The 55,708-nt window shown below is 66.1% G+C and carries 52 protein-coding genes and 3 pseudogenes (2 of these 55 only partly in view); 33 read left to right on the top strand and 22 right to left on the bottom strand.

Annotation, left to right across the window (positions count from 1 at the left end):
• The 5 genes from VLK31_RS15790 to VLK31_RS15770 form a co-directional block, all read left to right on the top strand.
• A protein-coding gene (locus tag VLK31_RS15790) for a hypothetical protein (RefSeq protein ID WP_409169356.1) crosses the window boundary here: on the top strand, positions 1-604 show its 3' portion. The gene continues 944 nt to the left of window position 1, outside the view; only the last 604 of its 1,548 coding nucleotides appear in the window; the start codon falls outside the window, past its left edge; its stop codon occupies positions 602-604.
• A 112-nt stretch (positions 605-716) separates the two neighbouring features.
• Complete coding sequence (locus VLK31_RS15785) at positions 717-1,190, top strand: DUF305 domain-containing protein (protein ID WP_409169355.1); 474 nt, start codon at positions 717-719, stop codon at positions 1,188-1,190.
• A 91-nt stretch (positions 1,191-1,281) separates the two neighbouring features.
• Positions 1,282-2,778 (top strand): YncE family protein, encoded by a 1,497-nt coding sequence (locus tag VLK31_RS15780; RefSeq protein WP_409169516.1) that lies wholly within the window; start codon positions 1,282-1,284, stop codon positions 2,776-2,778.
• A gap of 40 nt (positions 2,779-2,818) precedes the next feature.
• Entirely contained in the window at positions 2,819-3,391 is a 573-nt protein-coding gene (locus tag VLK31_RS15775) for an RNA polymerase sigma factor (protein WP_409169354.1), read from the top strand.
• Positions 3,388-4,230, top strand: a complete 843-nt coding sequence (locus VLK31_RS15770) for an anti-sigma factor family protein (protein ID WP_409169353.1) — start codon at positions 3,388-3,390, stop codon at positions 4,228-4,230. Before VLK31_RS15775 ends, VLK31_RS15770 begins: the two co-directional genes overlap by 4 nt.
• Before the next feature lie 57 nt (positions 4,231-4,287).
• Here the strand turns inward: VLK31_RS15770 and VLK31_RS15765 are convergent, their stop codons facing one another.
• The 5 genes from VLK31_RS15765 to VLK31_RS15745 form a co-directional block, all read right to left on the bottom strand.
• Positions 4,288-5,280, bottom strand: a complete 993-nt coding sequence (locus tag VLK31_RS15765) for an MBL fold metallo-hydrolase (RefSeq protein ID WP_409169352.1) — start codon at positions 5,278-5,280, stop codon at positions 4,288-4,290.
• A gap of 64 nt (positions 5,281-5,344) precedes the next feature.
• A complete protein-coding gene (locus VLK31_RS15760; RefSeq protein ID WP_409169351.1) occupies positions 5,345-6,169 on the bottom strand; it encodes an ABC transporter substrate-binding protein in 825 nt (274 codons plus the stop codon).
• A 47-nt stretch (positions 6,170-6,216) separates the two neighbouring features.
• Entirely contained in the window at positions 6,217-7,587 is a 1,371-nt protein-coding gene (locus VLK31_RS15755) for an MmgE/PrpD family protein (RefSeq protein ID WP_409169350.1), read from the bottom strand.
• Positions 7,588-7,659: 72 nt separating this feature from the next.
• Positions 7,660-8,643: a Bug family tripartite tricarboxylate transporter substrate binding protein gene (locus VLK31_RS15750; protein ID WP_409169349.1), complete on the bottom strand. Its 984-nt coding sequence runs from the start codon at positions 8,641-8,643 to the stop codon at positions 7,660-7,662.
• Positions 8,619-9,356: a GntR family transcriptional regulator gene (locus VLK31_RS15745; protein ID WP_409169348.1), complete on the bottom strand. Its 738-nt coding sequence runs from the start codon at positions 9,354-9,356 to the stop codon at positions 8,619-8,621. The genes VLK31_RS15750 and VLK31_RS15745 overlap by 25 nt, the downstream gene beginning before the upstream one ends.
• Positions 9,357-9,496: 140 nt before the next feature.
• Between VLK31_RS15745 and VLK31_RS15740 the strand changes: the two genes are divergently transcribed.
• From VLK31_RS15740 to VLK31_RS15720, 5 genes are all read left to right on the top strand, one after another.
• Entirely contained in the window at positions 9,497-10,687 is a 1,191-nt protein-coding gene (locus VLK31_RS15740) for a CaiB/BaiF CoA transferase family protein (RefSeq protein ID WP_409169347.1), read from the top strand.
• Positions 10,687-11,523, top strand: coding sequence for an enoyl-CoA hydratase (locus VLK31_RS15735; protein WP_409169346.1), 837 nt, complete (start codon positions 10,687-10,689; stop codon positions 11,521-11,523). Before VLK31_RS15740 ends, VLK31_RS15735 begins: the two co-directional genes overlap by 1 nt.
• Before the next feature lie 76 nt (positions 11,524-11,599).
• On the top strand, positions 11,600-12,586 hold the full coding sequence (locus tag VLK31_RS15730) for a zinc-binding alcohol dehydrogenase family protein (protein ID WP_409169345.1): 987 nt from the start codon (positions 11,600-11,602) through the stop codon (positions 12,584-12,586).
• A gap of 49 nt (positions 12,587-12,635) precedes the next feature.
• Positions 12,636-13,667: a Bug family tripartite tricarboxylate transporter substrate binding protein gene (locus VLK31_RS15725; RefSeq protein ID WP_409169344.1), complete on the top strand. Its 1,032-nt coding sequence runs from the start codon at positions 12,636-12,638 to the stop codon at positions 13,665-13,667.
• A gap of 81 nt (positions 13,668-13,748) precedes the next feature.
• A complete protein-coding gene (locus VLK31_RS15720) occupies positions 13,749-14,432 on the top strand; it encodes a GntR family transcriptional regulator (RefSeq protein ID WP_409169343.1) in 684 nt (227 codons plus the stop codon).
• A 28-nt stretch (positions 14,433-14,460) separates the two neighbouring features.
• Here VLK31_RS15720 and VLK31_RS15715 read toward each other — a convergent pair whose 3' ends face one another.
• The 3 genes and pseudogenes from VLK31_RS15715 to VLK31_RS15705 form a co-directional block, all read right to left on the bottom strand.
• Positions 14,461-14,898: a nuclear transport factor 2 family protein gene (locus tag VLK31_RS15715; RefSeq protein ID WP_409169342.1), complete on the bottom strand. Its 438-nt coding sequence runs from the start codon at positions 14,896-14,898 to the stop codon at positions 14,461-14,463.
• Between the two features lie 62 nt (positions 14,899-14,960).
• Positions 14,961-15,182: pseudogene (locus VLK31_RS15710) on the bottom strand (heme-binding protein); the annotation flags it as partial.
• 114 nt (positions 15,183-15,296) lie between these two features.
• Positions 15,297-15,719, bottom strand: coding sequence for an Lrp/AsnC family transcriptional regulator (locus tag VLK31_RS15705; protein WP_409169341.1), 423 nt, complete (start codon positions 15,717-15,719; stop codon positions 15,297-15,299).
• Between the two features lie 161 nt (positions 15,720-15,880).
• On the opposite strand from VLK31_RS15705, the pseudogene VLK31_RS15700 reads away from it, so the two are divergent.
• Together VLK31_RS15700 and ctlX are read left to right on the top strand one after the other, a co-directional pair.
• Positions 15,881-16,932: pseudogene (locus VLK31_RS15700) on the top strand (ornithine cyclodeaminase).
• Between the two features lie 18 nt (positions 16,933-16,950).
• Positions 16,951-17,961: a citrulline utilization hydrolase CtlX gene (ctlX, locus tag VLK31_RS15695; protein ID WP_409169340.1), complete on the top strand. Its 1,011-nt coding sequence runs from the start codon at positions 16,951-16,953 to the stop codon at positions 17,959-17,961.
• On the opposite strand, the gene VLK31_RS15690 is transcribed toward ctlX, so the two are convergent.
• Both VLK31_RS15690 and VLK31_RS15685 read right to left on the bottom strand, forming a co-directional pair.
• The gene (locus VLK31_RS15690) at positions 17,891-18,298 is read right to left on the bottom strand and encodes a hypothetical protein (RefSeq protein WP_409169339.1); all 408 of its coding nucleotides are present in this window, start codon (positions 18,296-18,298) and stop codon (positions 17,891-17,893) included. The genes ctlX and VLK31_RS15690 overlap by 71 nt on opposite strands.
• Before the next feature lie 162 nt (positions 18,299-18,460).
• Positions 18,461-19,873 carry a RepB family plasmid replication initiator protein gene (locus tag VLK31_RS15685; protein ID WP_409169338.1) on the bottom strand — a complete coding sequence of 471 codons (1,413 nt, stop codon included), beginning with the start codon at positions 19,871-19,873 and terminating at the stop codon, positions 18,461-18,463.
• 583 nt (positions 19,874-20,456) lie between these two features.
• Between VLK31_RS15685 and VLK31_RS15680 the strand changes: the two genes are divergently transcribed.
• The 4 genes from VLK31_RS15680 to VLK31_RS15665 all read left to right on the top strand — a co-directional run bounded on the left by VLK31_RS15680 (position 20,457) and on the right by VLK31_RS15665 (position 25,894).
• Positions 20,457-21,611 carry an AAA family ATPase gene (locus tag VLK31_RS15680; protein WP_409169337.1) on the top strand — a complete coding sequence of 385 codons (1,155 nt, stop codon included), beginning with the start codon at positions 20,457-20,459 and terminating at the stop codon, positions 21,609-21,611.
• 470 nt (positions 21,612-22,081) lie between these two features.
• Positions 22,082-23,164: a ParB/RepB/Spo0J family partition protein gene (locus VLK31_RS15675; RefSeq protein WP_409169336.1), complete on the top strand. Its 1,083-nt coding sequence runs from the start codon at positions 22,082-22,084 to the stop codon at positions 23,162-23,164.
• 440 nt (positions 23,165-23,604) lie between these two features.
• The gene (locus tag VLK31_RS15670; RefSeq protein WP_409169335.1) at positions 23,605-23,847 is read left to right on the top strand and encodes a hypothetical protein; all 243 of its coding nucleotides are present in this window, start codon (positions 23,605-23,607) and stop codon (positions 23,845-23,847) included.
• Positions 23,848-23,941: 94 nt separating this feature from the next.
• On the top strand, positions 23,942-25,894 hold the full coding sequence (locus VLK31_RS15665) for a phage integrase family protein (protein WP_409169334.1): 1,953 nt from the start codon (positions 23,942-23,944) through the stop codon (positions 25,892-25,894).
• Here the strand turns inward: VLK31_RS15665 and VLK31_RS15660 are convergent.
• Positions 25,891-26,484, bottom strand: a complete 594-nt coding sequence (locus tag VLK31_RS15660; RefSeq protein ID WP_409169333.1) for an L-threonylcarbamoyladenylate synthase — start codon at positions 26,482-26,484, stop codon at positions 25,891-25,893. The genes VLK31_RS15665 and VLK31_RS15660 overlap by 4 nt on opposite strands.
• Positions 26,485-26,602: 118 nt before the next feature.
• On the opposite strand from VLK31_RS15660, the gene VLK31_RS15655 reads away from it, so the two are divergent.
• From VLK31_RS15655 to mrdA, 3 genes are all read left to right on the top strand, one after another.
• Positions 26,603-27,178 carry a TetR/AcrR family transcriptional regulator gene (locus VLK31_RS15655; RefSeq protein ID WP_409169332.1) on the top strand — a complete coding sequence of 192 codons (576 nt, stop codon included), beginning with the start codon at positions 26,603-26,605 and terminating at the stop codon, positions 27,176-27,178.
• Positions 27,179-27,273: 95 nt separating this feature from the next.
• The gene (locus VLK31_RS15650) at positions 27,274-27,972 is read left to right on the top strand and encodes a pentapeptide repeat-containing protein (RefSeq protein ID WP_409169331.1); all 699 of its coding nucleotides are present in this window, start codon (positions 27,274-27,276) and stop codon (positions 27,970-27,972) included.
• A gap of 22 nt (positions 27,973-27,994) precedes the next feature.
• Positions 27,995-29,986, top strand: coding sequence for a penicillin-binding protein 2 (gene mrdA / locus VLK31_RS15645; protein ID WP_409169330.1), 1,992 nt, complete (start codon positions 27,995-27,997; stop codon positions 29,984-29,986).
• 27 nt (positions 29,987-30,013) lie between these two features.
• On the opposite strand, the gene VLK31_RS15640 is transcribed toward mrdA, so the two are convergent.
• A complete protein-coding gene (locus VLK31_RS15640) occupies positions 30,014-30,796 on the bottom strand; it encodes an IclR family transcriptional regulator (protein ID WP_409169329.1) in 783 nt (260 codons plus the stop codon).
• Positions 30,797-30,956: 160 nt separating this feature from the next.
• Between VLK31_RS15640 and VLK31_RS15635 the strand changes: the two genes are divergently transcribed.
• The 5 genes from VLK31_RS15635 (at position 30,957) to VLK31_RS15615 (ending at position 35,363) form a co-directional block, all read left to right on the top strand.
• Positions 30,957-31,964 carry a TRAP transporter substrate-binding protein gene (locus tag VLK31_RS15635; RefSeq protein ID WP_409169328.1) on the top strand — a complete coding sequence of 336 codons (1,008 nt, stop codon included), beginning with the start codon at positions 30,957-30,959 and terminating at the stop codon, positions 31,962-31,964.
• A 21-nt stretch (positions 31,965-31,985) separates the two neighbouring features.
• A complete protein-coding gene (locus VLK31_RS15630) occupies positions 31,986-32,432 on the top strand; it encodes a type II 3-dehydroquinate dehydratase (RefSeq protein ID WP_409169327.1) in 447 nt (148 codons plus the stop codon).
• A gap of 15 nt (positions 32,433-32,447) precedes the next feature.
• Positions 32,448-33,011, top strand: coding sequence for a TRAP transporter small permease (locus VLK31_RS15625; RefSeq protein WP_409169326.1), 564 nt, complete (start codon positions 32,448-32,450; stop codon positions 33,009-33,011).
• Positions 33,008-34,288 carry a TRAP transporter large permease gene (locus tag VLK31_RS15620; RefSeq protein WP_409169325.1) on the top strand — a complete coding sequence of 427 codons (1,281 nt, stop codon included), beginning with the start codon at positions 33,008-33,010 and terminating at the stop codon, positions 34,286-34,288. The genes VLK31_RS15625 and VLK31_RS15620 overlap by 4 nt, the downstream gene beginning before the upstream one ends.
• An 82-nt stretch (positions 34,289-34,370) precedes the next feature.
• Entirely contained in the window at positions 34,371-35,363 is a 993-nt protein-coding gene (locus tag VLK31_RS15615) for a TRAP transporter substrate-binding protein (RefSeq protein WP_409169324.1), read from the top strand.
• Positions 35,364-35,442: 79 nt separating this feature from the next.
• On the opposite strand, the gene VLK31_RS15610 is transcribed toward VLK31_RS15615, so the two are convergent.
• From VLK31_RS15610 to VLK31_RS15600, 3 genes are all read right to left on the bottom strand, one after another.
• A complete protein-coding gene (locus VLK31_RS15610; RefSeq protein WP_409169323.1) occupies positions 35,443-37,950 on the bottom strand; it encodes a TonB-dependent siderophore receptor in 2,508 nt (835 codons plus the stop codon).
• Between the two features lie 165 nt (positions 37,951-38,115).
• Positions 38,116-39,120 (bottom strand): FecR family protein, encoded by a 1,005-nt coding sequence (locus VLK31_RS15605; protein ID WP_409169322.1) that lies wholly within the window; start codon positions 39,118-39,120, stop codon positions 38,116-38,118.
• A complete protein-coding gene (locus VLK31_RS15600; protein ID WP_409169321.1) occupies positions 39,113-39,625 on the bottom strand; it encodes a sigma-70 family RNA polymerase sigma factor in 513 nt (170 codons plus the stop codon). The genes VLK31_RS15605 and VLK31_RS15600 overlap by 8 nt, the downstream gene beginning before the upstream one ends.
• Positions 39,626-39,757: 132 nt before the next feature.
• Here VLK31_RS15600 and VLK31_RS15595 point away from each other — a divergent pair, with 132 nt between their 5' ends.
• Positions 39,758-40,282: a DUF2867 domain-containing protein gene (locus VLK31_RS15595; RefSeq protein WP_409169320.1), complete on the top strand. Its 525-nt coding sequence runs from the start codon at positions 39,758-39,760 to the stop codon at positions 40,280-40,282.
• A 40-nt stretch (positions 40,283-40,322) separates the two neighbouring features.
• On the opposite strand, the gene VLK31_RS15590 is transcribed toward VLK31_RS15595, so the two are convergent.
• Entirely contained in the window at positions 40,323-43,088 is a 2,766-nt protein-coding gene (locus VLK31_RS15590; protein WP_409169319.1) for an ATP-binding protein, read from the bottom strand.
• Positions 43,089-43,255: 167 nt separating this feature from the next.
• On the opposite strand from VLK31_RS15590, the gene VLK31_RS15585 reads away from it, so the two are divergent.
• The 7 genes from VLK31_RS15585 (at position 43,256) to VLK31_RS15555 (ending at position 50,542) form a co-directional block, all read left to right on the top strand.
• On the top strand, positions 43,256-43,684 hold the full coding sequence (locus VLK31_RS15585; protein ID WP_409169318.1) for a response regulator: 429 nt from the start codon (positions 43,256-43,258) through the stop codon (positions 43,682-43,684).
• Positions 43,685-43,723: 39 nt separating this feature from the next.
• Positions 43,724-44,752, top strand: a complete 1,029-nt coding sequence (locus VLK31_RS15580; RefSeq protein WP_409169317.1) for a LysR family transcriptional regulator — start codon at positions 43,724-43,726, stop codon at positions 44,750-44,752.
• A 153-nt stretch (positions 44,753-44,905) separates the two neighbouring features.
• A complete protein-coding gene (locus VLK31_RS15575) occupies positions 44,906-46,495 on the top strand; it encodes an AMP-binding protein (RefSeq protein ID WP_409169316.1) in 1,590 nt (529 codons plus the stop codon).
• Positions 46,496-46,508: 13 nt separating this feature from the next.
• Positions 46,509-47,747, top strand: coding sequence for an acyl-CoA dehydrogenase family protein (locus tag VLK31_RS15570; protein WP_409169315.1), 1,239 nt, complete (start codon positions 46,509-46,511; stop codon positions 47,745-47,747).
• Between the two features lie 74 nt (positions 47,748-47,821).
• The gene (locus VLK31_RS15565) at positions 47,822-48,808 is read left to right on the top strand and encodes a Bug family tripartite tricarboxylate transporter substrate binding protein (RefSeq protein ID WP_409169314.1); all 987 of its coding nucleotides are present in this window, start codon (positions 47,822-47,824) and stop codon (positions 48,806-48,808) included.
• 113 nt (positions 48,809-48,921) lie between these two features.
• Entirely contained in the window at positions 48,922-50,019 is a 1,098-nt protein-coding gene (locus tag VLK31_RS15560; RefSeq protein WP_409169313.1) for an alpha/beta hydrolase, read from the top strand.
• A gap of 250 nt (positions 50,020-50,269) precedes the next feature.
• Complete coding sequence (locus tag VLK31_RS15555; RefSeq protein WP_409169515.1) at positions 50,270-50,542, top strand: hypothetical protein; 273 nt, start codon at positions 50,270-50,272, stop codon at positions 50,540-50,542.
• On the opposite strand, the gene VLK31_RS15550 is transcribed toward VLK31_RS15555, so the two are convergent.
• Positions 50,534-50,872, bottom strand: a complete 339-nt coding sequence (locus tag VLK31_RS15550; RefSeq protein WP_409169312.1) for a hypothetical protein — start codon at positions 50,870-50,872, stop codon at positions 50,534-50,536. The genes VLK31_RS15555 and VLK31_RS15550 overlap by 9 nt on opposite strands.
• 693 nt (positions 50,873-51,565) lie before the next feature.
• Here VLK31_RS15550 and VLK31_RS15545 point away from each other — a divergent pair.
• A pseudogene (locus VLK31_RS15545) lies at positions 51,566-51,877 on the top strand (sigma factor-like helix-turn-helix DNA-binding protein); the annotation flags it as partial.
• Between the two features lie 238 nt (positions 51,878-52,115).
• On the opposite strand, the gene VLK31_RS15540 reads toward VLK31_RS15545, so the two are convergent.
• From VLK31_RS15540 to VLK31_RS15520, 5 genes are all read right to left on the bottom strand, one after another.
• Positions 52,116-52,469, bottom strand: a complete 354-nt coding sequence (locus VLK31_RS15540) for a hypothetical protein (RefSeq protein ID WP_409169311.1) — start codon at positions 52,467-52,469, stop codon at positions 52,116-52,118.
• Between the two features lie 109 nt (positions 52,470-52,578).
• Positions 52,579-52,989 (bottom strand): RHS repeat-associated core domain-containing protein, encoded by a 411-nt coding sequence (locus VLK31_RS15535; protein WP_409169310.1) that lies wholly within the window; start codon positions 52,987-52,989, stop codon positions 52,579-52,581.
• An 18-nt stretch (positions 52,990-53,007) separates the two neighbouring features.
• Positions 53,008-53,400 (bottom strand): RHS domain-containing protein, encoded by a 393-nt coding sequence (locus VLK31_RS15530; RefSeq protein WP_409169309.1) that lies wholly within the window; start codon positions 53,398-53,400, stop codon positions 53,008-53,010.
• A 167-nt stretch (positions 53,401-53,567) separates the two neighbouring features.
• The gene (locus tag VLK31_RS15525; RefSeq protein ID WP_409169308.1) at positions 53,568-53,897 is read right to left on the bottom strand and encodes a hypothetical protein; all 330 of its coding nucleotides are present in this window, start codon (positions 53,895-53,897) and stop codon (positions 53,568-53,570) included.
• Positions 53,898-55,708, bottom strand: partial view of an RHS repeat-associated core domain-containing protein gene (locus tag VLK31_RS15520; protein WP_409169307.1) — the 3' portion only. 3,154 nt of this gene lie beyond the right edge of the window; only the last 1,811 of its 4,965 coding nucleotides appear in the window; its start codon lies beyond the right edge, outside the window — the gene reads right to left on this strand; the stop codon is at positions 53,898-53,900.

Here is a 55,708-nt window from a genome sequence, read left to right as displayed (position 1 = left end):
CGTCAACGACGACTCCGACTTCGGCTGGGCCGCCACCTGGGCCTCGGAGATGGGCGACGCCCCGGTGCTGAACGGTCTGATGCAGCATGCCGACCGCTTCATGTCGCCGAGCTGGCGCGACGGCGGCTTTCACTACCCGCGCAACGACGTGCAACAGGACGCGGACGGCCACCGCACGCTGGTGGAGCCCATGACCGGCAACGTGCTGCTCGGCTATGCAAGCCTGAACGTGCCGGACGGGCTCTGGCGGCTCTACAACGAGCCGTGGCCGGCGTCGCGCCACCGCGAGCCGGCGCTGACGCGGGTGGACGACGGCGTCGATGTGTTGCGCGCGCATGTCGAGCAAAGCACCCACTGCCTGCACTTCACCCTGCGCCGCTGTGCGGCGAGCAAGGGCGGCTTCGACGTGGAGATCGGCCGTCTGTCTGCGCACGGTGACTGGACGCTCATGCACGACGGCCGACTGGTCGCGCAAGGCGCGGGGAACCACGTGCACGCAGCGCACGGGTTCAACGTGTGTGCCACGCAAGATGGCATTGCGCTGACGTGCCTCGGCACGAGCGCGCTGCAGTTCGACCTCGCATTCGTACCCGGACCTGCCTGAAACCGGCCGAGCCGGCGCAACGCCAAAAATAAATCTTCATCGCAACGGAATAAGCCGCGCCCTGCGGCGTCTACGTCTGCAACGGCCTCTTCCACGCCGTTGAGGACACCCGATGCAGATGAAGTTTTCACGCTGGCGGCCACGCCCCGCCGCATGGGCCCTGGGCGCGGCAGCATTCGCCTGCGCAGCCGCCGCCTTTGCCGCACTGCACGCGCCGCCCGACACCAGGGCCGCTGCGGCGGCGAGCGCCATTGCGCGCTTCATGGACGTCTGCACCTCCGGCGACCCCGCGCAGGCCGGCTTTGCCGCCGAGAACGACGCGGCCATGGCCCGAATGATGGCGGGCATGAGCATCAAGCCGTCCGGCAGCGTGGACCGCGATTTCGCCGACATGATGATTGCGCACCACCAGGGCGCCATCGACATGGCGCAGGCCGAGCTGCGGCACGGCGACAACGAGCAGCTGCGGCGCATCGCGCAAGAAATCATCGTCGAGCAGCAGCAGGAAATTGCCGCAATGCGCCTGGCGCTCGGCCAGCCGCTTCCGCCCTCGGCACCGGCGCCCACGCAGGCCGGGCGCCTTTGAACACCGCCACCGCATTCACCCCACCAAAGAGCACCACTCCATGAAGCAGCACGCCCTCCCCCACCTTCGCCATTGGCGCACCGCCGCTCCCATGGCCGTTGCATTGGCCACTTCACTGGTCATTGCAATGGCCACCACCGCCACCGGCGCGCTGGCCGGCCAGGCACCGCTGGCGGCCGCCGATGCCGACATTGCCATGAGCCACCGCGACCGCGTGTACACGGCGGAGCAGTTCTCCAACACCGTGTCGGTGACCGACCCCATCGACAACAAGCTGCTGGGCGTGATTCGCCTGGGCGACCCCGCGCCCGGCAACTTCAGCCCGCTGTACCGCGGCCAGGTGCTGGTGCACGGCATGGGCTTTTCACCCGACCACCGCACGCTGGCCATCGTGTCGATCGGCTCCAACTCGGTGAGCTTCATCGACACCGCCACCAACGCGGTGAAGCACACCACCTACGTGGGCCGCTCGCCGCACGAGGCCTTCTTCACGCCTGACGGCAAGGAGGTGTGGGTCACGGTGCGCGGAGAAAACTATGTGTCGGTACTCGACGCGGCCACCTTCGAAGAAAAGACCCGCATCACCACGCCCAACGGCCCCGGCATGCAGATTTTTTCGCCCGACGGCAAGTACGGCTACGTGTGCTCGTCGTTCAACCCCGAGACGGTGGTGATCGACACGGCCAGCAAGCAGATCGTCGGCCGCGTAAAGCAAGACAGCCCCTTCTGCCCCAACATTGCCGCCACGCCAGACGGCAAGCAGGTGTGGATGACGCTGAAGGACATCGGCCGCACGATGGTGTTCGATGCAAAGCCGCCCTTCGCCGTCATCAAGTCCTTCGACACCGGCCCTATCACCAACCACGTCAACTTTGCGACCACGGCCAAGGGCAGCTTTGCCTACGTGACCATCGGCGGGCTCAACGTGGTGAAGGTGTTTCGCACAGACGACTTCTCGCAGGTGGCCACCATTCCGGTGGGCAAGCTGCCGCACGGCGTGTGGCCTTCGGGTGATGGCAAGCGCGTGTACGTGGGGCTGGAGAACGCCGATGCGCTGGCCGCCATCGACACCGCGACGAACACCGTGGTCGCGAACGTGCCGGTGGGCCAGGCGCCGCAGGCCATCGCCTATGTGCCCAACGCGGTGTCGGCGGATGCAGGCGATGGCCTGCAGGGCCTGCAGCCGCCAGGGCTGGCCGGCCAGGTCGCGCACCTCACGCTGGTGCCGGTGGCTGCGCGCAAGAGCGCAAGCGCGGCCACGGCCAACGCGCCCACCAGCGTCTCGCTGTTCGACCAGGGGCTGCTGCAGGTGTTGCAGGCTTCCGCGACTGGGCTGGAACCCAAACAGCCCTACGTGCTGGCGCTGGCGTACAAGCCGGACGGCAGCGGCACGCTGCAGCCGCTCGCCAACTTCATGACCAACCCGGCGGGCGCCGCGATCGTGAACGCGATCGGGCCGATTCGCCAGCAGGTGAAGGACGGCGCGGCGGGTGCGGCGCGGCGTTACCTGGTGATTGCGCCGCAGGCTGGTGGCAAGCCGGCGGCACCGGTGCAGGTTCAGGAACAGGAACAGGTGCAGGCCCTTTGAAGGCATTGCGCTTTTGCGCGATTGACGGCACCGTGCGTTCATGAGCGACCTGATCCTGCTCGTCGAGCCGATGATTCCCGCATTGCGGCGCTATGCGCGCGCCTTGCTGCGGGACCGCGAGCTGGCCGACGAGCTGGTGCAGGACTGCCTGGAGCGCGTGATCGCCGGTTGGGCGCAGCGGCGCGATGCGCAAGACACGCGCTCGTGGGTGTTCGCGATCCTGCACAACCTGGCCGTGCAGCGCATGCGCCAGCAGTCGCGCCGTGGCCTGCACCTGGCCATGGACGACCTCAACGAGGCCGACGAGGCCGCGTTCAGCACGCCCGCGCCGCAGGAGCACCGCGTGCGCCACCATGAGCTGATGCGCGCGCTCGACGGCCTGCCCGAGGACCAGCGCGCGGTGCTGCTGCTGGTCGCGGTCGAAGACCTGTCCTATGCGCAGGCCGCCACGGCGCTGGGCATTCCGGTGGGCACCGTGATGTCGCGCCTGGCCCGTGCGCGCCAGCGGCTGCACCGCATGCTCGACGGCGTCGATGCGATGCCCGCGGCCGAAGCGCCTTCAGCACAACCGTCGCAACCATCGCCCCACCCTCACATTCGGAGACTGAAATGAACGGCGATGCGCCCGGCGGACGTCCCATCCTCGAAGAGGACCTGCATGCTTACGTCGACGAGGCGCTCAGTGCGCAGCGCCGCCGCGAGGTGAGCGACTATCTGCTTGAACACCCGGAAGCCGCGCGCGAGGTCGAGGCCCATGCGCAGCACCGGAGCGAACTGCGCGCCGCGCTGTCACCCATTGCCGACGAGCCCCTGCCGCCCGGGTTGAACCTGGCGCGCATGGTGGCCGAGCACGAGCGTCAAGAACAGCATGAACGGCATCCGCAACAGGCGCGGCGCGCGCTGCAGCGCCGCTGGCCCTGGGGCATGGCGGCGGCGGTGGTGCTCTCGCTGGGCTTGGGCGCCGGCGCGGGCTGGTCGCTGCGCGGCACGCCGGGCAGCACCGACGCGGGCATTTCAGCGCTGGGCCGCGAAGCGGCGCGCAGCTACGACGTGTACGCGTCGGACAACGCGCGGCCCGTGGAAATGGGGCCGTCGCAGCGCGCGGAGCTGGTCGGCTGGGTGTCGTCGCGCCTGGGGCGCAAGGTGGCGATACCCGACCTCGCGCCCTCGGGCTACCGCTTCATGGGCGGGCGCCTGGTGATGACCGAGCACGGCCCGGCCGGGCTCTTCATGTACGACGACGCCCAGGGCACGCGGCTGGCGCTGATGGTGCGGCCGATGGCGGTCGACCAGAACACGCCGGTGATGAAGAAGATCGACGGCCCGCGCGCGGGCTTCGCCTGGGCCGACCAGGGGCTGGGCTACGGCGTGGTGGGCGCGAACGAGGCGCAGGTGCTGCACCCGCTGGCGGATGAGATGCGGCGGCAGATTGGGATGGAGCTGAAGGGGTAGCAAGGCGTAGCAAAGGGATAGCAGGCAAGTGCGTCGCACATCGCGCCCACTTGCGCTTCAGCAACCGGCCGTGCACTTTCCATTCGCATCGAACGCCATGGTCACACCCGACAGCGGCACATGCACCGGCACTTTCGAAGCCTTCACAAAAGCTTCCGTCTTGCTGCCCGGGCGCACCTTGCCGTTGACCGTGCCGACCTCGTTCGCATGCGATGCGATCACCGACGCGGGCTTCACCAGTTCGTTGATGACGTAGGCCGCCTCGGCCGGCCCGGTGGTAAAGCCGTCGCCCATGTTCATTACCGCCAGGCTGGCCTTGTAGTAGTCGTGCACCACGCGCTCCTGGTCGGCCACGATGCCGGTGTCGCCCGACAGATAGGCCACCAGGCCGTTGCTGAAGCGCAGCACGTAGCCGGTGGCGGTGCCCACGTCGCCGGCAATGCCTGCGTCTTTCATGGCCTTGCCCAGTTCGCCGCCGATGAAGTCGGGGTCCACGCCGTTGCTGTGCAGCGCCAGCACGGTGGCAATGCGCACGCCGCCCAGCGTCACGCTGCCGCCGAAGCGCGCCAGAACCGAATCGGCCGGGTTGCCGCCATTGGCCTTCAGCTTGGCCGCGAAGAAGGGCGGCATCTCGCTGCCCGTGACGATCTTCGATTTCTTGGCCAGCGCGATTTCCACCGCGCTGGTGTTCGGCAGCGCCGACACCGACATGTCGGGGCTCTCGCAGCTGCCCGAGTTGGGCGCCTTGTTGTGCGCGTTGCCGACGTGGTCGCCGTGCATGTGGCTCACCAGAATGATGTCGATCTTGCCCAGTCGCGGGTCGCCCGCGCCGGCCACGGTGCGGCCCGGGTCGTACAGGATGCGCGTGCCGTTCGGGTCCTCGAAGACCAGCGCGCGGTCCTGCGGACAGAATTCGCCGTCGATGCCGCCGAGCGAGGTGACCTTCACGGTCTGGGCGAAGGCGGGGGTCGCCAGGGCGACGGTCGCGGTGAATGCGGCGAGGGCAACCCGGGCAGCGGCGCAGGCGGCATGCGATGTCAGGCGTTTCATGGAACTCCTCTTCAGCGTGGTGAAAAAGCGGGGTGGAAGCGGGAGGGAAAGCAGGGTGGAGTTTTCAGGCGCGTGCGGGCGCCACGGCGGCGCCCTCGATGCGGTGGCGCGCCAGAGCCTGGGCCACGAAGCCGGAGGCCTTCATCTCCTCGATGTAGCCGCTGAGCCAGGCCCGCGCGGCGGTGCGGCCCTTGGGCACGCCCATGGCCTGTTCGATGACCATGAAGCGCCCCGGCAGCATGCGCACGCCGCCCACGCGGGCGGCATCGGCCTCGAGCTGCTGGCGCACGCCGGCGGCCACGTCCAGGTTCTGCGCAAGGAGCATGTCGGTCACCGCGGGCGAGGTGGGCGCGCGCACCAGCGTGGCGGCCTTGATGTCGCGCGTCAGGAACAGGTCGTACGCGCTGCCGCGGCCCACCACCACGCGGGTGCCGGCACGGTCCACGTCTTCGTTGCGCCGTAGCGGCGAGGCGTTGCGCACCAGGTAGGCGCCCTCGATGATCACGTAGGGCGCGGTGTAGTCCATGTCGGCCGCGCGCACGGGGTCGATGGCCACGAAGGCCAAGTCGACCTGCCGCGCCTTGACCGCTTCGACAACGGTGCCGGCGGAATTGAAGGGCACAAGTTCCAGCGGCACGCCAAGCCGCCGCGCCGCCTCGCGCACCAGGTCGACAGACACGCCTTGCAGCTCGCCGCCCGCGCTGCGCGAGGCCAGTATCGGGTTGCCCAGGTTGATGGCCGCGCGCAGCTTGCCGGTGGAGGCGAGTTCGCCTGCCGCGGCCTTGGCGTCGATGCCGGCGCGGGGCGCGGAAGCAGCACAGCCGCCGAGCGCGAGCGCGCCCGCAGCGCAGAAGACGTGGAAGGCGCGGCGTGTCAGTGGCTCTTGCATGGGTGTTCCTTCTTCGGTTGCTTGGCGGCGCATGGTGGGTCGGTGCTTCACGGGCGCGCGAGCTCGGTGAGCGCGCGCACGTCGGCCGCCTGGCCAAGGCCCCAGCAGGCCGCCAGCAGCGCCTTGGCTCGCGGTGCACCCAGAATGCCTTCCGACAGGCCGTGGAACTTGCGTTCGAGGTCGGCGTCGCTCATGGGGCGCTGCAGCGAGCCGATGGCGTGCTCGACGAACACGTGCTCGCGGCGGCCGTCGGTGAGCACGGCCGTCACGTCGGCGCTGGCTTCGTCGATGCTGTCGTCCACGGTGGCCACCACCTTGCGGCGCAGCGCGACGACGTCGGGGCGGTTCACGATGACGTCGTCGAACTCTTCTTCCGCGGCGCGGCCGAACAGCAAGCCCACAGCGCAGCCGTGGTACACGCTGAACTTGCCTTGCAGGCCGTCCGCCGGCTCCTTCTTGCCGGTGAGCTCGAGCACCAGCGAGTGCACCTTAAGCTCGATGCGCTCGACCTGCTCGGCCTGCACGCCGCGCTCGCGCAATTGCACGCAGGCGTCGATGCTCGGGTGGATCACGATGCCGCAGGCAAAGGGCTTGTAGCTGTTGAAAGAGATCTCGAAGCGCTCGCCGAGCTGGTCGGTCACTTCGTTCCATGCGAACTTGGTCGACACCACCTGCGCCCAGCCGCGCGGTGCCTCGATGGCCCTTGGGCTCGCGGTGAAACCGTGCTTGGACATCAGCGCCGCCATGAGGCCGGCACGCGCCGCGCCGCCGGGGTGGAAGGGCTTGGTCATGGTGCCGAACTGCTCACGCAGGCCCACCGGTTGCGAGGCCGCGATGCCCAGCGCCATGGCGGTGCGCGCGGCGTCCAGGCCAAGCAGCCGCGCGCAGGCCGCCGCGGCACCGAACATGCCGGTGGTGCCGGTGATGTGCCAGCCGCGGTCGTAGTGCTCCGGGTACACGGTGTTGCCCAGGCGGCATGCCACGTCGATGCCCAGCACCAGCGCGTCTAGCACCGCGCGCCCGCTGGCGCCGGTGTGTTCGGCCAGCGCCAGTGCGGCGGAGGCCACCGGGCCGGCCGGATGGATGATGGTTTTCAGGTGCGTGTCGTCGAAGTCGAAGGTGTGCGAGGTGATGCCGTTGAGCAGCGCGGCACTGGCAATGTCGACCTTCTCCGCGCGCCCGAGGATGGTGGCCTGCGCCGACGGTTGCAGCACCTGCACGGCGGCCAGCGCGGCCTCAGCCGCTTCGTGCCGCGCCGCGCCCACCGCGCAGCCCAGCCAGTTCAGAAAGGTGCGGTGCGCTTCGTGATCGACCGCGTCGCTCCAGCCGCGCGAAGGATGGCCGGCGACGTATTCGGCCAGGATGCGGGTGACGGGCGGGGCGTTGTGGTCTGCGGGGACCTGGGTGTTGCGTGCCATGGAAAAAATGAAATGAGTGCGTCGGTGACGACGGGTTGAAAAAAAGCGAAGAAGAGAAACGGTGCGCCGCGCTCAGGTGTCGAGCTGGATCTTTCTGTCGCGCGCCAGCCGGGTCCAGCGCGCGATGTCGGCGCGCATGTACTCGCCGAACTGCGCGGCGCTCATGGGCATGGGCTCCACGGCTTCCACCGAAAGCTTCTCGCGCAGGTCGGGCGCCGTAAGCACGGTGTTGAGCGTGTCGTTGAGCTGCCTCACCACATCGGCCGGCATGCCCGCCGGTCCCACCACGCCGTACCACTGCATGGCGTCGAAGCCGTGCAGGCCGAGTTCTTCCAGCGTGGGTGTGTCTTTCAGCGCCGGGTGGCGTGCCTTGCCGGTCACGGCCAGCGGCCGCACGCGGCCCGACTTGATGTGCGGCACGGCCGCGGCCAGGCCCGGGAACATGGCCTGCGTCTGCCCGCCCATGAGGTCGTTGAAGGCGGGGGCAATGCCGCGGTAGGGAACGTGGGTGAGCTGCACGTCTTCTTCGGCCTTGAAGAGTTCCATGGTCAGGTGCGTGAGCGACCCCGGGCCGGCCGAGCCGTAGCTGAGCTTGCCCGGGTTGGCGCGCAGGTAGGCGAGAAACTGTTTGAAGTCGCTGGCCGGCACATCGGCATTGACCACCAGCACGTTGGGCGTGCCGCCGATCATGCCGATGGGCGTGAAGTCCTTGATGGGGTCGTAGGGCAGCTTGCGCGTGGCCGGGCTGGTGCCGTGCGTGGCCACGTAGCCCTGCATGAGCGTGTAGCCGTCGGCCGGCGCGCGCACCGTGTTCTGCGCGGCAATGACGCCACCACCGCCGCCCTGGTTGTCGACCACGATGGTCTGGGCGAGCAGCCGGCCCCAGCGCTCGGTGACGGTGCGGCCCACCATGTCGCTGCCGCCGCCGGCGGCCACGGGCACGATGTAGCGGATGGGCTTGTTGGGAAAGGACTGCGCGTGCGCCAGTCCGTGAACCCCTGTCAGGGCGGCGGAAAGCGCGGCAGGAAAGGCTAGCGCGAAGGTGCGGCGTTGCATGGACTGTCTCCTTGTTGGCTTGGGGTGTCTGTGCTGCGCAGGCGCTGGTAGGCGTCGCTCACGTGGCGTGCCATGAGGTCTTCGCAGCGGCGCATGTCGCCCTTGCGCAGCGCGCGGGCGATCTTTTCGTGCTCGGCAATGGAGCTGCGCATGCCGGTGTCCTGCGAGAGGTTCTTCAGGCGCGACAGATGGAGCTTTTGCACCACGCCGCGGTAGGTGGCGGCCATGGCGCGGTTGCCGGCGGCCTCCACGATGGCCCAGTGAAAGCGCAGGTTCTCGCGGTAGTAGCACTGCACGTCGTGCGCGGTGAAGGCCGCTTTCATGTGCCGGATGGACTCGTCCAGCACATCGGCCAGCGCGGTGCGCGGCGCCTCCGGCAGGCGCGCCACGCGGGCGCCGGCAAAGCCGTCGAGCATGGCGCGCATTTCGTAGAGCTCGCGCACTTCCTGCGCGTCGGGTTCGTGCACGAACACGCCCGCGTGCTTGCGCGCCACCACAAGGCCGGAGCTTTCGAGCTCGCGCAGCGCCTCGCGCACCGGCACCCTGGAGATGCCCAGGCGCAAGGCCATGTCGGGCTCGTTGATGCGCTGGCCGGGCCGCAGCTCGCCACTCAGGATCATCCCCAGCATGTCGTCGCGCACCACCTTGGCCAGGGGCAGGTCGCGCGAGGTGCCGAGCAGGTCGGCGGTGGGTTCGGGGTGCCAGGGCATCATCGTCAAGTCCTTCGGAGAGCGGGAATATCGTATACGGATCGCGAGAAATTCCTGTCAAAGTGTTTACCCGAATACCTAAAGTGTTGACACTTAAGGCCATGGCTGGGAACAATTCGCGACCTCATCAGATCTTGTTTGCCATGCCCCACCTCCCTGCTTCCTCCGCGCTTTCTCGCTTTCGCGTGATCGACCTGACCCAGGTTCGCGCCGGCCCCACGGCCTGCCGCCAGCTGGCCGACTGGGGCGCCGACGTCATTCAGGTGCAGATGCCAGAGCACATGCGCGGCGACGACACGCTGGGCGGGCAGGACGGCTCCGACTACCAGTACACGCACCGCAACAAACGCTCGATCACGCTGAACCTGAAGCAGGACGAAGGCGTTGCAACGCTCAAGCGGCTGATTGCGCGCGCCGACGTGGTGGTGGAGAACTTTCGCCCCGACGTGAAGTACCGCCTGGGCATCGACTACGAAGCCTTGAGCGCGGACAACCCCGGGCTGGTGTACGCCAGCATCTCGGGTTTCGGCCAGACCGGCCCGCTGGCCAGCCGCCCCGGCTTCGACCAGATTGCGCAGGGCATGGGCGGGCTGATGTCGGTGACCGGCCTGCAAGGCGACGGCCCGGTGCGCGTGGGCATTCCCATTGCCGACCTGTGCGCGGGCATCTTCGCGGCGCAGGGCATTCTGGTGGCGCTGCTGGAGCGCGAGACATCGGGCCGCGGCCAGTGGCTGCACACCTCGCTGCTGGAGGCGATGGTCAGCATGATGGACTTTCAGACCTCGCGCTACCTGATCGACGGCGAGGTCGGCACCCAGGCGGGCAACTTCCACCCCACCAGCATTCCGACCGGCGTGTACAAGGCGCGCGACGGCTACCTGAACATTGCGGTGTTCGGCTCCAAGAGCTGGGAGCGCTTCTGCAACATTCTTGGCGCGCCGGAGTGGATCGCCGACCCGCAGTTTCACGACAAGCCCTCGCGCTCGGTGAACCGCGACGCGCTCAACGCGCAGATCAACGCGCGGCTGGCGGCGCATGACCGCGCCCACTGGATCGCGCAGTTCAACGAAGGCGGCGTGGCCTGCGGCCTGATCAGCGACATGCGCGAGGTGTTCGAGGAACCGCAGATCGCGCACCTGGGCATGGTCAAGCACGTGGTGTCGCAGCGCCTGGGCGAGCAGCGCCTGGTCGGCCAGCCGGTGCAGCTGGAGCGCACGCCCAGCACCATTGCGCGCGCCGCGCCGCGCCGCGGCGAACACACCGAAGAAGTGCTGAGCGAACTGGGCCTGGCCACGGACGAACTGGCCCGCATGAAATCGAACGGAGTCTTCTGATGCACAACACCGACCAAGCTGAGCACACGCAACACACCGGGTACGCGACCCACACCGAGCGCGTGCAGACCTGGCTGGACGCCAGCACGCTGCACATTCGCTTCAACAACCCGGCGCGGCACAACGCGCTGTCGGTCGACATGTGGGAGGCGGTGCCGCCGCTGCTGGCGCAAGCGCGCGACGACGACCGCGTGCGCCTGGTGGTGTTCTCGGGCGCGGGCGAGAAGGCCTTTGTGTCAGGCGCCGACATTTCGCAGTTCGAGGACATGCGCGCCGCGCGCGAAGCCGTGACGCGCTACGAGGCAATGGCCGAAGACGCACTGACGGGCATTGCCGATTTCCCCAAGCCGACGCTGGCCTGCATTCGCGGCTACTGCATCGGCGGCGGCGTGAACGTGGCCATTGCCTGCGACATCCGCATCGCATCGGACGACGCGGTGTTCGCGATTCCCGCGGCGCGGCTGGGCCTGGGCTACCGCTACTCGGCCATGAAGAACCTGGTGGACTTGGTGGGCCCGGGTGTGGCCAAGGATTTGTTCTTCACGGCGCGGCGCATCGACGCCGCCGAGGCCAAGGCGCTGGGCCTGATCTCGCGCGTTGGCACGGCCGCCGGGCTCGACGCGCTGCTGGCCGAGTACACGGGCGCCATGGCCGACAACGCGCCGCTGACCATCGCCGCGGCCAAGGCGATCACGCGCGAAATTCTCAAGCCGCCGACCGAGCTCGACATGGCGCTGTGCACGTCGCTGATTCGCGGCTGCTTCGAGAGCGCGGACTACACCGAAGGCCGCACCGCCTTCATGCACAAGCGCAAGCCGGTGTTCAAGGGCATCTAGGCGCCGCCAGAGCCACAACGGCCAACGCCGCAAGCCCGCCACCCCAACGAATTCAAGAACCTCAAGGAAACAAGCGATGCAGGCCTACTGGATGCAGATGAGCGAGTCTTCGACCGTGCTGGAGCAGCGCGAAACGGCCGTGCCGCAACCCGGCGCAAAGCAGCTGCTGGTGCGCATGCACGCCGCGGCGCTCAACCGCGGCGAGTTTCTGGCGGCGCACGGGCTGCACGGCGAACCCGGCAGCTGGAAGGCGATTGGCGGCGAAGGCGCGGGCGAGGTGGTGGCGGTGGGCGCCGACGTTGTCCGCTTCAAGCCAGGCGACCGCGTCATGGGCCGGTGCGCCGGCGCCTTCGCGCAGCAGGCGCTGATGGAAGAGAGCGAAGCCATGGCCGTGCCGCCCGCGCTGTCGTGGGAAGAAGCAGCGAGCATTCCGCTGACCTTTCTGGTGGCCTACGACATGCTGGTGCTGCAGGGGCGGCTGCAGGCGGGCGAGTGGTTGCTGGTGAACGGCGTTTCGTCGGGCGTGGGGGTTGCGTCGCTGCAGCTGGCCAAGAGCCTGGGCGCCAAGGTGATCGGCACTTCGGGTTCGCCCGACAAGCTCGCCAGGCTGGCGCCGCTGGGCCTGGACGTGGCGCTGGCAAGCCGAGGCAGCGACTTTGCCGGCGCCGTGATGGCCGCGACCGCGCAGCTTGGCGCCAACCTGGTCGTCAACACCGTGGGCGGAACGGTGTTCGCGGAAAACATCCGCTGCATGGCTTTCGAAGGCCGACTGGCGACGGTCGGCTATGTCGACGGCGTGGTGCATGCCGAGCTCGACCTGGCGGCACTGCATGCCAGGCGGCTCACGCTGTTCGGCGTGTCGAACAAGCTGCGCAGCAAGACACAGCGCGCGGCTGCGGTGCCGGGCTTCGTGGCCGACGTGATGCCGCACTTTGCGGCGGGGCGCATCCGCCCGCAGATCGACCAGGTCTTCGGCTTCGACCAGCTCGCACAGGCCAAGGCGCGCATGGAAGCCGGCGGCCATGTCGGAAAGATCGTGCTGCGCATGTCTGGGGTGAACTGAGCCGTTCGCACTCGACCGCAACCGCGACGAACAACAAAGGAGACGAGACATGATTTCCAGAAGAAGCCTTGCGCGGGGTGCTGCAAGCACGGCGACCGTTGCGGTCATGCGGGCGGTGGTGCGAGCGGTGACGGGTGCGGTGATCGGTACGGCAAGCTGCACCGCGTTCGCGCAACCCGCGCCCTACCCCAGCAAGCCGGTGCGCCTTGTCATCGGCTTCGCGCCCGGCGGCGCGGCCGACTACGTGGCCCGTGCGATGGGCGACGCCTTCGGCAAGGCGCTCGGCCAGCCAGTGGTGATCGACAACAAGCCGGGCAACGGCTCGAGCATTGCAGCGGAGATCGTGGCGCATGCGCCGCCCGACGGGTACACGCTGCTCATTGCGAGCCCGAGCAGCATCTCGGTGGACCCGGCGCTCAACCCCAAGCTCTCTTACACGGCGCGCGACCTCGCGCCCGTCACCAGGATCACGACCTCGCCGCTGGTGCTGGCGGTGAACGCGTCGACCGACATTCATTCGGTTGCCGACCTGGTGGCGGCCGCGAAGAAGGAGCCCGGCAAGCTCAACTACTCCACGTCGGGCAACGGCTCTGCGCCGCACCTGGGCGCGGCGCTGTTCAGCCAGGTGACGGGCGTGGAGATGACGCACATTCCGTTTCGCGGCGGCAGCCTGGCCATTCAGTCGGTGCTGGCGGGCGACACGCAGCTGACCTTCGGCACATCGCCGTCGGTGTTGCCGATGGTGAGCGGCGGGCGGCTGCGCGCGCTGGCGGTGAGCACGCGCGAGCGTTCGCCGCTGGTGCCCAACCTGCCCGGCATGAGGGAGGCCGGCCTGCCGGACTACAACCTGGAGTTCTGGTACGGCGTGTTCGTGCCGGCCGGCACGCCGCCGGCCGTCGTGCGCAAGATCTACGACGCCGCCGTCACCGCGATGCAGCAGCCTTCGGTAAAGGCATCGCTGGCGCGCGACGGCACCGAGGTGTCGATCTCGGCGTCACCCGAGCAGTTCAGCAGCTTCCTTGCGGAGGACGGCAAGTTCTGGGTGAAGCTGGTGAAGACTGCGAACGTGAAGGTGGAGTGAGCGCGGCACGCTGCGCGCGCAGCATGCTGCACATGCTGCGCAGGGCGAATTTGCGCCGCTGGCTTTGAACTACGATTGTTCATGCCGACTATTTCTTCAAGCCCTCGCGGAGCCGGCCTCTCGGTGGGCATCGTGGCCGAGCTCAAGGAGCTGATCTACACGGGCGAATGCAAGCCGGGCGAACGACTCAACGAGGCCTCGCTCGCGCTGCGCATGGGCACCAGCCGCGGCCCGATCCGCGAGGCGATCAAGGTGCTCGCGGGTTTGGGCCTGGTGACCGCGGTGCCCAACCGCGGCGTGTTCGTGCGGCAGCTGTCGCTGCGCGAGATGCTCGAAATTTATGACCTGCGCGCGCTGGTCTTCGGCTTTGCGGCCGACCGCGCCTGCGAGCACCTGACCGAGGAACGCCGCAAGCAGATGCAGGCGCTGCTGGAGGGCATGGACGCCGCCTGCGAGGAAGAGAACGGCACGCTCTACTACGAGCTGAACCTGCGCTTTCATGCGCTGATATTGGAGCTGTCGAACAACCAGCGCGCCCACCAGGCCTACGACGACTATGTGAAGGAGCTGCACCTGGTGCGGCGCAAGTACTTCAACGTGCCGGGCAACATGCGCCGCTCGAACCTGGAACACCGCGCCATCTTCGATGCCATCGTCGCGGGCAGCCGCGCGCGGGCACGCACCGCGGCCGAGCGCCATGTGCACGCGGGCCGGGTGCGGCTGCTGGCCAACTTCGACCCGTCTTCTTCGATCGAAGGCACCTGAGGCGCGCACGCACGCGCGTCGAGTGGCGCTATGCGCCGGCTTGGGACTGCGCGTTGGCCTGAACCTGCGCCTGGAGCATTGCACCCATCTTTTCGTGAATCAGGTTCACCGCCTTCAGCGGCCGCAGCATCACCTTGAACTCGGTGATCCTGCCGGCGTCGTTCCACTTGATCATGTCCACGCCGTTGACGGCGATGCCGTCGAGTTCGAGCGTGAACTCCAGCACCGCGTCGCGCTCGCCCTTGAGCTCGCGCACATAGCGAAAGCTGTCGTTGAAGAACACCTGGAACGCCGCGGACAAATACTTGTGCGTGATGGCCTTGCCCACCTGCGGCTTGTGCACCACCGGCGAATGAAAGACGGCCTCGTCGTCGAGCAGGGCGTCCAGCCCCGCCGCATCATGGGTCTTCACGAGTTGGTGCCAAGCGGCCATGGTGTCGATGGTGGCGTTGGTGGCGTCGGGCATGGAGGTCTTTCTGCGGTGATTGAAGAGGCTAAACAGACGCGGCCCGCAGTCTATTCGGCGTGTCAGCCGCTGACCAGTCCCGCGGCTGACACGCCGGCCTTGCAGATGGCTTCGTCCTCGTCGCCCGTGCCGCCACTGGCACCCACGGCGCCCAGCACCTGGCCCGGCGCGTCCTTGATGAGCACGGCGCCGGTCTGCGGCAGGAAGCGGCCTTCGACCGTGACGGCCAGCCAGACGAAGAAGTTGGGGTTGTCCTTGGCGCGCTCCGCCAGCGTGCGGCTGGACACGCATGCTGCCGAACATCGGCATGGCCGGGTGCGGCACGAAGCGCGTGCGGCAGTCGAGCACGGCGGGCAGACCCGAGGCCAGCGCGCTTGGGTGCACGCGGTGCACGTCACCTACAGCTTGTGCGTCGACAGCAGGATGCTGGTCTCGGTGCTCGCAATGCCCGGGATCGCGCGGATGGCGGTCAGCACGCGGTCAAAGGCCTCCAGCGTGTCGGTGCGCAGCTCGGCCATGAAGTCCCAGCGGCCGTTGGTGGTGTGCAGGGCTACCACGTTGGGATGGCCGGCCAGGGCGCGCCGCACGGCGTCGGCGTGGTGCCCTTCTATCGCGATGCTGGTGATGGCGCGGATGCGCTGGCTTTCGGCCTCGGGCTTGAGCCGCACCGTGTAGCCCACGATGGTGCCGCCGGCCTCGAGCTTGGCAATGCGGTTCTGCACCGTGGCGCGCGCGAGCCGCAGCTTCTTGGCGAGCTCGACCACGGGGGTGCGCGCGTTGTCGCGCAGCAGCGCCAGCAATTGACGGTCGGTATCGTCCATGCGTGTCTTTTTGCCAAATCAGGTTGGCGAAATGTACGGTTTGCGGATGAAGTTGCCAAGTTGCGCCCTTCAATCTGGCTGCACTGAAAGAAACAATTTGGGCATGCCGATGGCGCCGCCGCCGGCCACTGCCCCTCCCTCGGGGCCCGAGGAAAACTTTCATGACCCGTTTTGTCGACGTCCCCACCATGTCCCGCCTGGTCCAGGCCATTGGCGTGGAGCCTTTCATCGGCGAGCTGGCCGACGCCATCCGCGACGACTTCGCGCGCTGGGCAGATTTCGACAAGTCGGCGCGCGTGGCCAATCATTCGGACATCGGCGTGATCGAGTTGATGCCGGTGTCCAACGCGCGCCACTACGCGTTCAAGTACGTCAACGGCCACCCGGGCAACACGGCGCAGGGGCTGTACACGGTGATGGCCTTCGGCGTGCTGGCGGAGGTGGAAACAGGCTACCCGCTGCTGCTGTCGGAGCTGACGCTGGCCACCGCGCTGCGCACCAGTGCCACCTCGCTGATGGCGGCGCGCGCACTGGCCCGGCCCGGCGCCCGCCGCATGGCGCTCATCGGCAATGGCGCGCAGAGCGAGTTTCAGGCGCTGGCGTTCCACTGCCACCTGGGCATCGAGGAAATTGCGGTGTACGACGTGGACCCGCGCGCCACCGACAAGCTGGTTGCGCAACCTGGCCCGTGGCCGGCGCTGCGCGTGGTGCGCTCGGGCTCGGTGGCGGACGCCGTGCGTGGCGCGGACATCGTGACCACGGTCACGGCCGACAAGGCACGCGCCACCATCCTCGTGCCCGACATGATCGAGCCGGGCATGCACATCAACGCCGTGGGCGGCGACTGCCCGGGCAAGACCGAACTGCACATGCCGACGTGCTGCGCGGCGCGCGCGTGTTCGTCGAGTACGAGCCGCAAACGCGGGTGGAAGGCGACATTCAGCAGCTGCCGGCCGACTTTCCGGTGGTCGACCTGTGGCGCGTGCTGGCCGGCACGGCAGCCGGACGGCAAAGTGCGCAGCAGGTGACGGTGTTCGACTCGGTCGGGTTCGCGCTGGAAGACTATTCAACGCTGCGCTATGTGCTGGCGCAGGCGACGCGCCGCAACCTTGGTGTCGAGGTGGAGTTGGTGCCCGAGGCGCACGACCCGAAGGACCTGTTCCGCCACACGCGCGCCGGTGCTTCCCGCCCGGCGGTCCGGCGCGTGGCCTGAGCGGGAAGGCACATGTCCATGACCTCTTCGCTTCGCTCCATTCAGGCCCCTTCCGCCGTGGTGATGGTTCGCCCGCACCGCTTCATGCCCAACCCGGAGACGGCGGCGGACAACAGCTTTCAGACGAAGGCCGAAGAAGCCGCGCGACATGCGGTGGCGCAGGCCGCCTACCGAGAGGTGACCGCCGCCGCCGAGCGCCTGGAGATGGAAGGCGTGCGCGTGCACCTGTTCGAAGACCTCGGCGAGCGCGGCACACCCGACTCGGTGTTCCCCAACAACTGGTTTTCAACGCACCCGGGCGGCCATGTGGCGATCTACCCGATGTATTCGCCGAGCCGCCGGCGCGAGCGGCGCGCCGACGTCATCGAGATGCTCAAGGCCGAATACCGCGTGCCGGATGTGATCGACTACTCCGGTCTGGAGCCCGATGGGCTCTACCTGGAAGGCACGGGTGCAATGGTGTTCGACCATCTCGCGCGGGTGGCGTACACGGCGCGCTCCAACCGGGCCGACCCGGTGGCGCTGGAGCGTTTCAGCACGCATTTCAATTTCGAGCCGATGGTGTTCGACACGGCCGACGCTGCGGGGCGGCCGATTTATCACACCAACGTGCTGATGTGCGTGGCGACGGCATTCGCGATGGTCGGGCTGGAAATGATCCCGGACGCGGCGCGTGCGCGTGAAGTGCGCGCGCGGTTGGAGGAATCGGGGCGTCAGGTCATCGCGCTGAGCGCTGCGCAGATCGCGGAATTCGCGGGGAACGCGATCGAACTGAGCGGGCGCGATGGGCGCATTCTGGCGTTGTCGCAGCGTGCGTTCGACAGCCTGGACAACATACAGAAAGCGGCCATCGGAAAGACTGCGCGGCTGGTGCCGCTGGCCGTGCCGACCATCGAAATGGCCGGTGGGTCGGTGCGCAGCATGATCGCGGGCATTCACCTCGCGCCACGAAAAGCCACTAACGGCGCGAGTGGGAATGAGGTCGATTGCGCATCCACATCGCCACGGCCTCCAACTGGTCGGCCGTGAACTTGTCGCCCAATGCCTGGGCTGTCTGCTCGATCTTCTGCGGCTCGATGAGGTCGGCATACATGGCCAACCTGCGGTCCTCGAAATCGCGCGCAAGCAAGCTCAGCGGCGTCTGCAGCGTGAAACGCTCGCCGGCCCTGAGGCGCAGCCGCACCTTTTCATGGATGACCTCCACGTTCGCCACGTAGATGTTGACCATGCTTTCGCCCGCGGCGGAGTGAAAGCAGCTCTCCAGGGCGCCGCGATTGATCTTCACGGGAGTGCGCGTACGCCCTTCCTTGTAGAAGAAGTGCAGCCATTCCCCGGGATCGTCGGTAGTTGTCCATTCTGTTTGCATGCGTGTGACGTGTCGGCTCATCGACAAGTAGTGACGCATGCATGGTTGGGCGAAGAAGGGCCGTGCGGTGTGAGGCAGCCGCCGGGGGCGCTTGTAGGCCGAACTGAAAACCGCGAAAAAAGTCACGCGCTTTCGGGCGCGTGCCAGCTTGAGATGCTGACTTTAAATGCCAGCCACGCCGCGCTGCAGTGCGAAGTCGAGCAGCACGCGGTCTGACGGTTCCTCTGGCCAAGTCGTCTGGGCCACCCATTTGTAGAAGGTACTGGCGGCCACCCGGCTGGCGGGACCGTCGCGTCGCCAGGCGCGCGCGATGGGCGGCGCGAGTTGCTCCAGTCGCTGGGCTTCGAACTGGCTGCGCAGCTCGCCTTGCGCGGGCACCTGCATCTCACCGAACATCGCGCGTGCCTGCGCCATGCGGTCGTTTTCCCAGAGTTCGCGGATCCGCTGCATACGGTCGGACGGTGAGAGCGGAATGGCTGGTGGCGCCTGGGTGTTGGTGCTCGCTGTCGTTTTAGCCGTTGGCGCGTCTGCAGCTGGCAGCGGCTTCACGGGGGCGTAGCCCTTCTTGAGAGCATCCTTGAAGTAGGCCGCGGGCGATTTCAGCTCGGGCATGGTCGGGCTGCGCAGGCGCTGGTCGACGTGGTCGAGCGTGGCACGCAGTTGGGCCTCGTCGGTGGTGGCGTAGAGGTCTTGCGCTTCTTCCTGCTTGATGCCGAGCGCGATGAGCCGCCCGACGAGCGCCAGGTCGAACACGTTGCGCTCGGCGTTGGGGATGTCGCCCAGGCGCTGCTGCACCTTGGGGATCACGCGGAACTGGATCTCCTCGATCTTGCGACCGCGCTTGTGCTCGATCAGCTCGATGCTGAAGTCTTCGCAGAGCGCCTCGATTTCGGCCAGTGCCTTGGAAATGACGTCGCGCTTGAGGAAGCGGTAGTCGACTTCCTTGATGTCGCTGCGCCCGGTGAGCACGGCGGCCCACCAGACCACGTCCTCGCGCATCGACAGGCGACCGGGCGAGGTGAGGTAGCGCGCGCCGATCTCGTAGAGCACGGCGGCGGAGTAGCTGCGCATCTGGCCGCTGATTTCGAGCAGCACGCGGGTGTACTGGTGGGGACGGACCAGGCGCTCCTTGATTTCCTCCGGATAGCGCCATGTGACCATGCAGGGGCGGCCCCTGCCCTGTTCCTCGATGGTGACCGTACCGAGCAACTGGGAAGACACCCAGCGCTTCAACGCGGGGCCGCTGGTCGACCACTCGATGGTGGTCGCCTGCATGTCGCGCAGATGCGCCTTGAGCAGCTCGGTGTTGTTCGAATTGAAGCGGGCGTCGCCGATGAGCTCGCTCAGCGCGAGCTTGTAGACGGGTTCGTCGACACCCTGGCGCTGCGAGTGATACAGCAGCGCGTTGTAGATGCGGCGAGAAAGCAGCGTGAGGCGGCCGCGTTTGGGCCGGATCGCAATGGCCTCATTGGCCTTGGCGACGCTTTGCTCTTCTGCCGGGGTGGGTTGGCGCGGGGCGCTGGGGGGAGCCTCTTCCTCGGCCATGTCTGATGTATCGCAATTGCTTGGGTTCACATCATGCCTCCGTATTGTGAATCGGTCAATTCACAAAGAATCGACTCGTCTTGTTCTATTTGAAAAATAACACTTGGGAATTTGAATAGTTTGGCAAACGACTTTCTCCTTTGGTGACAAGGACTTGGCGCTGTCTTTGTGAGTAGTTCTGGGATTCAATGTGAGATCCGATGGGATTTGATGTGAGATCCGTTGGGGTACTTCAGCCGTTGCTGTGTGTGTCTATGGGGTTTGATGTGAGTGGATATGGGGTTCTTGCCCCTGCGAGGCGCTCTTTGGGGCTGTTCCACCGCGTTATCCGGCCTGAATGACGTTCCAGAGCGCCCAGGTGTGGCCCAGTGAGCGCGCAAGGCCGCAAAATCCCCCGTTGCGGAGGGGTGTCGGGACGGGGTTCCCTATCCGTTCTCACATTAGGATGGTGCATGGACACTGTCGAATCAGCAGAACTTGTTCATTCGCTGGATTCTCGTAGAATTGCCGGATTCTGTCGAATAGGGTTCACCCAATGTCCGTCCCCGTGCCTGCCGTCAGTGGAAACCAGGTTTCCACCGACACCCAAACGCCTCCCAGGCAAGTCATCAACATGGAACGCATTGCTGGCTTGGCCACGCGTGCGAGTTCCATGGTCGAGCAAATCCGCGGCATGCTGCTCGCCCCCGAAGCTCGCAAGATTCCGCCGGTCTATTCCACGGCCCAGTTGGCCGCCTTGTGTGGTGTCGACAAGGCGCACGTTGCCTACCGCATCACCAAGGACGACCTGCCGCCCGGGCGCCTGACGCCTTCGGGCGGCAAGCGCACTTTCGAGCTTGATGAGCTGCGCCGGTGGACGCGTACCTACCGCGCCGACAAGATGCGCCCCGCCGGCCGCAAGGCGATCACGATTGCGGTCGGCAACTTCAAGGGCGGCGTCGCCAAGACCACCACTGCGATGGTTCTGGCCCAGGGCCTGAGCTTGCGCGGCCACCGCGTACTGGCCATCGACACCGACCCGCAGGGTTCTCTCACTACATTGCACGGCTTGCTGCCCGAGGCCGAAGTCACGGAAGACATGACCATCGGCCCGCTGTGCGACGGCACGGAGAGCGACATTCGCTACGCGATTCGCTCCACCTACTGGGACGGCCTTGACCTGGTGGCCGCGGCACCCTTTCTGTTCTCCGCAGAGTTCGCTTTGCCTGCTCGCCAGATGCAGGAACCCGGCGCAAAGTTCTGGGACGTGCTGAACGTGGGCCTTGAGAGCGTGCGCGATCTCTACGACGTGATCGTCATCGACACCCCGCCATCTCTTTCCTACGTGACCATCAATGCGCTCTGGGCGGCAAACGGCATCGTGGTGCCAGTGCCTCCGTCGGGTTTGGACTTTGCCTCGTCCGCACAGTTCTGGTCGCTGCTGGCCGACCTGGGCGGAAACCTCGATGGCCAAAGCAAGGACCGCGAGGGCAAGGCTTTCGAGTTCCTGCACGTGTTGCTCAGCCGCGTGGATGCGGCCGACCCGGCCATGCCCGCAGTACGCCAGTGGATCCAGGCGACCTACGGCGAGTACACCTTGCCGGTGGAAATTCCAAAGACCAGCGTGACGAGCAACAAGGCAGCCGAGTTTGCGACCGTCTACGACGTTCAGCGTTACGAAGGCGCGGCCAAGACTTACAAGCGCGCGATCGACGCTTACGACGCCTTTGTCGAGTTGGTCGAGCAGTCGGTGGTCGGTGCCTGGACAGCGCAGGGGAGATCTCGTTGATGGTGGGGAGTTGCAGTCAAGAAAGAACACACCCGAACGCCGGCGAAGGCCGGGCGATGGCGGGCGGTGTGGAAACCTGGTTTCCAAACGGTTCGTGGTTGAAGCCAACGACTGTGCCAGAGGCGGTGGTGCCAGAAAACGTTGCGCGCGCTGCTTCTAATAGGAGCATGCTGTCGCGCCCACGGGGCGACCTCGGCACGCGCGGGAAATGCGTGGGTGCGGGTCTGGGTGTGGAAACCAGGTTTCCACGAGGCCCCGCTCAAGCGCAACGACGCACGGCGCCGACGCACGGCCGGCGCCATTCAACTTGGGAAATGTTGGACTGCGAGTCCTTCTTCTCCAAGATCCTAAAGAATGGGGTGCGTCGACTTGCGCCCCAACTGCAGCGGACCAGGCTGCAGTTGTCATCGACCGGGGCATCGCGATCCCCGCTTGTGGAAACCGGTTTCCACGCTTCAGGAGCCCGCACCATGTCTAGTACTCGAAAGCGCCTCGAAGCGCTGACCGCCAACCTGTCGCTTCCGCAGCCGCAGGCACAAACCATGGACTTGCCAAAGGCGGCGCCAGCCGAAGAGCCCGCGCCCCATGTGGCAGCAAACGTGGAAACCAGGTTTCCACCGGCCGTTGGTGGCACCCACGTGCCTCGCACGGGGCCGGGGCAAATGCTCGCGTTTCGCGGACAAATACAGCAAGTCGAGGGCGAGATGGCAACGCTGCGCGAAAAGCTTCGCCAGTACGAAGGCTCCCTGCCAACGCGCAAGATGGACCCCGCCACCATTCGTCCCAGCCGCTGGGCCAACCGCCATGAGTCCTCCTTCAATACCAGCGAGTTCGCGGGACTGAAGGCTGACATCGAACACGCAGGCGGCAACGTCCAGCCCATTCTGGTTCGGCCGCTGAAGGAGGAGCCCGGGCAATTCGAACTGGTGTTCGGCCATCGCCGCCATCGCGCGTCCCTTGAACTGGGCATGCCAGTGCTGGCATCGATCTGGGTCGACGACTTGGGCGACGCCGCACTTTTTGCGGCCATGGACCGGGAGAACCGCGAGCGCGCCGACCTGTCGCCGTACGAACAAGGCGTGATGTACCAGCGCGCGCTGGAAGAGCAACTGTTCCCCACGCAGCGCCAGCTTGCGGAAGGCCTGGGCGTCAGCCACACGTGGGTGCGCAAGGCATTGATGGTGGCGCAGCTGCCGCCGGCCGTGGTCGAGTGTTTCCGCTCGCCGCTGGAAATCAGCTTTCGCCATGCCGAACAGGTCAATGCCGCAATGGCACTCGACCGGCGCGGATTGCTCAAGCGGGTTGAAAAGCTGCGGGGCCAGACGCTTTCACCGGCGCTGGTGTTGGCGCGTCTGCTGGATGCGGCTCCGGGCTTCGAACGCAGCGAGCGCGTCGAGGTTCAAGCGGACGGACATAAATTTGGCACTCTGGTGCGATCGAAGTCGGGGGAGGTCACGATCTCGCTCACGCCAGGCGCTGCCATCAGCGCACCGCTGGAAGCACTGGAAGCGGCCATCACCGACGCCATTCGCCGAGCGCGCAGCTTGAGCTGATGACGATTGAGGGCAGCGGGGCTGCCCTCAATGTGAGGTCCATTGGGATTTGAAAAGGGGCGCAGCCGAAGGGCCAACGATTCCTTATCGCTAACTGGGCCCGGTTCGATTGCGAAGAAGTGAGCGCAGGCTTCCGTACTATTCTTGAGTGCTGACAACAGGTTGTCGCCAGTATCTCGAAGAGGGCATAGGTGTGCAGGCGCAACCCTGCGGGAAAGCATCCAAGAACGCCAAGTCCAACGCAATCTGCCCGCAAACTTGCAGTCCAGTCGCAGCCCCCATCGGGCAGGACACAAAATAATTCCTACCATATCAACGACTTAGGTTCTGCTCGCGCTGAAGACTCTAGAAATGCATCCAAATATTGCATGAATGATTATTCCCATAATCAACCAAATACAATGACCCGAATCACTCCGTCCAACAAACCATAGGAACTCATGACATCAACCGGCCCGTCATCTCAATTCGCACACTTCGATGACGAGACCCTCGCGGAATTGGCGCTCACTTGGCGTGCGCGTGCGCACCGCGGCGAGCGTGAAGCATTCGGCACCGCCCATGCACTGGAAGTTGAAGTGCGACGCCGCATGCGGGAGCTTCCCGCCCCAGAGCAGACGGAGCCTGAAGCCGTGGTGCCTGCGCCTGTCGCCGAACGCCCCTGGTGGAAGTTCTGGGACTGACCTGAGGCCCTCGGCCTTCCATCCACCATCCGCCTCAGCCACTCGCATGACCAAGCCGCCGCCCCGCAAACTGCACCGAGGCCATTTCGCCTTCATGCGGGCCTTGGCCCAGGGCATCGACGAGCGCACCAGCTGGGACCGGTACCTTCGTCTCGAAGGGGAGCATACCGACCTGCGGGTCGTGCGCCGCACCATCGCGTGGATCCGCGACGAGTTCGCCGCCGCCGCGCGCCGCGAGCAGCGCCCTGGCACCGCGCGCCTGATCCTGCTCGACCCCGAGCAGTTCTCGCCGACCACGCCGCTGCCCACGCTGAGCGACTTCGCGCAGGCGCAAGGGCTCGAAGACTTCTCCGAAGCCGAGCAGATCGAGGCCTACGAGGCGGCCTTCCCTGGTGGCGCGCAACAGGGCGGCCCTGCCGGCCGCGCATCACGCCGCACGCGGGTCGTGGAGCGCCAGCTCGAAGCGCTGCGCTGGCTCGAAGGCCACACGGCGCAAGACCCGCGGCCGGCCGATAGCGTCTCGGCCTGGCTCAACCCCGCCATGGCCGCGCGTCTGGAGCTGGGCGGCCTGCACACATTGGACGCACTGGTCGCCCGCATCAACGAGACCGGCGCGCGCTGGTGGCTGAAGGTGCCGGGCGTGGGCGAGCGCAAGGCGGCGCGCATTCTCGACTGGCTGCGCGCCAATGAAGAACCGCTCGGGCTTCGCGTGGGTACGCATGCCTCGCACCGGCGTCGACAGGTCAACCCGCGCGACCTGGCCGCGGTCGTTCCAGCTGGCACCGCGCTGGTTCCCTACGAAAAGTTCGTGGTTCCCGCGGAGCTGGACGGGCGCGCGGGCCGCAACCGCGCCCCGCAGCACAAGTGCCTGCTTGCCGCCGACACCGACCATGCCGCCGTAGGCGCCTGGCTCGCGGCCAAGTGCCTGCAAGACGCACCCGGCGAGCTCTCTCCCACCCAGCGCTCCTACCGCAAGGAGGCCGAACGGCTGCTGCTGTGGGCCGTGCTCGAGCGCAAGACGGCCTTGTCTTCGCTCGACCTCGAAGACGCACTCGCCTACCGCGAGTTTCTTGCCCATCCGCCGCCTGCCTGGTGCGGCCCGCGCCACAACCAGCGCTGGTCTCCACTGTGGCGTCCGCTCGAAGGCCCCTTGGCGCCGACGGCCGTGCGCCAGGCGATGGCCATCCTGCGCGGCCTGTTCGCCTTCCTGATGCGCCAGAACTACGTGGCGAGCAACCCCTTCGCCGCCATGACCGAGCCGGTCGAAGCCCCACGGGCACTTGGCATGCACCGAACCTTGAGCATCGCGCAGTGGTCGCACCTCGACCAGTTGCTGGCCCGGCATGCCGCGACCGAAGCCGGCCGTCGTTTGCGCCGCGGCATGCGCTGGGTTTACGCCACCGGGTTGCGACTGGCCGAAATCACCAGCGCCACATGCGGTGACCTGCAGCAGGTGGTGTACCGCACGCCCGACGGCCGCGACGCGGGCGGCTGGCTGCTGCGAGTCCATGGCAAGGCCGGACGACAGCGCGAGGTGCCCGTGCCAGCCGATCTGGTGGCCGACCTGGAAGAAGAACTCGCGCACCACGGCTTCGAACGACAGGTGGGCGCATCGGGCAACAGCAGCATCCACGTGCTCGCCCGTTTCGATCTGAAGCCCGAGCACCCGAAGCCATGGTCGGCCTCTGGCTTCTACAGCGCCATCAAGTTGTTCATGGCGCAGGCCGCGCGCACGCTCGACGCGGCGCAAGCCGAGCACCTGCAGCGCGCCAGCATCCACTGGCTGCGTCATGCCCACGGCGCGCATGCGTTGCAGGGCAGTGAAGGGCGCTCACCGGTGCCGATTCAGGTCGTACAGAACAACCTGGGCCATGTGTCCGTGGGCACCACCGCAGGGTACCTGGGCGCGCAGAGCAGGGCGGGCCTCATGGAGATGCAGCGCTTCTGGACGCCCGCGCCCGAGTTCGCGCCAGACCCCTCGAGCGTCCAGTCGGCCGATCAGCTGACCGTTCAGCCGATCGTTCAGCCAGCCGACCGCGCGCTCTAGCCGCGAACCAGTTCACCCGTCAGCGCATCGCGAATTTCGCTCGGGCTTGCCAGCCCGCCCACGGCTTCATCGACCAGCAGGTCGATGCCATCGGCAGCATCAGCGACATCGTCGAAATACGCCCGAACTTCACCCGCCGTGCGCGCCGCCGGCTGCCCATGCGGATTGGCGCTGGTCGACACCAGCGCGCCGCCAAAGGCGCGGCACAGCGTGGCTGCGGTGCCGTGCGCCGTCACGCGCAGCGCAATGCCCGCATGCCGTCCTGATATCCATGCCGGCACCCGAGCGTGGCGCGGAAAAATCCAGGTGAACGGACCGGGCCAGCTCGCCTTCACCCGGTCAAGCGCGGCCTGCGGAACCTGCGCCATGTCCACATACGGCAGCACCTGCGAGAAGTCGGCCGCGATCAGCAGCACGCCCTGTTCAACTGAACGCTGCTTGAGCCGGCAGATGCGTGTCACCGCCGCCTCGTTCAACGGATCGCACCCCAACCCCATCACGGCTTCGGTGGGGTAGGCCATCACGCTGCCGGCGCGCAGCCGTTGCGCCAACTCGTTCGCATGGGTGGGCACGTCGCGGAAGGTCTGCATGGGTGGGGGAGGGCGTTGGCGGAATGAGCGTGCCAGTCTACCGACGCCGCCTGCGCCCGGCACGGGCAAAGTAGACTCAACAAACCATCCAGCTGGATTGTTTGAAGAAACCGCCCGCATGACAGAAGCCCACCGCCGCCAGAAACAACCCGAAGTCGTTCGCAGCCAGCTGCTTGCAGTGGCCCGTCTGCTGCTCGTGGGCGAAGGCGCGCACGCGGTCACGCTCGACGAAGTGTCGCGGCGCGCCGGCGTCACCAAGGGCGGGCTGCAGCATCACTTTCCCAACAAGAAGGCGCTGCTCGACGCGCTGTCGGGCCAGCTCTTCGCCGAGTTCGAAGACCGCTTCGCGCGCCTGCTGCAGGCCGAGCCCGCAACGCCCGGGCGCAACGCGCGCGCCTACATCCGCACCTGCTTCGACAGCCATGGCGGCCTGGAGGAGGCCGAGATCCAGCTTGCCATCGGCCTGCTCACGCTCGGCACGCCCGAGTACCGGGCGCAGTGGAACGAACGCATGAAGACCGAGCTGGCCGCAGACCACCTCGAGGTGAAGGCGCCCGACCTGCTGCTCGTGTGCCGGCTGGCCGCCGACGGTTTCTGGTTCTCGCAGATGCTCGGCGTGTACGACGTCGACGAGGCCCACAAGGCCCGCATTCTTTCCACGCTGCTGGCGCTGTGCGCCAAAGCCGTCAAATGAACGACACGCCCTGCGAAGCAAGCGCCACCACCTTGCGCAAGCCCGGGAACCGACGGGCACCCTGGCGCCTCTCATCCCTCTTTCCTGCCTCCTCCATGAACGACGCTTCCTCCGTACCCACCCTCACCGGCGAGACCATCGACCGTGACCGCCTGAAGCGCCTGCTGGCCGAGCCACCCGCCGCGCTGCATTTTGCGCAGTGCGACTTCGACGGCGCTGACCTGTCCGAGCTCGACCTGCGCCGCGCGCGCTTCGTCGACTGCAGCTTTGCCGAGGCCACCTTGCGCAAGACCCAGCTGGGCGACACGCGCTGGATGTCCTGCCGCGCGCGCCAGGCCGACTTTCAGATGGCCGACCTGAGCGACGCGCGCTTCATGGCCTGCGACCTGAACAACACCGGCTGGCACCGCGCCAAGCTCTCGGCCACGCTGTTCACCGAGGTCAAGCTCACGGGTGCGCACTTTCACGAGGCGCAGGTGCTGGGCATCGGCTTTCACGACTCGCTGCTCACCGGCGCCGACCTGCGCGGCATGTCGTTCCGCAAGCAGACCATCGAACGGCTCGACCTGTCCGACGCCGACCTTGCGGGTTGCGACTTTCGCGACGCCGTGTTCGAAGGCGGCAGCCTGCGCGCCGCCAACCTCAAGAACGCGCGCTTCGACGGCGCCGACCTTCGCTCGGTCGACCTGGGCGGCCTGCGCATCGCCCACGTGGCGCAGCTCTTCAAGGGCGCGATCATTTCTTCCGACCAGGCCGCCACGCTCATCAGCGAACTCGGCATCCGCGTGATGTGAGCGAAAGGTATTTCTTCTTTTGATGAACGATGAAATTCGCGACACCGGCGCAGAGCTTTCGCGCTTTCGCCACCGCCTGCTGGTCATTGCCGGCGTGGTGCTTTTCGGCTTCAGCCTGATCGGTGCGCGCCTGGTCCACCTGCAGGTGGTGCGCTACGACGAGCTGGCCGACCGCGCCGAAAGCAACCGCACCGCCATCGTGCCGATCGTGCCCAACCGCGGGCTGATCCTGGACCGCAACGGCGTGGTGCTGGCGTCCAACTACGCGGCCTACACGCTGGAGATCACGCCGTCGAAGGCGGGCGACATTGCCGCCGCCATCGACGAGCTGGGCACCATCGTCGAAGTGACGCCCGGCGACAGGCGCCGCTTTCAGCGGCTGCGCGAGGACGCGCGCAGCTTCGACTCGGTGCCCATTCGCACCCGCCTGAGCGAGGAGGAGGTCGCGCGCTTCGCCGCGCAGCGCTACCGCTTTCCGGGCGTGGAGATCAAGGCGCGCCTGCTGCGCAACTACCCGCACGGCGAGGCCGCGTCGCATGTGGTCGGCTACATCGGGCGCATCAACCAGCGCGAGAAGACCGCCATGGACGACTGGGCCGAAGACGCCCGCGCCAACTACCGCGGCACCGACCACATCGGCAAGCTCGGCGTGGAGCAAAGCTACGAGCAGGTGCTGCACGGCCAGACCGGTGCCGAGCAGATGGAAACCTCCGCCGGCGGACGCGCCGTGCGCCGGCTCGCGCGCCAGCCCGCCGTGCCGGGCCACACCGTCATGCTGTCGCTGGACATCAAGCTGCAGAAGATGGTGGAAGAAATGTTCGGCGACCGGCGCGGCGCGCTGGTGGCCATCGACCCCAAGACCGGCGAGGTGCTGGCCTTCGTGAGCAAGCCCACCTTCGACCCCAACCTGTTCGTCGAAGGCATCGACACCGAGAGCTGGAAGGCGCTGACCGAGTCGCTCGACAACCCGCTGTTGAACCGCGCACTGCGCGGCACCTACCCACCGGGTTCAACGTACAAGCCCTTCATGGCACTGGCCGCGCTGCAGACCGGCAAGCGCGCCGCCACCACGGTGGAGAACGACCCGGGCTACTACAACTTCGGCGGGCGCACCTTTCGCAGCCACCGCGGCGGGCTGGGCGGCGTGGACATGCACCGCGCCATTCAGTTCTCGAGCAACACCTACTTCTATTCGCTGGCCACCGAGATGGGCGTGGACCTGATCCACGACTTCATGGCGCCGCTGGGCTTCGGGCAGGCAACCGGCATCGACCTGCTGGGCGAAGTGCGCGGCGTGCTGCCCAGCACCACCTGGAAGCGCAACGCCTACCGCCGCGCCGACATGAAGAAGTGGCACCCGGGCGAGACCATCTCGCTGGGCATCGGCCAGGGCTACAACAGCTTCACCATGCTGCAGCTCGCTTCGGCCAACGCCACGCTGGCCAACGCCGGCGTGCGCTACCAGCCGCACCTGGTGCGCGCCATCAGGGACACCGTCAGCGGCCAGGTCGTGCAGCAGGTGCAGCCGCCCGCGCAGGACCTGGGCTATGCGCGCAAGAACGTCGATGTGGTGCGCAACGCGATGGTCGCGGTCACGCAGGGCGGCACGGGCACGCGCGTGTTTGCCGGCGCCAGCTACACCTCTGCGGGCAAGACCGGCACCGCGCAGGCCGTGAGCCTGAGCCCCAAGGCGCGCGCCAGCGGCAAGCCGCTGGAGGCACGCCAGCGCGACCACGCGCTGTACATGGCCTTTGCGCCGGCCGAAAACCCGTCCATTGCGGTCGCGGCCATCGTGGAGAACGCGGGCTTCGGCGCGGCCCATGCGGCGCCGATCGTGCGCCGCGTGTTCGACTACTGGATTGCGGGGCAGTACCCGAACCAGGCCGACATGGCCGCCGTGCAGGCCGGCACCGCGAGCGCGCCCATCGGCAAGCCCTTGCTGGCAAGCGAGGTGCCGGTGCTCGAAGACCATGCCGAGGCCGACAGGCAGGCGGACGACAACGCGGCCCTGTAGCGCGGACCGATCTCCGCTGCAGCGCGGTCAGGCCCGGCGCTTGAACATCGCCGAGGCCCCGCTGGCCTGCGCCACGTCTTCGGCCGACAGCAGCAGCACCGGCCCCAGTTCGCTCATGCGTTCTTCCGTCAGGCGCACCAGCGGCCCCGCGATGGTGATGACGCCGATCACCGCGCCGTTGCCATTGCGCACCGGCGCGGCCATGGCCGTCATGGCCGGCGCGAACACCTCGTTGATGGTCGCGAAGCCGCGCTTGCGTGCGGCGCGCAGAAAGGTCAGCAGCGCCTTCACGGTGGTGGGCGCCTTCGGGCCGTAGTCGTCGGGCTGGCCGAAGCCTTGTTTGGCCACCAGCTGCAGCGCCTGCTCGTCCGTCATGGTCGACAGCCACGCGTGGCCCGCCGAACTGCACGACAGGTTCACCGACAGGCCCATGTCGGGGTCGTAGCGCAGGCCGCGCGTGGCGCCTTGCGCCTTGGCCACGAAGGTGAGCTCGTCGCCGTCGACCACCGCCAGGCGCACCAGCTCGCCGGACTCGGCGGCCAGCCGGTCCAGCAGCGGCTGTGCCACGTCGACGATGCCGCTGTTGCTCAGAAAGCTCAGGCCCAGCGACACCAGCTTGATGGTGAGCATGTAGTCGCCGTGGCTCTGGTCCTGGCGCACATAGCCGCAACGGATGAGTTCGGTCAGCAGCCGGTGGGTGGCGCTCAGCGGCATGTCGAGCGCGCCGGAGAGCGTCGACAGCGCGCGGCCTTCGGGGTGGGCGGCCAGGTGTTCAAGGACCTTGAAGCTGCGTTCGAGTATGGCGGTCATGTCGGGCTGAAGGTGAGGACAAACGCAACTCTAGCGCTTTTGCCAAGTGTTTTCACTAGTGGAAATAGTTTCCACATTGAATCTAAGATGCGGCCCGAAGCACCGTGCAGCGCCATGAAGTGCCCCCAAGCGCATTCCTCACCTTGTTGGAGACCCTCTCTTGAAAAAGCTCTATCGCTCGCTGGCCGCGGCCGGCCTCACCCTTGCCCTGACAACCGGTGCCCTCGCGCAGAACGTGCAGGAGCGTGTCATCCGCTTCGGCCACCTCAACAACGCCGACCATCCGGTGAGCTTTGGCGTGAAGCGCTTCGCCGAGCTGCTCGCGGCCAAGAGCGGCGGCAAGATGAAGGTGCAGGAGTTCCCCGCCTCCCAGCTGGGCAACGAGATGCAGCAGCAGTCCGCCCTGCAGGGCGGCGTGCAGCAGATGTCGGCGCCGGCCACCACCTCGCTGGCGGGTATCGTGAAGGAGTTCGGCCTGGTCGACTTTCCGTTTGCCGTGAGCACCTTCGCGCAGGCCGACGCGCTGCTCGACGGCCCGCTCGGGCAGGCGCTCATTGCCAAGCTACCCGAGAAGGGCCTGGTCGCGCTGGGCTACTGGGACCTGGGCTTTCGCAACGTCACCAACAGCAAGCGGCCCATCACCAAGCCTGAAGACCTCGAAGGCCTGAAGATCCGCGTCATTCCCAACCCGGTGTTCCTGGAGACCTTCAAGGCCTTCAAGGCCAACCCGGTGCCCATGCCATTCGCAGAGCTCTACGGCGCGCTGGAGGCCAAGGCGGTGGACGGCCAGGAGAACCCCTATGCGGTGATCCTGTCGAACAAGTTCTACGAAGTGCAGAAGTTCGTGAGCGCCACCAACCATGTGTACGCGGCCAACATCGTGCTGGTCAGCAAGAAGTTCTGGGACTCGCTGAGCCCCGCCGAGCAGAAGATGATGAACGACGCGGCCAACGAAGCACGCGGCTATCAGCGTCAGGTGAGCCGCGACGCCGCGCAAAAGGCCGTGGGCGAGCTGCAGGCCAAGGGTGCGCAGTTCAACGAACTCAGCGCCGCCGAGCAGGCCCGCATGCGCGAGATCGCCAAGCCCGTGGTCGACAAGTTCGCCGCGCAGTACGAGCCTTCCATCGTCAAGCTCTACAACGACGAACTCGCGCGCGTTCGCAAGTAAGCCCCTTCAAGCAAGACCGCCATGAAAATCCTCGTCCTGCACGGCCCCAACCTCAACCTGTTCGGTCGCCGCGAACCCCATATCTACGGCACCACCACGCTCGCCCAAATCAACCAACGGCTGCAGCAGCTGGCGGGCGAACTCGGCGTGACGCTGGACATCATTCAGTCGAACCACGAAGGCGACCTGGTCGACTTTCTGCACACGCACATCGACGACGCGCAGGGCGCGCTGGTCAACCCCGCCGGCCTCACGCAGCACGGCGTGCCGCTGCACGACGCCATCAAGGCCATGCCGTTCCCGTGCATCGAGGTGCACATGTCGAACATTGCCGCGCGCGAGAGCTGGCGCGCGCATTCGATCATCTCGCCGGCCGTCAAGGGCACGGTGCAGGGGCTGGGGCCGCTGTCTTACCTGGCCGCGCTGCGCGCGCTGGTCGAGCTGCAACAGCAGGCCGCCGCGGCCTGAACACAGGGCACACCCATGAACCAATGGATCGACCGGTGCTGCGGCGCCATCGAAGCCCTGATTGCGGCCGCCCTGGCGGTCATGGTCGTGCTGGTCTTCGGCAACGTGGTGCTGCGCTACGGCTTCAACTCGGGCATTACCGTGTCCGAGGAACTCTCGCGCTGGCTCTTCATCTGGATGACCTTTCTGGGCGCGGTGGTCGCGCTGAAAGAGCACGGCCACCTGGGCGTGGACATGGTGGTGCAGAAGCTGCCGCCCATCGGCAAGAAGATCTGCCTGGCCGTGGGCCACGTCGTCATGCTGTACATCGTGTGGCTGCTGTTTCAGGGCAGCCTGGCGCAGACGCGCATCAACTGGGACGTGACCGCGCCGGTCACCGGCGCCTCGATGGCGGTGGTGTATCTGTCGGGCGTGGTGTTCGCGGTGCTGGCCGCGTTCATCCTGGCGCTCGACCTGCTGCGCCTGCTCACCGGGCGCATCGCGGAGAGCGACCTGGTGATGGTGCAGGAGTCTGAAGAAGCGGTGCAGCTGCAGCAGATCCTCGGATCGCAAAGCGATGCACGGGGAGCGCACAAATGACCATCACCGTGTTTGTCGGCGCGCTGCTGCTCGCCATGGCCATGGGCATTCCCATTGCGTTCTCGCTGCTGGCCAGCGGTGTCGCGCTGATGTGGCACCTGGATTTGTTCGACGCGCAGATCCTGGCGCAGAACGTCATTGGCGGGGCCGACAGCTTTCCGCTGCTGGCCGTGCCCTTCTTCATGCTGGCCGGTGAAATCATGAACGTGGGCGGGCTGTCCAAGCGCATCGTCGACTTCGCGCTCGCGCTGGTCGGCCATGTGAAGGGCGGCCTGGGCTACGTGACCATCATGGCCGGCTGCCTGCTGTCGGCGCTGTCGGGTTCGGCCGTGGCCGACGCCGCGGCGCTCACCGCGCTGCTGCTGCCGATGATGGTGAAGGCCGGTCACGACAAGGCGCGTGCCGGCGGCCTCATTGCCGCCACCGGCGTCATCGGCCCGGTGATCCCGCCGAGCATCGGCCTGGTGATCTTCGGGGTGGCGGCCAATGTGTCGATCTCCAAGCTGTTTCTTGCGGCCATCGTGCCGGGGCTGCTGATTGGCGGCGCGCTGTGGGTGACCTGGGCCTGGCTGGTGCGGCGCGAAAAAATCGTGCCGCCGCCGCGCAAGCCGGCCGCAGAAATTGCCGCCGCGTTCCGCAAGGCGCTGTGGGCGCTGATGCTGCCGGTGATCATTCTGGTGGGCCTGCGCATGGGCGTGTTCACGCCGACCGAAGCGGCCGTGGTGGCCGCCGTGTATGCGCTGTTCGTGTCGACCGTGATCTACCGCGAGATCACCTGGCGCGACCTCTACGGCATTTTCGTGAGCGCCGCCAAGACCAGCGCCATCGTGATGTTCCTGATTGCCGCGGCCATGGTGAGCGCCTGGCTCATCACCGTGGCCGACCTGCCGTCGAAGGTGGTGGGCCTGCTGCAGCCCTTCATGGGCAACCAGATCCTGCTGATGATCGCCATCATGGTGCTGGTGATGGTGGTGGGCACCGCGATGGACATGACGCCCACCATCCTGATTCTCACGCCGGTGCTCATGCCCATCGTGAAGGCCGCGGGCATCGACCCGGTGTACTTCGGGGTGCTGTTCATCATCAACAATTCCATAGGGCTGGTGACGCCGCCGGTGGGCACGGTGCTCAACGTGGTGGCGGGGGTGGGAAAGATATCGATGGACGACGTCACGCGCGGCGTGGTGCCCTTCATGCTGGCGGAGTTCGCCGTCATGTTTTTGATGGTGCTGTTCCCGTGGCTGGTGACGGGGCCGGCGCGGTGGTTTCACGGCTAGAAAAAACACACAAGGAGACTTCAGCATGAAGAGTTCGACGAGGGGTTCGACCAGGGGTTCGACGAAGACTTTGACAAAGAGGATGTTGCTTGCGGCCATGGCGTCGCTCGCGGTGCTCGGCGTGTCCGGTGCTGCTGCGCAGGTGAAGGAGCGCACGCTCAAGTTCGCCTTTCAGAACCAGACCGGCCATCCGCAGGCCCAGGGCGCGCAGAAGTTCGCCGACCTGGTGGCCGCCAAGTCCGGCGGCAAGATCACCGTCAAGCTGTTCGCGGGCGGCGCGTTGGGTGGCGATTTGCAGACCGTGTCTGCGCTGCAGGGCGGCACGGTGGAGCTGACGGTGCTGAACGCCGGCATCCTGTCGGCGCAGGTGAAGGAGTTTGCCGCCTACGACTTTCCGTTTCTGTTCAACAGCGGCAAGGAGGCCGACGCCGTCACCGACGGCCCCTTCGGCCAGAAGCTCATGGCCAGGCTGGAAGACAAGGGCCTGCACGGCCTGGGCTATTGGGACCTGGGCTTTCGCAACCTCACCAACAGCAAGCGGCCGATTGCCAAGGCCGACGACATCGCGGGCCTGAAGATTCGCGTGATCCAGTCGCCCATCTACATCGACCTGTTCGGTGCGCTGGGCGCCAACGCCACGCCGCTGCCGTTCCCGGAGCTGTACCCCGCGCTGGACCAGAAAGCGGTCGACGGGCAGGAGAACCCGAACACCACCATCCTGTCGTCCAAGTTTGCCGAGGTGCAGAAGTACATCACCCAGACCCGGCACATCTACAACCCGCAGGCACTGCTGATCAGCAAGAAGACGTGGGACGGCATGAGCGCCGACGAGAAGAAGATCATCACCGAGGCGTCCAGCGAATCGACCGCGTTCCAGCGCGAGGCCTCGCGCGGCGCCGCCGACAGCGCGCTCGATGCATTGAAGAAAGCGGGTATGACCGTGTCGGAGCTGCCGCCCGAAGAAATGGCCAAGCTGCGCACCAAGGTGAAGCCGGTGATCGACAAGTATTCGGCCTCGGTGGGCGAGGCGACGGTGAAGGAGCTGATGGCGGAGATCGACAAGGCGCGCAAGTAGCGGCGAGCAGCAAGCGCAATGACCGCAATGCGCTGTGTCGGCGCGCTGCGGTCATCGGCTCAGCCGCTCGCGCGCGCCCTCAGAACTTGTACCGCGCAATCACCTGCGCATTGCGCGGAGCCCCGTACGTGCCTGAATACCACCAGCCCGACATCGATCCGATGTACTTGCGGTCGAACAGGTTCTGCACGTTGAGCGTGAGCGACAGCCTGTCGTTCACGTCGTAGCGTGCCATCAGGCTGGCCACCGCGTAAGCGCCCTGGCGGGCCGTGACGGTGCGTTCGATCTGCCACGCCTCCCCCGTGTAGAAGATGCCGCTGTTCCATTCCACCCCGCCGCCCAGCGTGAGCCGGCGCCATGCGCCCGGCAGGCGGTAGGTGGTCCACAGCCGCGCCATCTGGCGCGGAAAGGTGGTGTTGATGCGCTGGCCCGTGGCGTCTTCGGAGCTGCTGTAGTTGTACGAAGCCGTCAGGTTCCAGTCGCGTGCCAGCGTGCCGTTGAGTTCCAGGTCGATGCCCTGCGTCTTTGCGCCCTTCACTGCACGCGAGGCCGTGTTGGTGGTGCCGGGCACAAAGTAGCCCGGGTCGGCCTCCGCGAGGTTGTCTTGCCGTATCTGGTAGACCGCGGCGCTGCTGGTCAGGCGGCCGTCGAGAAAGCTGCTCTTGATGCCGGCCTCGTAGGTGTTGCCTTCCTGCGGGTCGAGCAACGCGCCGCGCCGGTCAATGGCGGTCTGCGGGTTGTAGATGGTGGCAAAGCTCGCATACAGCGTGTGGTTGGCGTTCAGGTCGTACACCAGCCCGGCGTACGGCGTGAACACGCGCCGCTCCGACGACGGGGCGCTGTCGTCGTAGCCGGCCGTGGTCTTGGTCACGTAGTTGCTGTCGTAGTTCAACAGCTTGCCGCCCACGATGAGCTTGAGCCGGTCGCTCAGCTGGAAGCGGCCCGCGCCGTAGATGCTCTTCTGGCGGCGCGTGCTGTCGAAGGTGACGAAGCGCTCGCCGAAGACCGGCGCGCCGCTGTTGTCCCAGCGGTAGATGTTCACGGGTGCATCGCGCAGCCCCGTGATGTCGAAGCTGCCGTTGGTCAGGCTGCGAAAGTCGGTGTAGTCCAGGCCGATCACCGCCTCGTGCTGGCGGCCGAACAGGCTGAAAGGGCCGCTGAGCTTCACGTCGACGCTCTTGTTGCGCAGGTCGTAGTCGCGGCGTTCGGCGTTCAGGGAGAGCCCGTCGCCGGTCAGCTTGTCGAACAGGCTGCTGTTGACCGCCAGGTACACCGAGTCTTCACGCTGCGTGGAGCGCAGGTAGTTGGCCGAGAGCTTGAGCTTCCAGTTGTTGGCCAGCGATTGCTCCAGCGCCAGGAAGCCGCTGGTCGAGTGGGTGTTGAAGCGGTTGTTGCGGCTGGCGCTGCTGAAGGAGACCGGAAAGTCGGTCTGCTCGCCGCTGCTGTTGAACAGCGGATACCCCAGGTACGAGAGCGACCCGCGCGAGCGGTTCTCCTGGTGGTCGATGCCGGCGGTGAGCTTCAGCGTGGCGCTCAGGTCGGCCTCCACCACGCCGTAGAGCACGTCCTTCTTCTTGCTGTAGTTGTCGATGTAGCTGTTGCCTTGCTGGTGTACCGCCACCAGCCGGCCGCGAACGCTGCCCGATGCGTTCAGCGGTGTGGAAAGGTCGAGCACGCCGCGCCGGTCGCCCCACGAGCCGACACTTGCCTCGGCCGAGCCCTGGAAGGTGGCGGTGGGCTTCTTGCGCACCAGGTTGATGACGCCCGACGGATCGCCCGCGCCCGTGGTCAGCCCCGAGGCGCCGCGCAGCACCTCCACCCGGTCGTACAGCGCCATGTCGGCGATGCTCTGCGAGGGCAGGGCGTCCAGGCCGAGGAACTCGGTGTGGGTGCTGACGCCGTCGAGCTGGTAGTTGGTGATGGCGTAGCCGCGCGCGCTGGCGGTCGAGCGTTCCGTGCCAAGCACCGAAGTCGCAATGCCCGGCGTGCGCGCCATCACCTGGTTGATGGTGGTGAGGTTCTCGTCCTCCATGCGCTGCTGCGTCATCACGCTGACCGACTGCGGCGTGTCCTTCAGGCTCAGGCCCAGCCCGGTGGCCACGCCGCTCGGGCCCTGCGCGGTGTAGGCGCCCGTGCCTTCGGTGGTGGCTGTGCGGTCGGCTTGCGCGGTGACTCGCACTTCAGACAGCGTCGTGCCCGCGTCGGATGCGGGTGCTGCCGATGCTGCATTGCCCTCGGCGGCCACAACGGTCAATGTGCCGCTGGACGTTTGCGCCAGCGCGAGGCCGCTGCCGGCAAGCACCTGCTGCGCGGCCTGCGCCACGGTCAAGCGGCCCTGCACCGCAGCGGCGCGGCGCCCTGCCACAAGCGCAGGAGCCGCGCTGATGGTGCGGCCCGCCTGGCGGGCAATGCGCGCGAGCGCGATGCCCAAGTCATCGGCTGGCAGGTTCCATTCCATGGCGCCGCCGACCGTGACGGGGGAGGCAGGGGAAGTTGCCAAACCGGCTGGCGTCTGCGCAAACGGCGTGCTGGCGCATGCGAGCAGCGCCGCCAGGGCGAGGGTGGCCTTGCGCGAAGGCAAGCGCATGGGCACGCGCCTGGGCAAGGGGAGGCCGGCGTGCGCGCGGGCGTATGAAAAAAGGGGCAGCGTCACGTCGGACATTCCTCGTCGGTTCTGGTTGATTGGAGCGTTCAACCTGTATGTCCCGCGAGGGGGCGCAAACCCGTCAGTGCATTGGTGGCGGTGTGTGCGCTACGCCGTGCGAACGTCCACGTACACCACCCAGTCGCCCCAGCGGCGCACCCGCAGCGGCAGGGTGTCGACCAGGGCCTGCAGCGCCTCCATCGGACGGTCCAGCGGGTAGACGCCGTACACGCCCACGCGCGCGGCCTGCGGGCTCACACGCAGCACGGCGGGCGTGTAGGGCCGCAGCGCCGCAATCACGTCGGCCAGCGGCTGGTCGTGCACTTCGAGCACGCCGGTGGACCATGCGCTCGGGTCGGCATGGGCAATGGACACGGGCTCGATGCGGTCGGTCTGCATCCAGGCGCTGCGCCCTTCCTGCAGATCGACGTGGGCATCTTCTTGTTGTGCGGTCAGCCGCACGCTGTGTTGCAGCGCCGAGACCAGCGTGCGCCCGTCGTGCTGCTGCACCATGAAGCGCGTGCCCAGCGCCTGCACGGTTCCCTGCGCGCTCTGCACGACGAAGGGCCGCCCTGCGTCGGCCGCCACCTGGGCGATCAACGCGCCCTCGCGCAGCCGCACGAGGCGCTGCGTGGCGCTGAAGTGCAGGTCCGCCGCGGAGCGTGCGTTCAGCAGCAGCTCGCTGCCGTCGTCCAGCACGAAGCGCCTGCGCTCGGCGGTGCGCGTGCGCAGGTCGGCCGCCCACGCCATCAGGGGGGCGCGCCGGTCGGCCCAGAGGCCGCTGCCCGCGGCCGTCAGCAGCGCCACGGTGGCACCCCCCAGCAGCGCGCGGCGGCGGGCGCGATGCTCGGAAGGCGCACTCAATGCGCGCACGTTCACCGGTGCGTGGCCGCCGGTCTGCAATTGGTTCAACACAGGCGCAATCCGCTGGCTCAACCGATGTTGCAAGGTAGCCCACGCTGCGGCGTGGGCCGGAGCGGCGGCAAGCCACTGCGCAAAGGCCTGGCGGTCACGGTCGTTGCTGTGGCCCGAGTCGAGCCGCACCAGCCAGTCGATGGCCTCTTCAGTGACGGCGTCGAGGGGCGCCGCCGCGTACCCCTGCATCTCAGGCATCGGGTTGTGCGGGGCAGGTGTAGAGGTGCACGATCGCCTGCTTCACGTAGCGCTCCACGGAGGTGATCGACACGCCCATGCGCGCCGCGATCTCGCCGTGCGGCAGGCCTTCGAGCTGGCGCAGCAGGAAGGCCTCGCGCACCTTTGGCGGCAGGCCGTCGAGCCACCGGTCCAGCGTTTCGATGGCTTCGCGCACCAGCGCATAGGCCTCGGGCGAAGGCGCAAGTTCTTCCGGCTGAGTCGCCAGCGCGTCGAGCCAGGCGCGTTCCAGTTCGCGGCGGCGCCAGAAGTTGTAGAGCACGCGCTGCGCCAGCGTGGTCAGGTAGGCGCGCGGCTCGCGAATCGCCTGCGTCTGCCCACCGACGATGACGCGCACGAAGGTGTCCTGCGTCAGATCGGCGGCCGTGTGGCCGTCGTTCAGGCGGCGCCTCAGCCAGCCCTGCAGCCAGTCGCGGTGCTCGCGGTAGAGCGCGTCGATCGGGGCTGCCGAAGCGGGGGAAGGCATGGCGTGAAAATGCAGACAATGAGAATTACTCTCATTCTACCCGGCGAGTTTTCCGGCCCGGCGTTGCGCTGAACACGCACTGGCCACGCACTGCACACGCGCTGAATGAATCGGCAACCGCACAATCCCCGCATGACTAAGCACAGCGTCCGCCCCGTACCCCTGCCGGCCGAAAGCGATATTGCCCACATGTTCGCCGGTGCCCACCTGGCCGACGCCTTCGCCATCACGCTGCCACCCGACGCGCCGCAAGACACCGAGGCGCTGGCCCGCTTCGCGCTCGGCAACCCTGCTGCGTGGTTCCGCGCGCTGCTGGTGGTGCGCGACGCCATCGTGCGGCCGTTCGGCATCAAGACCTCGTCGCGGATTCGCCGCGAGCTTGGGCGCGACGGCGCTGCCACGCACATCGACTTCTTTCCCATCCTGGCGCGCCGCGCTGGCGAGTTGATCGTCGGCGAGGAAGACCGGCACCTGGACTTTCGTGCCTCGTTGCTGCAGCGGCCCTCGGCCGACGGGCGCGGGCGCGAGCTGGTCATGACCACGGCGGTGCACTGCCACAACCTGCTCGGGCGCATCTACATCTTCGTGATCGGGCCATTCCACCGCCTGGTGGTGCGCTCGGTTCTGGCGCGGGCCGCGGCGCGCGGCTGGCGCTGAGCGCGGCACCGCGCCAGCCGCATCAGCGGCATCAGCGGCGTCAGCCGCGGTACAGCGCGTCCTGTATCCGCGCCAGGTCCGGCGGCTTCGCAAAGTGCGCGTCGAAGCCCGCGTCCAGCGCCTTGCCGCGGTCCGACTCCTGGCCGTAGCCCGTCAACGCCAGCAGCACCATGCCGCGCGAACGCGCATCGGCCCGCACGCGCCGCGCCAGGTCGTGCCCGCTCATGGCCGGCAGGCCGACGTCGAAGATGCCCGCGTCGAAAGACTCGGCCTGCAGCAGCTCCAACGCGCGCTCCGCGCTTTCCGCGGTGCGCACCTCGTGCCCTTCGAGCGTGAACCAGTCGGCCAGCACCACCAGCGCGTCGCGGTTGTCGTCCACCAGCAGCAGCCGCAACCGCGCGCGTGCGTCGGCGGGCGCCGCGACGGGCGACAGCGCGGCCGGCGCCTCGTCGCGTGCCAGCGGCAGCCGCACGGTGAAGCGGCTGCCCTGTCCTGGCCCCTCTGAATGTGCCGCGATCGTGCCGCCGTGCAGCCGCACCAGGCTGCGCGCAATGGCCAGGCCCAGGCCCAGCCCGCCGGCGGCGCGCTGCAGTTGCTGCTCGCCCTGCACGAAACGCTCGAACACCTGCGCCAGCAGCGCCGGCGCAATGCCGATGCCCGCGTCGGCCACGGTGAGTTCGGCGTGCCCTTCGTGCGTGCGCAGCGTGATGTCGATGCGCTCGTCGGGCCGGGTGAACTTGGCGGCGTTGTTCAGCAGGTTGCCCACGATCTGCGCCAGGCGCAGCGGGTCGCCCTGCACGGCCACCGGCGCGGCCGGCAGCGACACGTGCGGCATGTGCGTGCGTGCCTGCAAGGCGGGCAGCGTGAGCTCCAGCGCCTTGGCCACGGTGTCGCGAAGGTCGATGCGCTCGGGCCGCAGCACGATCTTGCCGGACACGATGCGCGAGATGTCCAGCAGGTCGTCCACCAGCCGCGACAGGTGCTTCACCTGCCGCTCGATGATCTGCCGCTCGCGCGGAAACGCCGTGTGGTCGCGCCGCTCGATGAGCGTGAGCGCCAGCGAAATGGGCGCCAGCGGGTTGCGCAGTTCGTGGCCCAGCATGGCCAGAAATTCGTCCTTGGCCTTGCTGGCCACTTCGGCCTGCGCCTGCGCCTCGCGTGCGCGCGTCAACAGGCGCACGTTGTCCAGCGCCAGCGCCGCGCGCTGCGCCAGCTCGCCGATGAGCGCGCCGTCCTCCGGGCCAAAGCGCCGCTTCGAGCGGTCCTGCAGGATGGCCATGGCACCGATGGTGCGGCCGCGCGCCACCAGCGGCACCACGCAAGCGGCGGTGATCTCCAGCCCCTGCATGAACTCGCGCAGCTGCGGATGCGCGGCGTCGAGCAGGCCCGGCTCGTCCAGGTTGTGAAGATAGGTCTGGCCGGTGGCAATGGCCCACGGAAAGAAGCCGGGCACGTCGGCCGGCGCCTGGCGCGCGCCCACCATCGCGGCAATCTGCGCGCCGCGCGCGGGGTCGGCATGGTGCGTGAGCTTGCGCTGCAGCACGCCGTGCGCGTCCAGCAGGTCGATGCGGCAGAGGTCGGCCACGTCGGGCACGATCACCTCGGCAATGGCCTGCAGCGTGGAGTCTTCTTCGAGCGAGCGCGACAGCGCCGCGCTGGCGCTCACCAGCCGCTCCAGCCGCAGCTGCGCGGCCTGCGCCGCGGTGCGGGCGTCGCGCTCGGCGCCCAGCAGGCGCTCACGCTCCACCTCGTGCTGCAGCCGCTGCGCCGCGGCCGAGGCCAGCGCCTTGCCCACGGCATCGACCTCGGCAATGCCGGAGCGCACGTTCGTCAGCGGCTGGCCCAGGCCCAGGGCGTCGGCGCTTTGCCGCAGCCGTGCCATGGGGCGCGTGATGGCGCGCGACATCCACCAGGCGGCCAGGCCGCCGACCAGCAGCGAAACCAGCAGGCCGCTGCCGTAGGCAATGAGCGTGCGGCGCATGTCGTCTTCGGCCACGGCGGTGGGCGCGCCCAGGGCCACGGTCCACGGCGCAAAGTCCAGCCGCGAGACGGCGGTCTGCACATGCGTGCCGTCCACGTTGCGGGTGGTGCCGACGAATTCCGAAAGGTCGCGCCGCGCGCCGAGCAGTTCTTTCAGTGTGTCGCTGGGGGCCTGGCCGCGAAAGCGCTCGTCTTCGCGCGAGCGCGCCACGCGCAGGTCGTTGGAGTCGAAGATCGACACGGCCCAGCCTTCGGGCACGCGCTGGCGCGTCAGCACCGCGTGAATGGCCTCGGGCCGCACCACGGCCGTGAGCACGTAGCGCACCGCGTCGTCGCGCACCACCGGCACGCGCACCGCAAATGCCAGGTTGCCCCGCGGCCCGGGCGTGAGCGGGCCGACCGCCGGCTGCCCGGTGCGCACCACCTGCGCCAGGCTCTCGGACTCCACCACGCCTGCGCCGCCGTTGACGGCGCCCTCGGTGCTGAAGACGACCTTGCCGTTGGGCGCCACCAGCAGCACGCCGCGCCATTCCGGGTGCGAGGCGCGCAGCGCCTTTGCCAGCAGCAGCGCATCGACCAGGCCCGACGACTCCGCCGCGCCCAGCGGCTCCGTCAGCGCCAGCGCCTGCAGCGCGGCCGTGGTCAGGCGCAGCTCGCTGTCTACAGCGGTGGCCAGCGCGCGCGCCACGCCCAGGGTGGAGGCCTGCGTCTGCTCGCGCTGGCCCTTGAGCAAACCGTGCAGCGCGAAACCGCAGACGACGGCCAGCGGCAACAGGGCCGCGGAAGCAACCAGCAGCAGTCGGGCCGACAGGGTGGGGGTGCGCATGGAAGAGGGGGGCTGAGCGAGAGGGAGCGGCGCGTGGGTGCTTTTGCGAGAGCCGATATTGTGGCGCGGCCTGTGGCGTTGCAGGCGTGCCGAATGCGGCGGCGGCAACATTTGAAAGCGTCTTTTGACTACATCGCGCAACGCTCGCAGGCCCGACCGTGCATGCCATGAAACTTGCCGTGTACATCGTCGAAGACGATCCGCTGATCCAGGACAGCCTGAAGGTCGTCATCGAGGGCTACCTGCGTGCAGAGGTGATGGGCTCGGCGCCGTCGGAGGCCGAGGCGGTTGCCTGGCTGCACGCCAACAACGGCAGTTGGCATTTGCTGGTGGTCGACCTGCAGTTGGCGCAGGGCTCGGGGCTGGGGGTGCTGGCAGCCATCGAGGGGATACGCAGCATGGCGAGCCAGGGCCAAAGCCCGAGCAAGCGCAAAGCCAAGGTGCGGGGCATGGTGGTGGCGCTGACCAACGCCGCATCCGCCGGCAACCGTGCCGAGTGCCTGCGGCTGGGTGCGGACGCGGTGTTCGACAAGGCCGCGGAAATCAACCAGTTCCTCGCGTACTGCGAGCAGAAGGTGCCCGGCGCCAGGTTCTGACGCGCGGGCGGTGGGTGCGGGGGTCAGAATCGCCGGTTCATGGAACTCCGATCCCTTCGCTACTTCATCGCCGTGCTCGAAGCCGGCAGCCTGTCGCGCGCGGCAGGCGCGCTGTATGTGGCGCAGCCGGCGCTCACTGCGCAGATCAAGAAGCTGGAGACAGAGCTGGGCACGCAGCTCTTCGAGCGCTCGCACGTGGGCGTCACGCCCACGGCGGCCGGCCTGCAGCTCTACCAGGACGCACGCAAGCTGCTGTCTGATGCCGCCGCCATGCGCGAGCGCCTGCAGCGCGCGCCCGACGGGCTCGAAGGCTCGGTCACCGTGGCAGTGCCTTTTTTGTTGGCCTCGCTGCTGCTCGGCCCGGTGCTTGCGCGGCTGAAAAAGGCCCACCCGCGCATTCGCGTGTTCGTCATCGACGACCTGAGCCTGATGGTGCGCAAGGCCATGGTCGAGCGGCGCGCCGACATCGGCATCTTGGTCGACACCGAGTACGTGAGCGGCCTCGATGTGAAGCCCTTCGTGCGCGAGGCGATGTTCGTCTGCGGCTTCGACGCGAACGGCGATGTGGCGGCCCTTGCGCAGCCACCCGCCGGCAAAAAGGCCGCCCGAGGAAAGACCCGGACGGCTCCCGCGCAGCGCCCCGAACTCGCCTTCGCCCATGCGGCCAGCCTGCCGCTGGTGCTGCAGTCGCGCCGCTTCAGCATTCGCGCACAGGTCGAGGAAACCGCTGCCGACCTGGGCCTGGAGCTGAACATTGCGCACGAGCACGACTCGGCGCGCGTGATCCGCTCGCTCTACCTGGCCGGCGCGGGCTTCACCTTTTCCCCGGCCTGCGCCATGGGCGAAGCCCCACCGGCCGGCAGCCAGTGGCTGGTGGCGCGCGTGGTGCAGCCCGACCTGGCGCGCACCTACTTTCTGGCCACCCCTTCGGCACGCGAACCCGAGCCCGACCCTGTGGTGCAGGCGGTGCGTGACGCGTTGGTCGACGAGGCGCGCGACATGATCGCCTCGGGCCGCTGGGAGGCCGAGTTTCTGCTCGGCCAGCGGCGCGCACCCGCCAAGCCATAGCGCCCGGGCCATAGCACCGGGCGCGTTGCGCAAGCCCGGTCATCAACTTTATTGATGGCCGCGCATCAGCAATCGGTATTTGTTGTGGCGTGCCGTCTGCTGACAAAGTCGTTTCCATTCCGTGCCCAGACACGGGCATTCAGGAGACACAGCTTGCAACCCACCGCCCCGGAGATCGCCAACGTCGGCGTGCTCGTATCCCGTGCCGCGCGCATCCATGCGAAGCGCCTGGCCCTCACCAGCGCCACACGCTCGCTCACCTACGAGCAGCTCGACCAGCGCGCCAACCGGTTGGCCAATGCGCTGTGCGGGCTCGGCCTGCAGCGCGGCGACCGCGTGGGCGTGTACCTGCCCAACTGCACCGAAATCGTCGAGCTGGAGCTGGCCTGCTACAAGGCCGCGCTGGTGAAGGCGCCCATCAACGCGCGGCTCGCGCCGGTGGAGGTGGCCGAGGTCATCGCCAACAGCGAGGCCACGCTCATCGTCACCACGGCCGAACGTGCCCAGAGCTTTCTGGCGCACCTGAAGGGCGCGGCACCGCGGCTGCTGCTGCTCGATGCCGACACCAACGCCAACGCCAACGCGCACACGCCGACCTCTTACGAAGGCGTGCTCGCGCTTGCCAGCGACCGCTTCACCGCCGTGCCCGTGCGCGCAGACGACCTGGCGGTGCTGCACTACACATCGGGCTCCAGCGGCGTGCTGAAGGCCGCGATGCAGACCTTCGGCAACCGACTGGCGCAGCTGCGCAAATTTCTCATGCGCGCCGACAGCCTGCGCCCCGGCGACCTGATGGGCCTGGTCGGGCCCATCACGCATGCGTCGGGCATGCAGCTGATGCCCGCGCTGTGCAGCGGTGCCACCGTGCGCCTGTTCAGCGGCTTCGAACCCGCGCGCTTCATCGCGGAGATGAAGCGCGAGCGCGTCACCCACACCTTCATGGTGCCCACCATGATCAACATGCTGCTGGCCGAAGTGCAGGGCAACTACCGCCCGCTGCCCGACTTGCAGCGACTGGGCTACGGCGCAGCGCCGATGGCGCCGGCCCGCATCATGCAGGCGATGGACGTGTTCGGCCCGGTGCTCTCGCAGGGCTACGGCGCGGGCGAAACCACCTCCGGCGTGTGCGGCCTGAGCGTGGAAGACCACCTGTTCGCGCGCGCCGCCATGCCGGAGCGGCTGGCCTCCTGCGGGCGGCCGTTTCTGGAGTCGGTGGTGGACATCGTCGATGACGAAGGCCAGCCGGTGGCGACCGGAGAGATCGGCGAAATCGTGGTCGGCGGCGCCGACATCTTCGCGGGCTACTGGCGCGCGCCGGAGCTCACGGCCGAGGTGCTCAAGCACGGCCGCTATCACACCGGCGACCTGGCGCGCGCGGACGACGACGGCTACATCTACATCGTCGACCGCAAGAAAGACATGGTGATCAGCGGCGGCTTCAACGTGTACCCCTCTGAAGTGGAGGCGGTGCTCTACCAGCACGCCGCCGTCGACGAGGCCTGCGTGTTCAGCGTGCCCGACGACAAATGGGGCGAGGCCGTGGCCGCGCACATCGTGCTCAAGCCCGGTGTGGCGGCCGACGCCGCCGCGCTAGACGCCTTCTGCGCCGAGCGGCTCGCGGGCTTCAAGCGGCCGCGCCACATCGAGTTTGTGGAGGCGCTGCAGAAGAACGCCAACGGCAAGATCGCGCGCAAGCTCATCCAGTCGCCGTACTGGTCTGGCCACGACCGCCGCGTGAACTGAGGAGCACCCACGCATGAACACACCTGCTACCACCTCACCCGAAACCACCGCCGCGTCCAGCGTGCGCTCGCCCCTGTTCGGCGGGCCCTTCGAAGGATCGGAGCGCGCGGCCGAACTGATTGCGCGCATCGGCGATTTTCTGCACGGCGAACTGGCCACGCTGGTGCGCGAGGAAGGCATCGACCACGAGCACAGCCCGGCCAAGGCCGTGCTGCAGCGCGTGTGGCGCCGCTCGCACGCACTCGGCTTCTACGGCATGACGCTGCCCACGCACATGGGCGGCCTGGGCCTCTCGCTGCTCGACCATGTGCTGGTGAAGGAGTCGATCTATGCAAGTGGCTCACCGCTGGCGCCGCACGTGTTCGGCGAGCTCAGCGGCCCGCCGCGCGTGGGTGCGCTGGCACGCCATGCCACGCCCATGCAGATGGCCCAATTCATCGTGCCGGTGGCGCAGGCCGAAAAAGCCATCTGCTTCGCGCTCACCGAAGCCGAGGCCGGCTCCGACCCCGGCGCGCTGCAGACCCAGGCCCGGCTGGACGGCGACAGCTACGTGCTGAACGGGCGCAAGCGCTTCATCTCGGGCTCGCCCTTTGCCGACTGCGCGGTGCTGATGGCCTCCACCTCCGACAGCCCGGAGCGGCGCGAAATTTCTGCCTTCTTCGTCGACCTGCACCAGCCCGGCGTGCAGGTGCAGACGGGCTACAAGACCATGGCCGGCCAGTCGACCACCGGCGACATCGTGCTGACAGACTGCCGCGTGCCGGCCACCCACCTCATCGGCGAGCCGGGCCGCGGCCTGGCGCTGGCGCTGGGGCGCATCACCGTCAACCGGCTGCTGCATTGCCCCGCCATGGTGGGCCTGGCCACGGTGGCGCTGAAAGATGCGCGCGACTACGCCCGCACGCGCCGCCAGTTCGGCCAGCCGATTGCGCAGTTCCAGGCCATCCAGCATTCGCTGGCCGACATGGCGACGCAACTGGCCGCGGCGCGTGCGCTGATGCTCAGCACCGCGCGCCAGCTCGACGCCGGCGGCGACGCGCGCGCCGATGCATCGATGGCCAAGCTGTTCTGCTCGGAATCGGCCTTTCGCATTGCCGATGCGGCGGTGCAGATTCATGGCGGCGAAGGCATCGTGCAGGGCCGGCGCGTGGAATTTTTGTTTCGCATGCTGCGCATGTACCGCGTGCTGACCGGCACCAGCGAGATACAGAAGAACATCATCGCGCGCGAACTGATCGGCGAGGCGCTGTAGACGCAGCACCGCCGCCCACTGCAATGCAATGCAATGCAGCAGACCCGAAGAACAACGAGACGGAGACAAACGAAATGAACACCGACCTGACCCGCCGCGCGCTGTGCCGCGCACTTGCCGCATCGCCCCTGCTGCCATTGGCCGCCGCCTCGCACGCGGCCGACAAATGGCCCAGCCGGCCCATCAAGTGGGTGGTGCCCTACCTGGCCGGCACCGCCCCCGACACCGGCGCGCGCATCCTCGCGGAGGCGGCGGGGCCGTTGCTGGGGCAGCCGATCATCATCGAGAACAAGGGCGGCGCGGCCGGCAACATCGGCGCGCGCCAGGTCGCACGCGCCGCGCCCGACGGCTACACCTGGATCTATTCGGCCGGCCCCATGGCCGCCAACGCGCTCATGTACCAGAGCCCGGGTTACGACGTGATGAAAGACTTTCGCCACGTCATGCGCCTGACCACGGCGGACGTGCTGCTCATCGTCAACCCCGCGTCGGGCATCGAGAGCCTGCAGGAGCTGATCGCCCGCGCGCGCGCCAACCCCGGCAAGCTCGACTACGCGTCGGGCGGCGTGGGCACGCCGTCGCACCTGGGCGTGGAACTGTTCCTGAGCGCCGCGGGCATCAGCGCCACGCACGTGCCGTACAAGGGCGCGTCGGAACTGGTGAATGCCGTGCTGGGCAACCAGGTGAGCTTTGGCATGCCCATTCTGGCGGTGGCCTCCCCGCAGGTGAAGGCGGGCAAGCTCAAGGCACTGGGCGTGGCCGCAGCCCAGCGCAATGCCACGCTGCCCGACGTGCGCACGCTGTCCGAGCAGGGCCTGAAGGGCGTGGAGCTCAGCTCCTGGGGCGGCCTGTCTTTGCCCGCCGGCACGCCAGACCCCATCGCCCACCGCATCTACGAGGTGTTCAGCCGCATCCTGAAAGAGCCGAAGGTGGTCACTGCCATGACGGAGCTGGGCAGCCAGATTGCGCCGTCCACGCCCGAAGGCTACCTGCAGGTGATAAGGAACGAGATCGACCAGACCGCTCGCATGATGAAGAGCGCGAAGATCGCGCCGCTCTAGGGCCCGGCAGATGTAGCACGCTTGTTTCATGTCCGCACGCGCAGGTGGGGTTTGAACGGAGGCCTCCTGCGCCGTCGTGGTGAGAGCATCACCGCGCAACACAGGAACACGCCATGAATCAACGGATTGCCTCCCTCGCCGCGCTGCTTGCGGCCTTGGTGCTGGGTGCCTGCGCGCAGACGCCGCAGACCTATGCCGAGAAAGCCACCGCGCAAGCCACGGCCAACGCCCAACCCGGCGCGCGGCGCTCGCCCGCGCAGACCAGCCCCGCGCCCACCAGCGACGTCAGCCCGCAGATGCAGGCGCTGATCGCAGGGCCGTACCCGGCCCACTTCAACGCCGACCCGAAGAACGCCGCCGAATGGAAGGCCCTGGTCAACAGCCGCGCCGCGCCCGTCATCGCCGCCATTCCGGCGCTGAAGCAGAAGCTTGGCGTGAGCGTGCAGGCCACCAGGATGGCGGGCGTCAACGTGTTCATCGTCACGCCCGCCAAGATTGCGCCGGGCAACGAGCGGCGCCTGCTCATGCACCTGCATGGCGGCGGCTACGTGTTCGGCCCCGGCGAGTCGGCCCTGCCGGAGGCGATGCTGCTCGCCAGCATCGGCGGCTACAAGGTGGTGTCGGTCGACTACCGCATGCCGCCCGACTACCCCTACCCCGCCGCCATGGACGACGCCATGGCCGTGTGGAAAGAGCTGCTCAAGACCAACCGAGGCCGCGGCATGGCGGTGTTCGGCACCTCCACCGGCGGCGCGATGACGCTGGCGCTGGTGCTGCGCGCCAAGGCCGAGAACGTGCCGCTGCCTGCTGCCATTGCACCGGGCACGCCGTGGTCCGACATCGCGAAGATCGGCGACACCTACCAGACCAACGAATGGATCGACAACGTGCTCGTCACCTGGGACGGCTGGCTGGGCCGCGCCGCGCTGCTCTACGCCGGCGGGCGCGACCTGAAAGACCCGCAGCTGTCGCCCATTTATGGCGACTTCAAGGGCTTTCCGCCGGCCATCCTGACGTCAGGCACGCGCGACCTGTTCCTGTCGAACACCGTGCGCACCCACCGCAAGCTGCGCCGCGCGGGCGTGGAGGCGGAGCTGAACGTGTACGAAGGGCAGTCGCATGCGCAGTACGGCATCAACCCTGATGCGCCGGAGACGCGCGAGGCGTTTGGCGACATCGCGCGGTTTTTCGACAAGCATCTGGGGCGTTGAAGGGGTGTTGAATTGGCGCTGCGGGGTGTGTTGACGCGCGCCGCGCCGCCCGCTCTTTCACGCCTGCCGAGCCGCGCTGAGGCGCAGCGCCTGCACCACCAGCGGAAACGCAAGCTCGACACGCCGGAAAGAAGGACTGCGCGGCCACCGAGAAAATTGCCGACCTGCCGCGCCCGCTGACAACGACGGCGCCCCCGCGGGCTACACCCCCGCTGCGGGAGATATCAGCTAGTACGCGCCGTGGGGCAACCTGGCGATCTTTCACAAGGACTTTGCGTTCTCGAGCGGGCTGGTGCGGCTGGGGCGGGGTGATTCGGGGATTGCTGCGGTTCCTGGGGGGCGTGGTGGTGACTTTGGAGCTTGTGAGGGCTTGATGAGATCCGGCGGGGACTGGCTCCACTCAGTTAGCGGAATGGTCCGCTCGAAATCAGCGTTTCAGCAGCCTGCTGAATTTCAGCAAGACTCTATTTTTGCGAAACACCCTTGCCAAGCAGATATTTTTCCTGACGGAAAGTTAGTTTGAGTTTTTCAAGAATTGATGCAAGCAAGCAGGGCAAACGTATTTCAAATCAGAGTCGGAGAATATTTTTCTAATCAAAAGGCGATCATTCATCTTTTTCAAATTCTTTTCTCGGTCGATAAGATGAACTTCAGATATTTCCGAGTCTTTGAAAAATCGTTGGAAAAAATGCCTGCTGACAAAATTTTCGGAGATTCTTTCGAAGGCGCTTGTTTTTATTTTGCAAGCATCGATGGGGCCTGGAATTTTACCTTCGTCGATTGCAAGAAAAAAATCGGAAGATGTGACAACGAAATTCTGGATGCCGTGCTTTTCACAAATTGCCGGTTTCATTTGAAGTCCGCCATTTCCCTGGTTATTTCGTTTTCTCTTGCGTCGGCCAAATTTGGCCGGAATTCATCAAATTCTTAGATAGGGCGAGCAAAAAATCGCTTGAAATATCAGCAAGTTGCAAAATTTTGTTGTCAACCGTCTCTCCAATATCTCCCTGGTTGACGTGTTCAAGATATTTCGTCATGTCTTCTTTGAATGCCCTGAAATTCTCACACTCGCCCGATAAAAATATTTTTTCAGAGCGGTAGGTGCTTTAGGGACGCGTTTTCCAAGCCATAACTTTAAATTCTGCAGCGTGCCAAATGCATGTAATGTTAATAGTGGATCCATCGGCTATGCAGCAGTTGCGTCAGTCTCGTGTCATCTTGGTTCAGAAGCCCGATGAATAGCGGATGCCTGATCGGAGGCCTCAGTCCTGCGTGCTTGGTCGTTCATAAGTCGAACGTCACTTCACGTCTTGTGGCCCTGATTAATTTTATTCAAACCTCGTTCTGCATGGTGCTATATGAATCATGGTATTTTGTAATTCGATTCTTCGAATGAAGAATTTTCTCGGATGCACTTCCCGCACATATGAGCCAACTCTCTGTTGGTTGCCGTCGAAAATTGACCCTCTAAGCGCAGTAATTTCCGTCTAAGACTGAACCACGGAAAACCCGACCCTGCTAATTTTTAAAGCAGGGGATCCTAGGAGTGATAGACGTGGCGACATTGAGTGTCATCAGACGCTGGGCCCTGCGCGAGCAGATGTCCATTCGCGAGATAGCCAGGCGTACAGGCCTGTCTTGCAATACCGTAAAGAAGTACCTGCGAGCGGGCGAAGAAATGCCGCGCTATGCCAAGCGGACGAGCTCGAGCAAGCTCGATCCCTATGCCGAGAAACTTGCGACCTGGCTCGCGATCGGGGCCACCAAATCGCGCAAACAGCGGCGCAATCTGCGGCAAATCCACACACCCAACCTAAAAAGTAGAACATCAGGCACTTATCGACACAGTGAAGCCTTCAGGCTCACAAAGCGGGTGGGTCAGTATTCGATGGAAATCTAGGGTCAGAGATCAGCGGGATTCGACAACAAGGGCATTAGTACGTCCACAGTGCGGCCGACGAGTTAAGTCGGCCAAAAAGCGGTGGCTTTAGACTGGACGGCAATGAAAAATATCATGGACACACCCGTATTTTAATATTGCAGGCGATTTAAGAGAAAAGAGGGCTTTAGATTGCGTTGCACAACCAATATTCAATTCAGGGCTGCTCGTCGAGCCATTCGAAAAGTTTTGCGTTTATCTCATGGAGCATGTGAATATTTCCAATTACCACGCGCTCTACTCCGGCACTCGCCGTTGAATCATATGAAACTAAATTGTCGACTTCATCTATAATAATTATTAACAGGCTGCCAATTTGCTCATTTTTAACGGAAAAAATCGGGTTGCCATTCCTGAAGGGTACCCCGTTGCTGAATTTGGTGTTGTAGTATCCGATAGTGTATGGCGTATCGTGCTTTTCCAAGTTGCCGATTTTTGATTGAAATAAATCTACAAAATGCCGCTCTAGTTTTTGATAAACCGAGGCGTCTTGCAAGTAGTTCTCGAACATTTTAATTAACAAAAGCCTTCCCAGAGAGCACCTCAATATCGACGCGCTCGTGCTTCGTGTCCTTCACCATAAACGTGGCACTAACTTGCGCGTCAATACCCCCACATTTTCAGGCGTTGTCTATGAAATTTTCAGCTTTCGTGAAAGCAGGCTGCCTGATCGCGAGATCTTTTTTATTTAATTTCTTTTTCAATTCTTCCATTTTGTTTTTTGCATCAGCGGCAGTTAATGGGATTTCTTGATTCCAGGAAACGGATTCTTCAAGTTTCGCGCCTTGAGCTTGAATTCTTCCTCTATGAGCAGCCAGTCCGAGCGGGTCAATCCACTGGGTTGGATCCAAAACATATTGGTGGAGGTTAATTCCCCCCAACAACCCAATCGGGTCTTTGGATACAAACCTCCCCACTACCGGGTCGTAGTACCGATGCCGGTTGTAATGCAGCCCGGTCTCCTCGTCCAGATACTGCCCCTGAAACCGTATCGGGTTTTTCAACCCCGCCCGCTCGGCTGTCTTGCTCAATAGCAGCCGGGCATCACCTCACGCCTTGTATTTCGCCTCCCAGGCCAGCTGGCCCGTCTCGTCCGTCAGCTCCATCGGCGTACCGAGGTGGTCGCACTGGTAATAGTGAATGTTCTCCAGCGGTGGTAGCTCTCCGGTCTTCTCCCGCCCCGGTTCGAACATCCCGTTGAACAACGGGTCCCGGTCCATGTCGTAGTCGCCCGTGTCCCCGATATACGCACCCGCCACGTCGGCCGGGCGCCGCAAAAAGCTGTTCGTCATTCCTTGTTCAGTCCGGGCCTGCATGAGCGGCACAAAGCTGTCCGGCTCGAAGACGTAGTGCACCGTGCATTGCCGCGCCGAGTCCGACTCCCACACCATCTGGTCGCCGTCCCAACCGAAGAGGGTGGTGCCCAGGTTGCGCTCCTTCATCTGCCACTGGTACTCGCTCGCCGTCTTGCCGCTGACGCCGTCGGATCCAGCATGTTGCTGGCCGAGCTGCAGGCAAAAATCGCATTGCCGCCCAAGCGCTGAGCTTGCAGCAGGCGACTCCCAGGAGTTAGAAAAAAAGAAAGCTATTTATAGCACTCGACTACTGCTTATTTTTCCTGCATTTTATTTATCCCAAACATTTCCTCCAAGGAAATGTTTTCATCTATATCGTCAATGATGATGTATGGCCTGCCGCCAATCGTTTTTTTAAATAGATCGTACAAATCTTTTGAGTAAAACAAGCGATCCAAAAACAGATCAGAATTGGAGATTTTTTGAACTCCGATATCGTATCGTCCTGCGCTTTTTATTTTTTTGTCTTTCAATGAAATAGCCTTTTCTGATTTGTTTGCGCAAAACTCACTTTCCCCAAGCAGTTGAATAAATGCTGAAGCAGAATTTTCGCCATGCAGGCGCAGGGTAAATTCGTCACTCATTTATGCCCCGTCTCCATGCGGACGGCCACGAACAATAGGTAAAGTACTAGGATTTTTAATCCCGATGTGACTCTCGTTTGGATCTGTAGTGGCATGCCCATTGTCGTCAAGTTGATTTTCAAGTGGGCATTGCTTATGAATATGAGCATTTAAACCCGACTTTGGCGTAACGTTTCCACGGGAGTCGAGCCGACTTTGATTTCCATGCCGATGAATTCGAACTTTAGACCCGTCCGGGTGATTCCAGTTTTCATTATTAGCATTTCCGTTCGTCCGAGAAAATCCTTCTTTTTGCAAAATGCTACGTACTTGAGGAACACGTTTTCCACGCAATGCCGGTAAGTCTGAAGCTGCGCTCAATCCAAAAGGATCAATCCACCTCGTTGGATTCGGCGCATATTGCTGAAGGTTAATTCCCCCCAGCAACCCAATCGGGTCCTTCGATACAAACCTCCCCACCACCGGGTCGTAATACCGATGCCGGTTGTAATGCAGCCCGGTCTCCTCGTCCAGATACTGCCCCTGAAACCGTATCGGGTTCTTCAACCCTGCCCGCTCTGCTGTCTCGCTCAATAGCAGCCGGGCCTCACCCCAGGCCTTGTAGTTCGCCTCCCAGGCCAGCTGGCCTGTCTCGTCCGTGAGTTCCATCGGCGTACCGAGGTGGTCGCACTGGTAATAGTGAATGTTTTCCAGCGGTGGCAGCTCCCCATCCTTGCCCAGTCCCGGTTCGAACATCCCGTTGAACAGCGGATCGGTGTCCATGTCGTAGTCGCCCGTGTCCCCCATGTACGCACCCGCCACGTCGGCCGGGCGCCGCAAAAAGCTATTCGTCATTCCTTGTTCAGTCCGGGCCTGCATGAGCGGCACGAAGCTGTCCGGCTCGAAGACGTAGTGCACGGTGCGCTGCCGCGCCGAGTCCGACTCCCACACCATCTGGTCGCCGTCCCACCCGAACAGGGTCGTGCCCAGGTTGCGCTCCTTCATCTGGCGCCAGTATTCGGTCTCGCGGTATCGGCTGCCGTTGTCCGAACTGACGACGATGATGGGTTCGCTGCGCTTGGCGATGCGCCGGCCCAGCGGGTCGTACAGGAAGGTGGTGTGCGTGTCTTGCGTGCGCGCTGCGCTCATTCGACCCAACGCATCCCACACGAAGCGCGTGTTCTGTCCGTTGTGCAGGCGCTGGGTCATGTTGCCGCGGGCGTCGTACGCGAAGTGCGTGCCTGCGTAGTCCTTCACCAGGTTGTCGAGGATTGCAGGGGTGTTGTTCAGCGTGCCCGCTTGCCTGGCCGCCGGCGCCGTCGGGTCCAGGATGTTGCTGGCCGGGTCGAAGGCAAAGGTCTCGCTGCCCCTTTGGCTGTGCGATTGCACCAGCCTGCCCACGGGGTCGTAGCTGTAGCTCAGGCCGCCACGGCGGCTGTCGCCTATGTCGGTCAGTTGGCCGGCCCGGTCGTACTGGTAGCTGCGGCGCAGGTTGAAGGCTGAGCTGATCGTGTTTCCTGCGCTCTGGCTGAACCGCTCGGCCCGGTTCAACACCTGGGCCTTCAATCGCCCGGCCGGGTCGTACTGGCGTTCTTCGGCGATCTGATTGGCCTGGGTTCTCTTGACCTCGCGGTGCAGGTCGTCGCGCTCGATCTGCAGGGCCTCCACATCGTCCAGCATCAGCCCGTGCACATGGCCGCTGCCGTAGGTCATCCAGGAGGTCTTGTGGCCGTCGGGGCGGGTGGTCTGGATGCGGTTGCCCAGTTCGTCGTGGCGATGCTGCCAGACGGCGGTCAGTGGCTGTGTGGAGGGACGGCCCCAGTCATCGATCA

It is taken from the genome of Variovorax sp. H27-G14, from assembly GCF_046156345.1.
Classification (GTDB): domain Bacteria; phylum Pseudomonadota; class Gammaproteobacteria; order Burkholderiales; family Burkholderiaceae_C; genus Variovorax.
The sequence above is the reverse complement of the archived record's forward strand: the minus strand, read 5'-3'. Positions and strand labels throughout refer to the sequence as shown.

Coding starts and splice junctions, on each gene's coding strand:
- VLK31_RS15630 (WP_409169327.1), top strand. CDS start 31,986: ATGAAAATCCTCGTCCTGCACGGCCCCAACCTCAACCTGTTCGGTCGC.
- VLK31_RS15580 (WP_409169317.1), top strand. CDS start 43,724: ATGGAACTCCGATCCCTTCGCTACTTCATCGCCGTGCTCGAAGCCGGC.
- VLK31_RS15565 (WP_409169314.1), top strand. CDS start 47,822: ATGAACACCGACCTGACCCGCCGCGCGCTGTGCCGCGCACTTGCCGCA.
- VLK31_RS15585 (WP_409169318.1), top strand. CDS start 43,256: ATGAAACTTGCCGTGTACATCGTCGAAGACGATCCGCTGATCCAGGAC.
- VLK31_RS15680 (WP_409169337.1), top strand. CDS start 20,457: ATGGAACGCATTGCTGGCTTGGCCACGCGTGCGAGTTCCATGGTCGAG.
- VLK31_RS15525 (WP_409169308.1), bottom strand. CDS start 53,897: ATGAGTGACGAATTTACCCTGCGCCTGCATGGCGAAAATTCTGCTTCA.
- VLK31_RS15745 (WP_409169348.1), bottom strand. CDS start 9,356: ATGATGCCCTGGCACCCCGAACCCACCGCCGACCTGCTCGGCACCTCG.
- VLK31_RS15755 (WP_409169350.1), bottom strand. CDS start 7,587: ATGGCACGCAACACCCAGGTCCCCGCAGACCACAACGCCCCGCCCGTC.
- VLK31_RS15660 (WP_409169333.1), bottom strand. CDS start 26,484: ATGCAGACCTTCCGCGACGTGCCCACCCATGCGAACGAGTTGGCGCAA.
- VLK31_RS15550 (WP_409169312.1), bottom strand. CDS start 50,872: ATGAAACCGGCAATTTGTGAAAAGCACGGCATCCAGAATTTCGTTGTC.
- VLK31_RS15610 (WP_409169323.1), bottom strand. CDS start 37,950: ATGCGCTTGCCTTCGCGCAAGGCCACCCTCGCCCTGGCGGCGCTGCTC.
- VLK31_RS15765 (WP_409169352.1), bottom strand. CDS start 5,280: ATGAAACGCCTGACATCGCATGCCGCCTGCGCCGCTGCCCGGGTTGCC.
- VLK31_RS15615 (WP_409169324.1), top strand. CDS start 34,371: ATGTTGCTTGCGGCCATGGCGTCGCTCGCGGTGCTCGGCGTGTCCGGT.
- VLK31_RS15605 (WP_409169322.1), bottom strand. CDS start 39,120: ATGCCTGAGATGCAGGGGTACGCGGCGGCGCCCCTCGACGCCGTCACT.
- VLK31_RS15715 (WP_409169342.1), bottom strand. CDS start 14,898: ATGCCCGACGCCACCAACGCCACCATCGACACCATGGCCGCTTGGCAC.
- VLK31_RS15560 (WP_409169313.1), top strand. CDS start 48,922: ATGAATCAACGGATTGCCTCCCTCGCCGCGCTGCTTGCGGCCTTGGTG.
- VLK31_RS15620 (WP_409169325.1), top strand. CDS start 33,008: ATGACCATCACCGTGTTTGTCGGCGCGCTGCTGCTCGCCATGGCCATG.
- VLK31_RS15785 (WP_409169355.1), top strand. CDS start 717: ATGCAGATGAAGTTTTCACGCTGGCGGCCACGCCCCGCCGCATGGGCC.
- VLK31_RS15540 (WP_409169311.1), bottom strand. CDS start 52,469: ATGTTCGAGAACTACTTGCAAGACGCCTCGGTTTATCAAAAACTAGAG.
- VLK31_RS15770 (WP_409169353.1), top strand. CDS start 3,388: ATGAACGGCGATGCGCCCGGCGGACGTCCCATCCTCGAAGAGGACCTG.
- VLK31_RS15735 (WP_409169346.1), top strand. CDS start 10,687: ATGCACAACACCGACCAAGCTGAGCACACGCAACACACCGGGTACGCG.
- VLK31_RS15725 (WP_409169344.1), top strand. CDS start 12,636: ATGATTTCCAGAAGAAGCCTTGCGCGGGGTGCTGCAAGCACGGCGACC.
- VLK31_RS15600 (WP_409169321.1), bottom strand. CDS start 39,625: ATGCCTTCCCCCGCTTCGGCAGCCCCGATCGACGCGCTCTACCGCGAG.
- VLK31_RS15690 (WP_409169339.1), bottom strand. CDS start 18,298: ATGCAAACAGAATGGACAACTACCGACGATCCCGGGGAATGGCTGCAC.
- VLK31_RS15665 (WP_409169334.1), top strand. CDS start 23,942: ATGCGGGCCTTGGCCCAGGGCATCGACGAGCGCACCAGCTGGGACCGG.
- mrdA (WP_409169330.1), top strand. CDS start 27,995: ATGAACGATGAAATTCGCGACACCGGCGCAGAGCTTTCGCGCTTTCGC.
- VLK31_RS15730 (WP_409169345.1), top strand. CDS start 11,600: ATGCAGGCCTACTGGATGCAGATGAGCGAGTCTTCGACCGTGCTGGAG.
- VLK31_RS15740 (WP_409169347.1), top strand. CDS start 9,497: ATGCCCCACCTCCCTGCTTCCTCCGCGCTTTCTCGCTTTCGCGTGATC.
- VLK31_RS15720 (WP_409169343.1), top strand. CDS start 13,749: ATGCCGACTATTTCTTCAAGCCCTCGCGGAGCCGGCCTCTCGGTGGGC.
- VLK31_RS15650 (WP_409169331.1), top strand. CDS start 27,274: ATGAACGACGCTTCCTCCGTACCCACCCTCACCGGCGAGACCATCGAC.
- VLK31_RS15670 (WP_409169335.1), top strand. CDS start 23,605: ATGACATCAACCGGCCCGTCATCTCAATTCGCACACTTCGATGACGAG.
- VLK31_RS15570 (WP_409169315.1), top strand. CDS start 46,509: ATGAACACACCTGCTACCACCTCACCCGAAACCACCGCCGCGTCCAGC.
- VLK31_RS15595 (WP_409169320.1), top strand. CDS start 39,758: ATGACTAAGCACAGCGTCCGCCCCGTACCCCTGCCGGCCGAAAGCGAT.
- VLK31_RS15530 (WP_409169309.1), bottom strand. CDS start 53,400: ATGAAGGAGCGCAACCTGGGCACCACCCTCTTCGGTTGGGACGGCGAC.
- VLK31_RS15655 (WP_409169332.1), top strand. CDS start 26,603: ATGACAGAAGCCCACCGCCGCCAGAAACAACCCGAAGTCGTTCGCAGC.
- VLK31_RS15750 (WP_409169349.1), bottom strand. CDS start 8,643: ATGCAACGCCGCACCTTCGCGCTAGCCTTTCCTGCCGCGCTTTCCGCC.
- ctlX (WP_409169340.1), top strand. CDS start 16,951: ATGACCTCTTCGCTTCGCTCCATTCAGGCCCCTTCCGCCGTGGTGATG.
- VLK31_RS15780 (WP_409169516.1), top strand. CDS start 1,282: ATGGCCGTTGCATTGGCCACTTCACTGGTCATTGCAATGGCCACCACC.
- VLK31_RS15675 (WP_409169336.1), top strand. CDS start 22,082: ATGTCTAGTACTCGAAAGCGCCTCGAAGCGCTGACCGCCAACCTGTCG.
- VLK31_RS15775 (WP_409169354.1), top strand. CDS start 2,819: ATGAGCGACCTGATCCTGCTCGTCGAGCCGATGATTCCCGCATTGCGG.
- VLK31_RS15640 (WP_409169329.1), bottom strand. CDS start 30,796: ATGACCGCCATACTCGAACGCAGCTTCAAGGTCCTTGAACACCTGGCC.
- VLK31_RS15590 (WP_409169319.1), bottom strand. CDS start 43,088: ATGCGCACCCCCACCCTGTCGGCCCGACTGCTGCTGGTTGCTTCCGCG.
- VLK31_RS15705 (WP_409169341.1), bottom strand. CDS start 15,719: ATGGACGATACCGACCGTCAATTGCTGGCGCTGCTGCGCGACAACGCG.
- VLK31_RS15625 (WP_409169326.1), top strand. CDS start 32,448: ATGAACCAATGGATCGACCGGTGCTGCGGCGCCATCGAAGCCCTGATT.
- VLK31_RS15760 (WP_409169351.1), bottom strand. CDS start 6,169: ATGCAAGAGCCACTGACACGCCGCGCCTTCCACGTCTTCTGCGCTGCG.